Here is a 56,492-nt window from a genome sequence, read left to right on the forward strand (position 1 = left end):
AAACGGCTTTCAGATCGAACAAAGAAACTGACGAAGGAAAAGATGCGCGACCTGTCGCCTCTTGAAACGCCTCCTTGACAAAAAAAGCCCCATACAAGGAAATCCGCGGGGATCCAGACGCCGGACGGGAGCTGAAGCGAGTTCAGTTTTGAACTACTTGGATGCCGGAACGGGAGGACTCTGTCAGAAGTAAGCGTTTTTCTGACAGTGCTTTTTCGACGCGCGCTTTCGGAGCTCACCCACACGCGAGTGCTTGCTCTTGGAGGCTCGACGCAAGGGTCATCGAACCAACGGAATAAGAAAGCCCCAACCAGCGACGGTTCCTTGGGTCGAACCACGGCGTCTGGGCTGTGCGCGACAATCCGTCCGCCAGCGGTTGATGGACGAGCCGGCGCTCCGCGCCGGCCACTACACATCTGTACGAGAAGCCTCATGAACCGAGAACGGGTCCGCTAGGCACAGCTCACGCAGCCACGGACTTCGTCGCCGTCACCCGCAAGTATTTTTACTCCGCTTTGCTTAGCGTATCTGCTCTCGACTACGCGCCTCATCGCTAGGAATGCCCTCACGCGCGCCGCGGCACTTCAACAATTTCATTTTCATTCGACGCTGCCGAAGTCAGCATGCGAGAAGCGTTGCGAGTAATCGCTGCGGCTTGGCTGTAGCGCAGCGCAGAAATTTAGGCTAGCTTCTGCTCGCGAGTTTGCAAATGCGTACCCGCACCCGATCTCTCCGAAGACAACGAGCGATCATTCGACCGCTCGCCCCCTCACATCCTCAGAGCTGGGATAATCCGGACAATGAGGAAATCTGGTTTGAGTTGGCGCGCGCTATCGGACGTCAGGTCGCACGGGATGAAAATCACGGCTCGGGGCAGCCGATAAAGGACCGACATGACGACAGCGTCATCGAAGAAAACGGCCGTACTATACGCCCGTTATTCCAGCGACATGCAAAAGGCGACCTCGATTGATGGTCAGCTATTGCTCTGCCGGAAGGTCGCATTGCGCAACGACCTCGATGTCATCGGCGAGTTTGTCGATGCCGCAAAATCTGGTCTTACCGAAGGTGCGCGGGACGGCTATCAGCGTTTACTCAACGGTGTGAGAAACCGGGACTTTGACGTAGTCGTGGTTGAGCATTTCGACCGCTTGTCGCGCGATCCCGCGACCATCCAGCGTCTCAAGCAGGTCTTCGAGTTCAACGGCGTTGAGCTGATGGATCAGAAGGGGGTCTATGCGACCGCCACTGACATCAGCATCGCAAGTCTCTACAACACGATTTACAAGCCGCAGCTCGCCGAAAAGGTTCGGCGCGGCCATGACAACGCTGTTGCCAACGGAAGAATTCCTGGCTCATGCGCCTATGGTTATCGGCCGAGGCCGGGCGCGCCGGGCGAACGCGTGATCGATGACAACGAAGCAAAGATTGTGCTCCGCATCTTCAGCGAATATGCAGCGGGCCGCTCGACCCGAACTATCGCCGCTGATCTCACCCGCGAAGGCGTGCCCTCACCAGGGGCAACTCGTCACAAGAACAAGGCTGATCGTACCACCTGGAATCACCAGTGCATTACAGGCGGCCGGCATGGTCGCGGTATTATCGGCAACGATCTATATATAGGCGAGATACATTGGAACGTTCGCTCGACAATTCTCAACCCGGAGACCCAGAAGAAACAGAAGCGCCGCAATCCAGAAGAGCGCCACATCATAGTTAAGAAGCCGGAGCTACGGATCGTGCCGCAAGCGCTCTGGAATCGAGCGCATGAGGTTCGTAGCGCGCGCGCCGTATCTATGTTCGGACCGACTGGCAAGCCGCGGCGTCGCGCCGTGATCCCGCGCAACAACGAGCACCCGCTTGCCGGTGTGCTCCGGTGCGGCGTCTGCAATGGCCACATGCGAATCGCTCAATCCTCGCGTAACGGTGCACCGCGCGCGGCATGCGCGAGCGCGCATCAGCGGGGCACGTGCGAGCACACCCGTAGCTTCGACATGGACGTTCTGCTCGAGGATGCCTCCGACAAAATCCAACTGAAATTGCTTTCGCCGAAAGCCATTGAAGAGGCGATGTGTGCCTGGAAGGAGGAGCGCAAAAACGATCGGAACAAGGGCAGCGAACACTCTAAGCTAGAGCGTCGACGCCGCGTGTTGACTACCGAGATGGAACGCCTGTCATATGCCATCGCAAATAGCCGCCGGAAGCCGGACGAGTTGCTCAAGCGCATCGATGAGTGCGACCTGGAGCGGGAAAGCGTTGAAGAGCGCTTGCGGCTGCTGGGCGCTGGCGGCGAAAATGTCATTGGCTTCGATCACCCGAAATTCGGTGACCGATACCGTTCGGAGGTTAGAAGACTGGTCACCGCGCTCAAGGCCAATCCGAAGGCGATCGAAACTCGCGTAGCCTTCCGCAACTTGATCGAATGCATAGTAGTGCATCCGGTTCGCAAGCGGATGCCCTACGAATATACGCCCTACCTGAACAGCTCCGCGCTTTACGGCAAGAACCTTTTCCCAGAAAACCGCAGCAAGGCGCGAGAAATCAGCACGTTTGCCTACTACGACAATGGCAAGTCAGGGAAATCCGTGTCCTCGTAATAGACGCGGACCTGCATATGGTGGCGGCCGTCGCGGATCTCGCCGTCGAGATGAGCTGTCACGTCGCGAGCCTCTTCGCTTTTCGGTAACCAGCCCGTTTTGCGCAAAAACGGCCGGCTGCGCAAGCGTGGCTAGACCACCGCCGGCCCACGCCCCAGCGTCACCTCGACGATCTCCGGCGGCACGCCGACGCGGAGCGGCATGATGCTGCAACCGAGGCCGCCGGAGATGATGACGTCGCATTTCAGCCGGACATGACCATAGGCGAGCCGGATGCCGTGCTGCGGCGGAACCGCCGGCGACCAGCCGAGCAGGCGGACCTGGCCACCATGGGTGTGGCCGGACAGTTGCAGCGCGACGCGGGCGGGCATGCGCGGCGCGATATTGGGCTCATGCGCGAGCAGGATGATCGGCGCGTCGTCGGTGACCTTGGCAAGCGTCGCGTCGAGATCGTCGGCGCCGAAGCGTCCCGTGCTCCGGAAGCGTCGCGCCGGCAGAAAGGCGAGTTGATCGCCAAGGCCGGCGAGCCAGAATGCGCGGCCATCCTTGGCGAGCCGCACGACGTCGTTCTCGTAGACGGGAATGCCGGCCGCCTCCAGCGCGCGATGCGCGACCGTCGGCCCGTGGCCGGCCTGCTGCACGGTCCTATCGGCCCAATAGTCATGGTTGCCCATGACGGCATGGACGCCGAGCGGCGCTTTCAGGCCGGCCAGCACCTTGGCCCATTCGCTCGCCGGAATGATGCGCGTGACCTGGTGCAGACCGGCAACATAGTCGCCGAGCAGCACGATGATATCCGCGCTGAGCGCATTGGTGCGGTCGACGATGGCTTCGATCCGCTCCAGCGGCATCCAGGGATCGCAGGCATGGATGTCGGCGATCACGGCAATCTTCAGCGGGAAGTCCGCCGGCCATTGCCGCGGGGTTGGATGATAGCGGGTGACGCGAAGCCGCAGCACCGGCTCGACGCCGACGCCGTAGGCCGCGGTCGAGACGGCGAGAGCGGAGAGGCCGCCGAAGGAACGGATGAGGTGACGGCGCGTGATCATGGCAGCCCGATCGTGATGCAGCTTGTTGATGCGACCCGATTGAAGCGGAAATGGGGTGCGCTTGTGCAGACCCTCTGCACGAGATCACCGGAAATTCATGACGGCCCGACCGTCCGTACTTGCGCAGATCAGTCGTCGCTCTCGTCGGTGCCGAACAGGCCGAACTGTGCCGCCGCATCGCGCGATGGCTCGCTGATGCCGAGATGGCGAAAGGCGTGCGAGGTGAGCAGGCGGCCGCGCGGAGTGCGCTGCAGATAGCCGCACTGGATCAGATAGGGCTCGATGATGTCTTCGATCGCATCGCGCGGCTCCGACAGAGCGGCGGCCATCGTCTCGACGCCGACCGGGCCGCCGCCATAGTTCTGCGCGATGGTCGTGAGGTAACGGCGGTCCATCGCGTCGAGGCCGGCGGCATCGACCTCGAGCGCGCTCAGCGCGTGGTCGGCAATCTTGCGATCGATCCTGTCGGCATCGGCCGCCGAAGCAAAATCGCGCACGCGGCGCAGCAGCCGGCCGGCGATACGCGGCGTGCCACGCGCGCGTCGCGCGATCTCGTTGGCGCCATCCGCGCTCATGCCGACGTTGAGCACGCGGGCACCACGGGTGACGATGCTTTCCAGCTCCTCGATGGTGTAGAAATTCAACCGGACCGGAATGCCGAAACGGTCGCGCAAGGGATTGGTGAGCAGACCGGCGCGGGTGGTGGCGCCGACGAGGGTGAATTTCGATAGCTCGATCTTGACCGAGCGCGCCGCCGGACCCTCGCCGATGATGAGGTCGAGCTGGAAATCCTCCATCGCGGGATAGAGTACTTCTTCCACCGCCGGGCTCAGGCGATGGATCTCGTCGATGAACAGCACGTCGCGCTCTTCGAGATTGGTGAGCAGCGCGGCGAGATCGCCGGCCTTGGCGATCACCGGGCCCGACGTGGCACGAAAGCCGACGCCGAGCTCCTTGGCCACGATCTGCGCCAGCGTGGTCTTGCCGAGGCCGGGAGGACCGACGAACAACACGTGATCCAGCGCCTCGCCGCGCTTGCGCGCCGCCTCGATGAAGATGGACAGATTCTTGCGCGCCTGCTGCTGGCCGACGAAGTCGGACAGCGATTGCGGACGCAGCGCAGTGTCGCCGACATCGTCGCTGCGGCGCTCGGGCGTGACCATGCGGTTGGCCTTAGGATCGCTCACTTCGCGAGCTCCTTCAGGCCAAGGCGAATGAGCTGCGCGGTCTCCGCATTCTCACCCGCGCTGCGCGATGCAGATGCAATGGCCGCGGCAGCTTGCGGCTGGCCGTAGCCGAGATTGACCAGCGCGGAGATCGCGTCCGCCACGGGCCGCGGCGCGCGCTGGTCGTCGACGGCGCCGGCGAGGTGCACGACCGCCGGATCGACATTGGCAAAGGCCGGCGCCTTGTCCTTCAACTCGGTGACGATGCGCTCTGCGACTTTGGGGCCGACACCCGGCGTGCGCGCCACCGCAGCCTTGTCGCGCAACGCGATCGCGTTGGCGAGGTCGGACGGCCCAAGCGTGCCGAGCACGGCGAGCGCGACCTTGGCGCCGACGCCCTGCACGGTCTGAAGCAGGCGAAACCATTCGCGCTCCTGATCGCTGCGGAAGCCGAACAGCTTGATCTGATCCTCGCGAACATAGGTCTCGATCGACAGCACGGCGGCCTCGCCCGGCGAGGGCAGATGCTGCAGCGTGCGCGTCGAGCAATGCACCTGATAACCGACCCCGCCGACGTCGAGGATGACGAAATCCTCGCCGTAGGAATCGATCAGGCCCTTGAGCTTGCCGATCATAAGCCTGCCACCTTCAGCCGCAGCGCGGTGCTCTGGCGATGATGGGCATGGGTGATGGCGATGGCGAGCGCGTCGGCGGCGTCCGCGGACGGCGGATCGGCCTTCGGCAGCAAAATCTTGAGCATCATCGCGATCTGCTGCTTGTCGGCGTGGCCGGCGCCGACCACCGTCTTCTTCACCTGGTTCGGCGCGTATTCGGCAACACTGATGCCGAACATCGCAGGCGCGAGCATGGCGACGCCGCGGGCCTGGCCGAGCTTCAGCGTCGCGACGCCGTCCTTATTGACGAAAGTCTGCTCGACCGCGGCTTCCATCGGCTTGTGACTGGACAGGACGGCGGCCAGCCCCTCATGGATCGCGAGCAGCCGGCTCGCCAGCGGCAAATCGTCCGGCGGCTCCACCGAGCCGCAGGCGACGTAGATCAGGCGGTTGCCCTCGGCCTCGATCACGCCCCAGCCGGTGCGGCGCAGGCCAGGGTCGATGCCGATGATGCGAACGGGGCCACGAATCGGGAGCGTCGTCATGAGCCAGTGATAGCGGCTGGCCGCCGTGGGGGAAACAGAAACAGAACGGAAGTAACAGGGGAAGTGCCCCCCTACCCGCCCATCTTCGCCAGCAGCGCGTCCGACACCTCGAAATTGGCGTAGACGTGCTGGACGTCGTCGTGCTCGTTGAGCAGGTCCATCAGCTTGAGCAGCTTCTCGCCGGTCTCGTCGTCGACTGCGACCGTGTTCTGCGGCTTCCAGATCAGCGCGGCCTTGCGCGGCTCGCCGAACTTGGCCTCCAGCGCCTTGGCGACGTCGCGATAGCCTTCGGTCGAGGCGTAGATCTCGTGGCCGCCTTCGCTCGAGATCACGTCGTCGGCGCCGGCCTCGATCGCGGCATCCAGCACCGCATCGTCGGAGGCGATGCTGCGGTCGTATTCGATGATGCCGGTTCGGTCGAACATGAAGGAGACCGAGCCGGTTTCACCGAGATTGCCGCCGGACTTGGCGAAGAAGGAGCGGATGTCGGAAGCCGCGCGGTTGCGATTGTCGGTCAGCGCCTCGACGATGACGGCAACGCCGCCCGGGCCGTAACCCTCGTAGCGGATCTCGTCATAATTCTCGCTGTCGCTGCCGAGCGCCTTCTTGACGGCGCGCTCGATATTGTCCTTCGGCATGTTCTCCTGGCGCGCCGCGGTGATGGCGGCACGCAGGCGCGGGTTCATGTTGGGGTCGGGCGTCCCCAGCTTGGCCGCGACGGTGATTTCCCGCGCCAGCTTGCCGAACAGTTTCGACTTCTGGGCATCCTGCCGCCCCTTGCGGTGCATGATGTTCTTGAATTGGGAATGTCCGGCCATGCGTGATCTTCTCTAGGGACTCGTGCGCCAAGGTGAGCGTGGGAAGCGCGGCCTTATAGGCCGCGACCCCCCTGGAAAGAAAGAGGCTCTACGACTTTAAGGTAACACCGTACGGGCCCGTGCCTAGATGTCAGGCATCGTTAACCCTGATTTCATTCCAGCCTGCGAAAATAGCCTCCGACCGTCCCGTGACAAGAGAGAGCTGATGGCATTCGAACTATTTCGGAAGCGTCTGCCGGACATGGCTGCAACTGCGGCTGCCCCGCAGGCCGCGCAGCCGGCGGCCCATCCCGAGCCTGCCGCGGCCGTCGAAAGCGATTCGGCCAAGGAAATCCTGGAACTGCTGGAACTCGAGCTGGGCGCCATGATTCGCCAGCTCGAGCGCGCCGCCAATTCGGTGGCCGGCGGCGCCGAGGCGACCGCCACGACGCTTGCCGCCATTCGCGACCGCACCGACGCCCTGACCGGCCGGACCAACGCCGCGCAATCGAATGCCTCCACCTTCGCCCATGCCGCCGACAAATTCACCCAGTCGGCGCTGGGCATCGGGGCGCAGGTTCGCGAGGCCGGCAAGCTCGCCGACGAGGCCAGTGCCGCGGCACAGGAAGCCCGCGCCAATGTCGATCGCTTGCGCGAATCCTCGGCCGCCATCGGCAACGTCGTCAATCTGATCGCACAGATCGCGCGGCAGACGACGCTGCTCGCGCTCAACTCGACCATCGAGGCCGCGCGCGCGGGCGCTGCGGGAAGAGGCTTCGCGGTCGTCGCCACCGAGGTCAAGGCACTCGCGGTGCAGACCCAGGGCGCGACGGAGGAGATCACCAAAAAGATCGACGCTCTGCAGCGCGACGCCGCCGGCTCAGCAGATGCGGTGCACCGCATCTCGCAGGCGATCGAGGCGATCCGTCCGGTGTTCGAGACCGTCAACGGCGCGGTCGCCGAACAGAATGCCACCACCAGCGAAGTCTCCGGCAACGCGACCAGCGCGTCGCAGTTCATCATCTCGGTCGGCGAAAGCGCAGCCGAGATCGATGCTGCGACCAAGGCGGCCGAGAGCCACGGCGAGCACGTCGCCAGCGCAGGCAAGGCCGTGACCGCCTTCGCACAGAAACTGAAATCGCGCTGCGCCGTGCTGCTGCGCCAGAGCGAGCACGACGACCGCCGCAAGACCGAGCGGCTGCCCTGCCATCTCAAGCTCGAAACCGCCCGCGGCGTGCTGCCGGTCTACGAGATAGCGATGGACGGCGTGCTGATCGGCGGCGCGGACGCGGGCCGCCTTGTATCGCAAGCCATGGTCGAAGGCACCCTCGAAGGCGTCGGTGCCTGCCGCCTGCGCGTGGTCGAGCAGTCCAAGGCCGGGGCCCGCGCGCAATTCGTTAGTCCCAATGCCGAGCTACGCGAGAAGATCGAGGACAGGCTGTGGTCGATCCACGAGGAGAACACGGAGTTTGTCACCCGCGCCATGGAGGCGGGTAACGCGCTGACCGCGATCTTCGAGCAGGCGGTTGCCCGCGGCGAGGTGAAGATCGACCACCTCTTCGACACCGATTATGCCGAAATCGCCGGAACCAATCCGCAGCAGTACCGCACCAGATATCTGGATTGGGCCGATCGCGCGCTGCCGGCGTTCCAGGAAGCCTTTCTGGCGAAGGACCCGCGCATGGCATTCTGCGCCATGGTCGATCGCAACGGCTTCCTGCCGGTGCACAATAGGATCTATTCGCATCCGCAGCGGCCTGGTGATGCCGCCTGGAACACGGCCAACAGCCGCAACCGGCGGATGTTCAACGATCCGGCGGGGTTGGCTGCCGCGCGCAACCTGCGCTCGTATCTGGTGCAGAGCTATGCACGCGACATGGGCAACGGAAATACGGTGATGATGCGCGAGATCGACGTTCCGATCCGCGTGCAAGGCCGGCACTGGGGCGGATTCAGGACGGCCTACAAGCTCTAGTGCGCGCTCAGGCAAGACGCCAAAGCGCGAATCACCTCCTAAGATCGATATTGGAATGGGAATGCCGCGGAGAGCCGGCGAATGGCTCTGACTGGAGGACTCTCAAGACATGTCCGTCGTACAACTTGCAGTACTGGACACCGGCTCCAACCGAACACTTTCCGAACGGCTGATCGATCAGCTCGCCGACCGCATCGGCGGCCTCGGCGTGGAACTGGCTGACATCGCCGGCAACGTCCAGGAAGTCGCAAGCCGCGTCGCGAACCAGTCGGAACGTTTCCACCACCTCCAGGAAACCGCCGAGACGATGGTGTCGGCCAACCACGACATCGCCAATGCGTCACAGGCGGTGCAAACGACCACGTCAGCGGCGGTCGGCGAGATCGCGCAGTCGCGCGGCGCAGTCGACGCCGCGGTTAGCCACATCTCCGAACTCGTTGCAGCCGTCGAACGCATCGAGGCGCGGCTCAGCGCAGTCGGCTCCGCGCTGGCACAAGTCGCAAAGGTCTCCGGCTCGATCGAGGCGATCGCGAAGCAGACCAATCTGCTCGCGCTCAATGCCACCATCGAGGCGGCACGCGCCGGCAATGCCGGCCGCGGCTTCGCGGTGGTGGCAAGCGAGGTCAAGAACCTCGCGGAAGCCACCCGCCAGGCCACGCACCAGATCTCCGACACCGTGCGCGATCTCGACGGCCAGATCGAAGGTCTGATCGGCGAGAGCAGCGATGCCTCGCAGCGCGCGAAGACGGCCGGCGAAGGCGCCCAGCGGATCTCCGGCATCATCTCGCGGGTTCAGCAGGGCTTCGCCTCGGTGGAAGCGGAGATCGGCAGCGTCACGCGCGCGGCAACCTCCAACCTCGGACACTGCGACACCGTCATCAGCGAGCTCAACGAACTCGCCAAGGGCGTCGATCTCTCCTCACGCGATCTCAAGAACGCCGATCAGCGCGTGACCAAACTGCTCGACACGTCGGAAGGGCTGATCGCGCTGATCGCCGACAGCGGCGTCGAGACATCGGATGCGCCGCTGATCCGAATTGTCGTCGAGATCGCAAAGCGGATCTCGGACGAGTTCGAAGCCGCCATCGGCCGCGGCGAGATCACGCTCGACCAGTTCATGGACGAGAACTATCGGGAAATCCCCGGCACCGATCCCAAGCAGTACAACACCAACTATGTCGACTTCACAGACCGCGTGCTGCCCGCGATCCAGGACCCGATCCAGAAATCCGATCCCCGCATCGTGTTCTGCGTCGCCTGGGCCAAGGGCGGCTATCTGCCGACGCACAACCCGAACTACCGCCTGCCGCAGGGCAAGGACCCGGTCTGGAATAACGCCAATTGCCGCAACCGCCGCCTGTTCACCGATCGCGCGGTGCAGAAGGTCGCGGCCAACACCAAGCCGTTCCTGCTGCAGACCTATCGCCGCGACATGGGCGGCGGGCAGTTCGTGCTGATGAAGGACCTGTCCTCGCCGATCATGATCCGCGGCAAGCACTGGGGCGCCTTCCGGATGGGCTTTCGGCAGAGCTGAGGGTCGTCGCGACGCGCTTGCGGCGGGGGCGCATGGTCTCCCTGAATCAGAAACCTCGAAAACAACCCCATGCACAGTAGCCGGGGCGGGCAGAATCAATGGCTTAAGCGCCTGATGAATCCCTCGATCCAGACGCCTCTGAAGCGCTTGCGCCGTCGGGCAAAACAGGCGTATACTGCTATTATTCCGAAATTTCCATCCCCTCCTCTTCTCCCCTCGCGAGAGAAGCCGATTTCGATAGCCCCGCCCCGCTTTCCGTAGACGGCGCTGGCCGCGCGCTGTACGGCCTTCCGGGCCTACGCTTGGGCGGCCCGGTAGCTGTGCTTGGCAATGAACGGACTACTTCTTTTGCTCGGTGGTCGTCGTGGCGGCCGGGGTGCCGTCGCGAGCGTCCCGTCGCTCGTCGCGTCCCGTACGCCTCTCTTGGCGCCGCTCTGTGCGTCCCGTGCGGCGTTCCTGGCGGCGCTCTGTTCGCCCGCTGCGCCGCTCCTGGCGGCGTTCTGTGCCTGACTTCGGCGCGTCCGCTGGCGGCGTGGTAGGCGCGGCGGCTGGCGCAGTGGTTTGAGCAACAGCCTCTGAGGCCGCCAAAATTGAGGACGAAACCACAAGCCCAAACACCCCTGCGTATCCAAGGAAGGTTAGTGCGTTGCGACGACAGACCTGTTTCGGCTCCGAACGTTCATTCATGGTCAGGCTCCCGGTTGCTGCCCCTTAGAGCATGTCACCAGCGTCGGTGGCCTAGTTATTGATCTGGATCAACTTGGTTCGGTGCTTCGAGCCACGTTGGGATTTCGGCCGATGGGATCGACACTCTCGGAAAGTGAGGGATGACAGTCCCTGCACTGACGATCAGTCCGTCGTTGAATTTGGTTCGCGCAAAATCCTTGGCTGCTGCTTCGCTTTCAAACGTGTTGGTTAGCCGCGGATGTCGCCGTCTTGACAGTGTGCCATCCAGCGGCACTTCAAAAGTGACGTACCAAGTGTGTTTCATGCCTAAAGCCGCCCCGTCGGTACCGTGGCCTATCCCCGCCAGACAAAGCAAAGCCGCCACCGGGACGAAGCGATGGCGGCTTCTTCCTGGCTTGCGAAACCGGCCTTTACCGCCTGGCTCCGACACGATTGACGCCACCATTCGCATTGCCGCCGGCGTTATGACGGACTGCGGCGCGCGCCACCGGGCGGGGCCTGAGCACGACGCCTGCCCGAGCAACGCAACCCGCTGGGTAGGCAGTGTATTGGCAATACACGACCGCATTGGCTGGGCCTGGATTGAGCGTGAGACCTGCAAGGCCCAACAGGGCGCTGGCAGCAATCCCGGCAACAGTCGCTGACCTGATCGAAAGATGCTTGCTCGGATGCATGGCGGACCTCTCTCTTGGAACTTGCGCAACTGAGGCTCATCGCCTTCTCAGGTGCGGCAGAACACAGCGTAGTCGCCGCAGTGCGCGGGTTCGATTGATCTACATCAAGCTCCTGCGCGGAGAGAGCCGCAATCTCGCGAGCGGGGCTTAAGGAATTCATGGAAGGGTTTCTGTCATGCTCCGCTTCATTCTTGCTTCTCTTGCAGCTTTCGTTTTGCTCACCGCCTGCTTGATCCCCGATGATGCCGAGGCTCGGCGCGGCGGAGGTGCCTATCGGGGTGGCGGCGGTTATCGCGGCGGTGCGGTCGCAGTTCGAGGACCGCGAGGCGGCGGCGCTGTTGCGGTGCGCGGCGCAGGCTACCGTGGCTACGGCTATCGGGGCGGCTATCGCGGCTACGGCTATCGGGGCTACGGTGTAGGAGCGGCAGCGGTAGGCGCGGCTGCCGTTGGCACTGCTGCGTACCGCCGCAGTTGCTACGATGCTTACGGAAACTATATTTGCGCCTATTAACCCGTCGACCGCGACTTCCATCGTCTTCCGCTCAAGTCCGCGCCTGATCGAGCGAATAGGCGTGGACGGTGAAGAGCGGCTTCGGGCTTTGGCCGGGACCGGCTGATAGACGGTGAACGGCTTCGGGCTTCGCATGGCTTGCTCCTGTTGAAGCTCGGGCGAACCCCGAGCTTCAACTTTCAGCCACCGTTAGCGCGTGCAGTTAAACCAAGATTTCGGCTGGAATTCATTGTCCCCGGAATCGTTGCGGTCCGCTGCCGCTGGGTCCAGTCCTGATCGCTCTCCCCGGCCAAGCCGCCGACAGCCGTTTTTCGGCCTATTAAACATTCGGCCGTGCCATTAGGCTCCGGGACCGAGGGGACTAGGATGGCAATGCGGTTTTGCCTGTTCTCACTATCCTGGCGATCCTTTTGCAGGCGGACCTTCGCCGCCCCGCTGGTCGTCGCATTGTTGCTGGCAACACTGGGGCCGGGTCGGGCGGCTGATCCTGAGCCCAAGCGCGTTTTGATGCTGCAATCATTCGGCCTCCGCTTCAAACGGTGGACCGATTTCGCTGAGTTTCTTCGCCCTCAAATGATCAAGCAATCGAAAGTCCCAATCGACTTTCAGGACCACTCGCTGCTAAGCGCCCTTGTGGACGACGACAAGGCGCTCGCACCCTTTATCGGTTACCTCCAAGCATTGTACGGGGCCAAACCTCCCGACCTCATTGTCGCCCTCGGTGCGCCAGCTGCCGAGTTTGTGCAGCGGTATCGCGCTCAGCTTTTCCCCAAGACACCAATGATGTTTACTTCCGTCGAGGCGCGACGGGTCCAATACGACAAGCTGACCGAGTATGACACCGTGGCCGCTGCGGCTCATAATTTTCCTGCCGCCATCGAAACTATTCTGAAGGTGTTGCCCGACACGAAAGTGATCGCCGTCGTGAATGGGGCTTCGCCCAATGAAACATTTTGGCAAGGGGTATTGGAGCGAGAACTCGCACCGTTCAGCGGGCGGGTTGAACTACGATGGTATAACAAGCTGTCATTTGAAGATATCCTGAAAGACGCGGCACATCTTCCACCTCACAGCGCCATCTTCTGGCATCTGATGAGCGTTGATGCGGCGGGTGTTACACATGAGGGCACTGCCGCCTTGCACAGGCTCTCGGCTGCCGCCGATGCTCCCATCTTTTCCTATCTTGACGGATTTTTTGATGGCTCGATTGTCGGCGGCTCTATGCATTCGATCGAGAAGGGCATGACTATCGCAGCCGCGGCGGCAATCCGTATTCTAAACGGTGAAAAAGCTGGCGACGTAAAGGTCGCACCCAGCCAATTCGAGCTGCCAAGGTTCGATTGGCGGCAAATGCAGCGGTTCGGGATCAGCGACAGCCACCTGCCGCCCGGCAGCACGGTCTACTTCCGCGAGCCATCGGTGTGGGAACGGTATTTATGGCTGATCGCATCCGTCGTCGCGGTTTTTCTCATACAAGCCGGGCTTATTGCTATCCTGCTACGTGAGCATCGCCGTCGTCAATTCGCCGAAGTACAGTCGCGACAGCGCATGACTGAACTGGCCCACGTTAATCGCTTCGCGACCGCTGGCGAACTGACCGCCTCGATTGCTCACGAGATCAACCAGCCGCTTGGGTCTATTCTGACGAACGCCGAAACCGCAGCCGCGATCCTGCAATCGCAGCGTCCCGATATCGCTGCACTTTCCGATGTCGTTGAACTCAGGGAAATTGTGAACGATATTTTACAGGATGACCGGCGTGCCACCGAGGTCATTCGCAGGATGCGCAGCCTCCTAAAGAAGGCGCCGTTCGAATTGAAGCAACTGGACCTCAATGAGGTTGTGCAAGAGACGGTCAGATTTCTTTCGGCGCTAACCGTCAGCCGAAAATTCGAAATGGTCAACGTGATCACGCCAGATGCGCTACCGATCCTCGGCGATCGCATTCAGCTTCAACAAGTCATTTTGAACCTTGTGCTGAACGGGGTCGAGGCTATGAAGGACACGTCTCACGAAAGCCGCACTATCAGCATCCGGACCGCGCGCGTCGAGCAATTCGCCGAGCTATCCGTGTCAGATCGCGGACCCGGCATTCCAGAAGACAAATTGAAACAGGTTTTCGAGCCGTTTTACAGCAGTAAAGCGGAAGGCATGGGCATGGGCTTGTCCATTGCGCGCACCATTATCGAAGCACACAACGGGTTCATATCAGCGAGCAATCGGGAGCATGGCGGTGCCTCGTTCGCGATCAGGCTTCCCTTTGTCGCTTGATCCAAAACGGCGCCCGTACGCGGAGACGGACCCCTCACCCGAATGAGCCTGCGTCTACCGGCCTCGCTGCCCTCTCCCACAAGGGGAGAGGGCACAACAATGAGTCGCGGCAATTGATCGCGCCGTCGATCGACTTCCACAATCGCACGAGTTTCGTCATCGCATGATTTTGCGCATTCGCACGATCTTCTGTGGCCATCAATGACGCTTGTGAGCAAAATGCGTCAGAAAATGACGATTATCATATCAATTAGCCCAAAATTACTGCAGTGATCGCCGCACAAATTCGTGAACGTCATGGCCTAACGCGCTCACTGCGCAAAAATGCATTGCCGGACATGTCGACGCTTCATCGTTTCGCATCGATATGATTATTGTGCGCGCAAATTCGCTGACTAGATCGCCGCAAGCGATCGAGCGAGCAAGGGGATGCATATGGCAACTGTTCTCACCATCAACGGCGAAACGAAATCGTTCGACGCGCCACCTGACATGCCGCTGCTGTGGGTGCTGCGCGACGTCCTTGGGATGACCGGCACCAAGTTCGGCTGCGGGATTGCGCAGTGTGGCGCCTGCACCGTGCACGTCGACGGCAAGGCAGTCCGCTCCTGCGTCTTGCCGGTCAGCGCGGTCGCGAACCGCGCCATCACCACGATCGAGCATGTCGGCAGCACGCCAGCGGGCGCAAAGGTGCAGAAGGCCTGGCTCGATGCCGAAGTGATCCAGTGCGGCTACTGCCAGTCCGGCCAGATCATGTCGGCCGCGGCACTGCTGGCGGCAACGCCCAGCCCTGACGATTCCGACATCGACGCCGCGATGGCCGGCAACATCTGCCGCTGCGGCACCTATGTGCGCATCCGCGAGGCCATCAAGCAAGCCGCCTCCGGCCGTCAGTCGTGAGGTCCGCCATGATCACCGACAAGACTCTTCCTGACGTCTCCCGCCGTGCGGTTCTGACCGGCGGTCTCGCCACCGGCTTCCTGCTCGCCTTCCATCTGCCGCTCCGCGCCGCCGTCAACGAGCCGGAGCAGCCGAAGGACACGACCGACGGCAAATTCGCGCCGAACGCCTTCATCCGGGTCGAAGACACCGGCCGCACCGTGCTCCTGATGCCGCAAGTCGAGATGGGCCAGGGGGTCTATACCTCGATTGCGATGATCCTGGCCGAAGAGCTCGACGCGGATTGGGCAAAGGTTGCGGTGCTGCACGCGCCGCCCAACGACAAGCTCTACGCCAATCCGGCGTTCGGCCTGCAGGCCACGGGTGGTTCGACCTCGATCCGCGCCTGGTGGAATCCGTTGCGCGCCGCCGGCGCCAGCGCGAAGGCGATGCTGGTGCAGGCCGCAGCGGCGCAATGGCAGGTCGAGCCGGCAAGCTGCACGACATCGAAAGGCGAGGTCGTGCATGCCGCAAGCGGCCGCAAGCTCGGCTATGGCGAACTGGCACTGGCCGCACAGGGCCAAACGCCGCCGAAGGACGTCCGGGTGAAGGACCCCAAGGACTTCGTCATCATCGGCCAGCCGCTGAAGCGGCTCGACACGCCGGACAAGGTCAATGGCAAGGTCGTCTACGGCATCGACGCGATCCTGCCCGGCATGAAGATCGCCGCGATCGCCAATTGCCCGGTCTTTGGCGGCAAGGTCGGCAAGGTCGACGACAGCGCGGCGGTCAAAATTGCGGGCGTACGCAAGGTCGTGGTGCTCGAGGATGCGGTCGCGGTGATCGGCGATCACATGTGGGCCGCAAAGAAGGGCCTCGATGCGCTCAAGATCGAGTGGAACGAGGGACCGAACGCGAAGCTCAGCACGAAGGACGTCTGGCAGCATCTGCGCGCCGCCAGCGAGAAGGACGGCGTGGTCGCGAAATCGGTCGGCGACATCGCCAAGGGGCTCGCCAGCGGCGACAGGTTCGAGGCAAGCTTCGAACTGCCGTTCCTTGCGCATGCCTCGATGGAGCCGATCAACGCCACCGTTCACGTCAGGCCGGATGCCTGCGAGATCTGGACCGGCACGCAGATCATGACGCGCGTGCAGTCGGAGGCGGCGAAGGCTGCGGGCCTCCCGGTCGACAAGGTGATTGTCAACCAGCATCTGCTCGGTGGCGGCTTCGGCCGCAAGCTCGAGCCGGATATGGTGGTGGCCGCCGTGAAGATCGCAAAGCAGGTCGACTATCCCGTCAAGGTGATATGGACCCGTGAGGAGGACATCCAGCACGACGTCTACCGTCCGGTCTATCGCGACCAGGTCACGGCGTCGCTGGTCGACGGCAAGGTCGCGGCCTGGAAGTACAAGGTCGCCGGTTCCGCCGTGCTGGCGCGCTGGCTGCCGCCGGCGTTCCAGAAGGGTATCGACATCGACGCGGTCGATGCCGCCGTGGATGCACCCTACGACTTCACCAACTTCCATGTCGAATATGTCCGCGCCGAACCGCCGGCGGTGCCCACCGGCTTCTGGCGCGGCGTCGGTCCGAACAACAACGTGTTTGCGGTCGAATGCGCGATGGACGAGCTCGCGCGCAAGGCCGGCAAGGATCCGGTCGAATTCCGCCGCTCGATGCTGACGAAGAATCCGCGCATGCTCGCGGTGCTCAATCTTGCCGCCGAGAAATCTGGCTGGGGCCAACCGCTGCCACCGCGCGTCGGCCGCGGCGTCTGCGTCCAGCCGTCGTTTGCAAGCTTCCTCGCCACCGTGGTGGAAGCGGAGATCGACGATATCGGCGAGATCGTGCTCCGCCGTATCGTCTCGGTGGTCGACACCGGCATCGCGGTCAACCCCGACACGGTGAAGGCGCAGATCGAAGGCGGCCTGGTGTTCGGCCTCACCGCCGCACTCTATGGCGAGATCACCATCGAGAAGGGCCGCGTGCAGCAGTCGAACTTCCACGACTACCGCATGATGCGCATCAATGAGACACCGAAGATCGAGGTCGTCGTCGTCAAGAGCGGCGAAGCGCCCGGCGGCATCGGCGAGGCCGGCGTCAACGCCGGCCCGCCGGCGCTGCGCAACGCCATTTACGCAGCAACCGGCGTGGCGCTGCGGCGCCTGCCGATCGATCGGAAACTGCTGGCTGCGGGGAAAAAGGCATGAGCGGCAAGATGCGTATCCTCACTGGCATCGTCGTGATCGCCATTGTCGTCGTGGCGCTCGGCGTCTGGATCATCCGCGGGCCCGGCCCGCTCGACTTCGCCGGCGGCACCAAGGTGGCGCTGGCGGATTACCGTGCCGGCAAACCGGCCGGCGTGCCGGCAAAGTTGGAGAAGGCGAGCCTGGTCGAACGCGGCGAATACCTGGCGAAGGCGGCCGACTGCATGGTTTGCCACACCAAGCCCGGCGAGACGGACTATTCCGGCGGGCTCGGCTTCAAGCTGCCGTTCGGCACGCTCTATTCCACCAACATTACGCCGGACACGGACACCGGCATCGGCAATTACAGCGACCAGGATTTTCTCAACGCCGTCCAGCGCGGCAAGCGCCATGACGGCGCCCGGCTCTATCCGGCGATGCCCTACACGTCCTACACCTACATGACCGACGACGACGTGCTGGCGGTGAAGGCCTATCTGTTCAGCCTGCCTGCGGTGCGCGCGAAGCCGCCGGAGAACACGCTGTCCTTCCCTTTCAACCAGCGCTGGGCGATGATTGTCTGGTCGGCCGTGTTCAATCCGGACACGCGCTTTGCGCCCGATACGTCGAAGAGCCCGCAGTGGAATCGCGGCGCCTATCTCGTGGAGGCGCTGGCGCATTGCGGCGAATGCCACACGCCGCGCAATCTCGGCTTTGCGCTGGACAACCGCAAGAAATTTGCAGGCGCGATCACGGCCGGGTGGCGCGCCTTCAACATCTCCTCCGACAAGGCCACCGGCCTCGGCAGCTGGCGTGACGAGGACCTGGTCTCCTATCTGTCGCTCGGCCATGCGCCGGGCCACGGCTCGGCGTCGGGTCCGATGGGCGAAGCGGTCGACCACAGCTTTAGCCAGTTCGCGCCTGAGGACATAAGCAGCATCGTCGCTTATCTGCGCAGCGTGCCGCCGCAGCCCTCGCCCGACCTGCCCGCAATCACCGCGCCCGTCGCACCCGCCTCGCACAAGGACGGCGTCACGGCGGATGCGCGCGGCAAAATGGTGTTCGCCAGCGCCTGCGCCAGTTGCCATGGCTGGAGCGGCGAAAGCCCGGTCTCGCCGATGGCGACGCTGACCGGCACCTGGGCCGTCAACGACCCCGCCGCCACCAACGTCGCGCAAATCGTGCTGTCAGGCACCAAGCGCGACACGCCGGACGGCGCGCTGTCGATGCCGGCGTTCGGCAAGGCCTATAGCGACGACGAGATCGCGGCGGTGGCGAACTACGTGACAGCGCGGTTCGGCGCGAAGGGCTCGAAGCTGACGGCGAAGGATGTTGCGGAGTTGCGGGAGCAGACGGCGGAGTAATTCTCGCGCCGACTGACGCTGCACCCTCTCCCCTTGCAGGAGAGGGTGGCTTCGCGAAGCGAAGCCGGGTAAGGGGTTGTCTCCACGCGTCCAACTCGCATTTGAATTCGCGGAAGCGACCCCTCATCCGGCGCTTCGCGCCACCTTCTCCCACAAGGGGAGAAGGTGCAGCGGGATCTGCCGCTGCAATTCAGCTCAGCCAGAATTTCGGCGTCGTCGGCTCCAGCCTGCCGCCGGCGCGCACCGGCCCAATACGGAGCGCAAGCCCCGTCGCGTCATCCGTCTCGACCGCAACGCCGCTGAGCGTCGCAGCGCCCGCTGCCGGCTCGAAGCGGCCTGAGGGGATCCCGGAGGTGAACCTGCGCAACGGCTCCTCCTTCTGCATGCCGATGATGGAATCGTAGTCGCCGGTCATGCCGGCATCGGTCATGTAGGCGGTGCCGCCCGACAGGATCTGGTGGTCGGCGGTCGGCACATGGGTGTGGGTGCCGACGACGAGGCTGGCGCGGCCGTCGCAGAAGAAGCCGATGCCCTGCTTCTCGCTGGTCGCCTCGCAATGGAAGTCGACGACGATGGCGTCCGCGGCAATGCCGAGCGGGCAGGCGCCGAGCTCGCGCTCGAGGGCCGCGAAGGGATCGTCGAACGGGGTCATGAAGACGCGGCCCAAAGCGTTGACGACGAGCGCGTGCTTGCCGTTCTTGGTCTCGACCAACGCGGCGCCACGGCCGGGCGTCCCGCGCGGATAGTTCGCCGGCCGCACCAGGCGCTCCGCGCGCTCGATGAACACCAGTGCTTCGCGCTGATCCCAGGAGTGATTGCCGAGCGTCACCGCGTCGGCGCCGGCGTCGAGAAACTCCTGATAGATCGCTTCCGTGATGCCGAAGCCGCCGGCGGAATTCTCGCCGTTGACGACGACGAAATCGAGCGACCAGTCCTTGACCATGCCAGGCAGATATTCGGCGATGGCATTGCGCCCGGCACGGCCGACGACATCACCCACGAAGAGAATGCGCAACTTCAGAACTCCGGAAATCGAATACGTCCGATTCCGTTAGCACATAATCCAGCGCCACGTCGTGGGCTAGTGCCGGAACCGCCTTGATCTCCTGCGCTGCAAAAGCGAGCCCGATGCCGACGATGGTCTTGGTTTTTCGCAGATGCGCGAAGGTGTGGTCGTAGTGCCCCGCGCCATAGCCGATGCGATGGCCGAGACGATCGAAGGCAGCGAGCGGCGTCAGCATGATGTCGGGAATGACTTCAGCGGCCCCAGGCGACGGCTCGGGAATGCCGAGCGGGCCGAGCATCAGGCGATCGTTCGGATGGAAGATGCGGAAGATCAGCGCCTGGCCCCGCGCAGTGACGCAAGGCAGCGCAAGCCTGGCACCCTGCTCGGCGAGCTTCTTCAGCAGCGGCATCGGATCGATCTCGCTGCGGATCGGCGAATAGCCCGATACGATGCTGCCAGGCAGAAGCTGGAATGGCAGCCCGCGCTTGGCGAGCTTGGCGGCGGCGGCGATGCGTTTCTTTTCGCTCAGCGCATCGCGCGCCGCGAGGGCTTTGGCACGGAGTTCGGCTTTGGTGTTGGTCATGCGCGCTTGCTCCGAAGGCTGAGCCTTGCTCCGCCGTCATCACCCGCCTTGTGCGCCCTTGCGCACTGGGGCGGGTGATCCAGTATTCCAGAGACGCCAATGCAAAAACCTCGACAGCGCGGCGTACTGGATGCCCCGCCTGCGCGGGGCATGACACCGAAATCAAACCGCGAGCGTGTCGGGGACGCAATTTCGACAGGCACGAACCAGAAGGAAGAAAAACAAAAGTGCGAAGCCGCGAACGCCGTTGAAGCACTCGATCCCGGAGTTCCCTACGAAAGTAGGTGGGCACCATATGTCCGAGCCCACGGGCCCGGCCAGGGACAGTTCCCTAAAGGATCGATAAGGCCCCGGGGATAATGGCTCCTGACGCGCGTCGCAGCCCCGCTTGGGCAATGTAACAACGATGCTGACGAATCGCCAGCCCGGTGAAGGGTCAGCCGATGGCGATCCCGTTGCCGACGGTGCGGTTCAGGACCTGGGTCGACTTCTCGATGCGCTCGGCGGCAGAGTTCAGTGCGTTCACGACCGCGGTCTGGGTCAACCGGGCGCGCTCGACGGCGGCGTTGCGGAAATCCCGCAGTTCGGTCAGCTCCTGCTCCATGGTCCGGATGCGGTTGCCGGCATCGACCAGTTCGTCGCAGACGGTCAGCGCCGCCATCACGGTGAGCCTGGCATCACCGATCTCGCCGAACTTTCCGCGCAGCGACTGAATCCGCGTCTCCAGGCTTTCAGCCAGCTTGAGCAGCCGCACCTCCTGGCCTTCCTCGCAGGCCATGCGGTATTGCCGGCCGTTGATGGTGACGTTGATGTGGCTCATCCGTCCTCTCCGGTATCGAGCACCGAACGTATCGTGACGATCGCGGAATCCAGCCGATCGGAGATCTCGCGGCTGGAGCGCTCGAGCTTGCGTGCCTTCACCAGCGCGCCGTCGAGCTCGTCGGCAAGCCGCGAGCGGTCCGCGCCGAGCGCCTGAATCCGCGCCGCGAGCTCGTTCTCGTCGCGATCGGCATCGCGCCGCCGCTCCACCGCGCTTTCGAGCGAGTCGAGCGCCGCCATGAGCCTGCGGGTCGCGATCTCGATCTCGACGGCCGAGGACTCGGTCATGGCAGAGCTGTTGGATACGCGATCGTTCATGCAGTCAGCGGCGGAACCTGTGGCCTTGCCCTTGGAGTTTTCCTTTGGGCTTTTCCTGGGGCTTGCCGTCCGGCAAAAGACTCGGTTCGGCAAGCGGTTAGAAGCAGAAATTTACGTGGCAAGCTAGGGAATCGCAACGCCGCCGCGAAACCTATGCACTGCTAAGCAACTTTTGCGGCCAAACCGGCGTTTGATTGCCTTGGCCTGTCGGAACCGAGATGCTATCCCAGCCGCGACCCCAGCGGCCGAAAGGCTCCTTCCGGCGCGGCCAAATCCAGCCACAAGCGCCTCATTTCAGACGGATTTTCAGACATGACGCAGGTCGATCACAACCGTATGGCCAATGCGATCCGCGGCCTTGCCATGGACGGCGTCGAGAAGGCGAAATCGGGTCATCCGGGCCTGCCGATGGGCGCCGCCGACATGGCGACCGTGCTGTTCACGCAATTCCTGAAATTCGACGTCGCCGCGCTGGACTGGCCGGACCGCGACCGCTTCGTGCTCTCGGCCGGGCACGGCTCGATGCTGATCTATTCGCTGCTGTATCTGATCGGCAGCCCAGAGATGACGATCGACCAGCTCAAGGACTTTCGCCAGTTGGGATCGCTGACACCCGGACATCCCGAGCACGGCCACACCAAGGGCATCGAGACCACCACCGGTCCGCTCGGCCAGGGCATTTCCACCGCCGTCGGCATGGCGCTCGCCGAGAAGATGCTCGCCGCCGAGTTCGGCAAGAAGATTGTCGATCACCATACCTATGTGATCGCTTCCGACGGCGATTTGATGGAAGGCGTGTCGCAGGAAGCGATCGCGTTGGCCGGGCACTGGAAGCTCAACAAGCTGATCGTGCTCTATGACGACAACGGCATTTCGATCGACGGTCCGACCTCGCTTTCCGACTCCGTCGACCAGGTGAAGCGGTTCAAGTCGGCGGGCTGGGCCGCCGAAAAGATCGACGGCCACGACCAGGCCGCAATCGCCGCCGCGATCACGCGCGCGCAGAAATCAAACAAGCCGACGCTGATCGCCTGCCGCACCACCATCGGCTTCGGCGCCCCGCATAAGGCCGGCACCAACAAGGTGCACGGCGAAGCGCTCGGCGCCGACGAGCTCAAGGCCGCCAAGGAAAATCTCGGCATTTCGCTGGAGCCGTTCTCGGTGCCCGACGACGTGCTCAAGGCCTGGCGCGCGGCCGGCAGCCGCGGCGCGGCGGCACGACAGGAATGGGAAGCAAGGCTCGGTGAACTCGGCAGCCGCAAGCGCGCCGAGTTCGAGCGTCGCCTGCGCCACGAGCGCCCGGCCGCGCTCGCGAAGGCGGTGCGCGCCTACAAGAAGGAGCTGCTGGAAAAGCCGATGAATGCGGCGACCCGCAAATCCTCCGAAGCCGTGATCGAAGTGATTGCCGGCGCGATGCCGATGGAATTTCTGGCGGGCTCGGCCGACCTCACCGGCTCCAACAACAACAAGGCGAAGTCCGCAACCGCGTTCTCGGCCAAGACGCCGAAGGGCCGCTTCATCCATTACGGCATCCGCGAGCACGGCATGTGCGCGGCGATGAACGGCATCTTCCTGCACGGTGGTTTTGCGCCGAACGGCGCGACCTTCCTGGTGTTCACCGATTATGCGCGGCCCGCGATGCGGCTCGCCGCATTGATGGGGACCGGGGTCGTTTATGTCATGACCCACGATTCCATCGGCCTCGGCGAAGACGGCCCGACCCACCAGCCGGTCGAGCATCTCTCAGCACTTCGCGCCATTCCCAACATGCGCGTGTTCCGTCCGTGCGATTCCATCGAGGTTGCCGAGTGCTGGGAGCTCGCGCTCAACCGCATCGACGGCCCGACAGTCTTGGCGCTGACCCGTCAGAACCTGCCGCAACTGCGCACCACCGCACCGAACGAGAGCCCCTGCCGGTTCGGTGCCTACGAGCTGGTGGCCGCCCAGGGCGAAGCCAAGGCGACGCTGTTCGCCTCGGGCTCCGAAGTGGAGATGGCCGTGGCCGCCCAGAAGCAGCTCGCCGAGCGCGGCATTCCGACCCGGGTGGTTTCGGTTCCCTCGCTCGAGCTCCTGCTAGCGCAACCAAAGGAGCGCCGCGACGAGATCATCGGCAATGCCCCCATCAAGGTCGCAATCGAGGCCGCCGTGCGCTGGGGCTGGGACGCCGTGATCGGCCAGGATGGCGAGTTTATCGGCATGCACTCCTTCGGCGCCAGCGCCCCTCTCAACAAGGTATTCCAGCACTTTGGCATTACCGCCGAGGCCGCGGTTAACGCCGTTCTGAAACGCGTTTCCTGAGAGTTGAGATTACCGAAAAAAAGGACTACCTAACGTCCCATATGATCAAGCCCCGCCCGGCCGAACCGGGCGTCCGCCCTAAAAAAACCCTCGCAGGCGCGCTAGCGCGTTGTGCGGGATGACAACGGTCATTGAAGGAGACGAAACATGGCAGTCCGCGTCGGAATCAACGGTTTTGGCCGCATCGGCCGCAACATTCTGCGGGCCATCGCTGAGTCCGGCCGCAAGGACATCGAGGTCGTCGGCATCAACGACCTCGGCCCGGTCGAGACCAACGCCCATCTGCTTCGCTTCGACAGCGTCCATGGCCGTTTCCCCGGCACCGTGACCGTCGATGGCGACACGATCAGCCTCGGTGGCAACAAGATCAAGGTGACCGCCGAGCGCGATCCCTCGAAGCTGCCCTGGAAAGATCTCGGCATCGACATCGCGATGGAATGCACCGGCATCTTCACCTCGAAGGACAAGGCCTCCGCGCATCTGACTGCCGGCGCCAAGCGCGTTCTCGTTTCTGCGCCCGCCGACGGCGCCGACGCCACCATCGTCTACGGCGTCAACCACGACACGCTGACCCGGGAACATCTGGTCGTCTCCAACGGCTCCTGCACCACCAACTGTCTTGCGCCGATCGCCAAGGTGCTGAACGACCTCGTCGGCATCGAGACCGGCTTCATGACCACGATCCACGCCTATACCGGCGACCAGCCGACTCTCGACACCATGCACAAGGATCTCTATCGCGGCCGCGCGGCTGCGATGTCGATGATCCCGACCTCGACCGGCGCCGCCAAGGCGATCGGCCTCGTGCTGCCGGAACTGAAGGGCAAGCTCGACGGCGTCGCGATCCGCGTGCCGACCCCGAACGTCTCGGTCGTCGATCTCAAGATCGTGGCCAAGCGCGCCACCGATCCGAAGGAAATCAACGAGGCGATGAAGCGTGCCTCCGAGCAGCAGCTCAAGGGCATTCTCGGCTACACCACCGCGCCGAACGTCTCGATCGACTTCAACCACGACCCGCACTCCTCGACATTCCACATGGACCAGACCAAGGTGCAGAACGGCACGCTGGTGCGCGTGATGTCCTGGTACGACAACGAGTGGGGCTTCTCGAATCGTATGGCGGATACCGCCGTCGCGATGTCGAAGGTGATCTAACTCCGCTCTCGTGTCCCGGACGCGACGTAGCGTGAAGCGCTGCGTCGCAGAGCCGGGGCCCGTTTAACTAACCGCGGGACTCGCCGCAATTTGGGTCCCGGTTCTGCACGGCGGCACTACGCGCCGCGGTGCGCCCGGGACAAGGGCCTCCGATGACGAAATCATTCCGCACCCTCGACGACGTCGATGTGAAGGGCAAGCGCGTGCTGCTGCGCGTTGACCTCAACGTGCCCATGGAGAACGGCCGCGTCAGCGACGCAACCCGGCTCGAGCGCGTCGCGCCGACCATCACCGAAATCTCGGACAAGGGTGGCAAGGTCATCCTGCTCGCGCATTTCGGCCGGCCGAAAGGGCGCGATGCCAAGGACTCGCTCAAGCCCGTGGCCGAGGCGCTGTCGAAGGTGGTGAAGAAGCCCGTCGCCTTCGCCGACGACTGCATCGGCGAGCCCGCGGTCAAGGCCGTTGCCGGCTTGAAGGACGGTGACATCCTCTGTCTCGAAAACACCCGCTTCCACAAAGAGGAAGAGAAGAACGATCCGGCCTTTGTCGCGGAGCTCGCAAAACTCGGCGACATCTGGGTCAATGACGCGTTCTCGGCCGCGCACCGCGCCCACGCCTCGACCGAAGGCCTCGGCCACAAGCTGCCCGCCTATGCCGGCCGCACCATGCAGGCCGAATTGGTCGCGCTGGAGAAGGCGCTGGGCTCACCGACCAAGCCTGTCATCGCTATCATCGGCGGCGCCAAGGTCTCGACCAAGATCGACCTGCTCGAAAACCTCGTGACTAAGGTCGACGCGCTCGTGATCGGCGGCGGCATGGCCAACACCTTCCTGCACGCCCAGGGCGTCGGCATCGGCAAGTCGCTGGCCGAGAAGGATCTCGCCGCGACCGCGTTGCGCATCATGGAAAAGGCCGAAGCCGCCAACTGCGCCATCATCCTGCCGGTCGACGCTACCGTCGCCTATCATTTCGCGGCCAACGCGCCGTCGCACGCCTATGGCCTCGACGCGATCCCGGCCGACGGCATGATCCTCGACGTCGGTCCGCAGTCGATCGCACGTGTCCATGCCGCGATCGACGATGCGGCGACGCTGGTCTGGAACGGACCGCTCGGTGCCTTCGAGATGCAGCCGTTCGACCGCGGCACGATGTCCGCCGCCAAGCATGCCGCCGAGCGCACCAGGGCCAAGAAGCTGATCTCGATCGCGGGCGGCGGCGACACCGTCGCGGCTCTCAACCAGGCCCATGTGGCCGGTCAGTTCACCTATGTCTCGACCGCCGGTGGCGCATTTCTTGAATGGATGGAAGGCAAGCCCCTGCCCGGCGTCGAAGTTCTGCGCACCAAGTAATCGGTCGGCAAGTCGTCAGCCGCCTTCAAGCAGTGGCCTTGCAGGCCCAAACGGGAGAAAAACACAGATGGCTCGGATCACGTTGCGTCAATTGCTCGACCATGCGGCGGAGAACGATTACGGCGTCCCGGCCTTCAACATCAACAACATGGAGCAGGCGCTGGCGATCATGGACGCGGCCAACCAGGTCGACGCGCCCGTCATCATCCAGGCCTCGCGCGGTGCGCGCTCCTACGCCAACGACGTCATGCTCAAGCACATGATGGACGCGGTGACCGAGATCTACCCGCACATCCCGGTCTGCGTGCATCTCGACCACGGCAACGAGCCGGCCACCTGCATGACCGCGATCCAGGCCGGCTTCACCTCGGTGATGATGGACGGCTCGCTCAAGGCCGACGGCAAGACCCCCGGTGACTGGGGCTACAATGTCGGCGTCACCAAGACCGTAACCGACATGGCCCATCTCGGCGGCATCTCGGTCGAGGGCGAGCTTGGCGTGCTCGGCTCGCTCGAGACCGGCATGGGCGACAAGGAAGACGGCCACGGCGCCGAGGGCAAGCTCAGCCACGACCAACTCCTGACCAATCCGGATGAAGCCGTGAAGTTCGTCCAGGAGACCCAGGTCGACGCGCTCGCGATCGCGATGGGGACGTCTCACGGTGCCTACAAATTCACCCGCAAACCCGACGGCGACATCCTCGCCATGAACGTGATCGAGGAGATCCACCGCAAGCTGCCGAACATGCATCTCGTCATGCACGGCTCCTCCTCGGTGCCGCAGGACCTCCAGGACATCATCAACGCCTATGGCGGCAAGATGAAGCCGACCTGGGGCGTGCCTGTTGCCGAGATCCAGCGCGGCATCAAGAACGGCGTGCGCAAGATCAACATCGACACCGACAACCGCATGGCGATGACCGGCCAGATCCGGAAAGTGCTCAAGGACAATCCCGAAGAGTTCGATCCGCGCAAGTACCTGAAGCCCGCGATGGAAGCGATGACCAGGCTGTGCAAGCAGCGGCTCCAGGAATTCAATACCGCGGGCCAAGCCTCCAAGATCAAGAAGGTGCTGACCACGGCCGAGATGGCCAAGCGCTACGCCAAGGGCGAGCTCGCCCCGAAGGTGGCGTAAGCTGCTCTATCCTTCCCCTCTCCCCGCCCTTCGCGGGGAGAGGGTTGGGGTGAGGGGCTCTCTCGGCAGATGAGATGACTGCGGGACCTGTACCCCCCTCACCCGGATCGCAAGGGCGATCCGACCTCTCCCCGAAGCGGGGCGAGGTGAAGAGTCGCCCGGCCGGCCCAACGCTGCCCCAGCCCTTACCCTGCGACGAACGTTAACTCGGCATTTGCCCGAGAACGGTCTATTTTCACCGGCAAGGGCAGAATCGTTTTGGGAGGACATCTCGATGAATCTGACTGAGCTGAACAGGATCGCGACCGCCCTGGTCGCGCCCGGCAAGGGCATCCTTGCCGCCGACGAATCCTCCGGCACCATCAAGAAGCGTTTCGACGCGATCGGCGTGGAATCGACCGAAGAGAACCGCCGCGACTATCGCGAGATGCTGTTCCGCTCGAACGAAGCCATGAGCCGCTACATCTCCGGCGTCATCCTCTATGACGAGACGATCTGGCAGAACGCGAAGGACGGCACGCCCCTGGTCAAGCTGATCGAGAGCAGCGGCGCCATCCCCGGGATCAAGGTCGACGAAGGCACCCAAGCCCTGCCGATGTGTCCGGGCGAGCTCGTCACCGTCGGGCTCGACAAGCTCGCCGAACGGCTGAAGAAATATCACGAGCGCGGCGCACGCTTCGCCAAATGGCGCGCGGTGATCGACATCGGCAGTGGCATCCCTTCCATGACTGCGATCAGCGTCAACGCCCACGCGCTGGCGCGCTACGCAGCGCTGTGCCAGGCCGCGCAGATCGTGCCGATCGTCGAACCCGAAGTGTTGATGGACGGCGATCACGACATCGATCGCTGCTATGAGGTGACGAGCCGTGTGCTCAACAAGACGTTTCAGGAATTGCGCGTGCAGCGCGTCGCGCTCGAGGGCATGGTGCTGAAGCCGAACATGGCCATCTCCGGCAAGAAGTGCGCGAAGCAGGCTTGCGTCGAGGAGGTCGCGGAGAAGACGATACGGCTGCTCAAGGCGTGCGTGCCCGCGGCGGTGCCCGGCATCGCCTTCCTCTCCGGCGGCCAATCGGATGAAGAGGCAACGGCGCATCTCAACGCCATGCACAAGCTCGGCCCGCTGCCCTGGGGCCTGACCTTCTCCTATGGTCGCGCACTCCAGGCCGCGCCGCAGAAGGCCTGGTCAGGCAAGGCCGAGAACGTCGCGGCCGGACAAAGCGCATTCAGTCACCGCGCGCGCATGAATGGCCTCGCCTGCAAAGGCGAATGGCAAAGCAGCCTGGAACAGAAAGCGGCCTAGATCTTGTCGAACAAATCTCCTCCGCCGCGCCCGGCGCCGCGCCTTTATCTCGCGACGCCTGTCGTCGACGATCCCGCTTCGCTCCTGGCCGAGCTGCCCGGCCTGCTCGCCGCCGCCGATGTCGCGGCCGTGCTGCTGCGGCTGAAGCAGACCGATCAGCGCACCATGATCTCGCGGATCAAGGCCTTGGCGCCGCCGGCTCAGAAAGCGGGCGCGGCGCTGCTTGTCGATGGCCATCCTGAGCTCGTCGCACGCGGCGGCGCCGACGGCGCGCATCTGCCCGGCATCGCCGCGCTGAAAGAGGCGCTGCCATCGCTGAAGCCCGATCGCATCGCGGGCGTTGGCGGGCTGACGACGCGGCACCATTCGATGGATGCGGGCGAGATTGGCGCGGATTACGTGCTGTTCGGCGAACCCGACGCAAAGGGCCAGCGGCCGTCGTCGCAAGCGATCGCTGAGCGGCTGGACTGGTGGGCCGAGCTGTTCGAACCGCCCTGCGTCGGCTTTGCCATCTCGCTGGAGGAGGCCCACGAATTCGCCGCCAGCGGCGCCGATTTCGTGCTGGTGGGCGACTTCATCTGGGCCGATCCGCGCGGACCCAAGGCTGCGCTGATCGAGGCCGACGCTGCGATCAAGAAGGCTCATGCGACTGCGCTTGCAGACCAGGAGCACGGCTAGCGCCCGACATGAAGCTCCCGCGCATCATCATGCTGGCCACGCTGCTGCTGACGGCGCCCGCGGCCGCGCAGCTCCAGATCACGCCGCCGGTGGCAACGCCGGGCGCTTCGGCCGAGAAAACCAAAGACAAGCCGAAGGCCACGCCGCACACCATCACCAAGAAGAAGGAAGCGCCGCCGGCACCCAAACCTTCAGCCTCCCCGAAACCTTCCGCTTCCCCAAAGCCTGCTCCGGCCGCGACCGTGATTCCGGCGCCGCCGACCGACAACCCCAACGTCGATCTGGTGTACGGCGCCTATCAGCGCGGCCAGTACAAGACCGCCTTCGAACTCGCCACGGCCCGTGCCGAAACCGGCGATGCCAAAGCGATGACCATGCTGGGTGAGCTCTATTCCAACGCCATGGGCATCCGACGCGACTACACCAAGGCGCTGCAATGGTACAAGCGCGCCTCCGACGCCGGAGACCGCGAGGCGATGTTCGCGCTCGCCATGCTGAGGATGACCGGCCGCGGCGGCCCGGTCGACAAAAATGAGGCGGTCAAGCTGATGGCGTCCGCCGCCAAGCTCGGCGAACCCAAGGCGGCCTATAATCTCGCGCTGCTCTATCTCGACGGCCAGACCCTGCCGCAGGACGTCAAGCGCTCCGCCGAGCTGCTGCGCCAGGCGGCTGATGCCGGCCTGCCCGAGGCGCAATACGCGCTCGCGACCTTCTACAAGGAAGGCACTGGCGTGCCGAAGGATTTGGAACGGGCGGTGCGTCTGCTCCAGGTCGCCACGCTGACCGACAATGTCGATGCCGAGGTCGAATACGCCATCGCGCTGTTCAACGGCACCGGCACGCCGAAGAACCAGCCGGCGGCCGTCGCCCTGCTCCGCAAGGCGTCCCGCCAGGGCAGCGCGATCGCGCAGAACCGGCTGGCCTGGGTGCTGATCAACGGCATGGGCACGGCCGTGGACAAGGTCGAAGGCTTCAAGTGGCATCTGGTGGCCAAGACCTCCGGCAAGGGCGATCCGGAGCTGGACAAGCAATTGTCCGATTTGCCGGCCGAGGACCGGGCCAAGGCCGAGGCCGCCGCCAGGAAATGGCTCGGGGCCAAATGACTTGACGTTGAGGCCCCCGCAGGGCACCCCATCCCTCAAACAGGCGCGATTTCGCGCCATTTCCCCCGATCAAGACCGGAAGCTCATGCTATATTCCGCAACTATCAACGTCATGGTCAAGGCCGCGCGCCGCGCCGGCCGCAGCCTCAAGCGCGATCTCGGCGAGATCGAGCATCTCCAGGTCTCGCTGAAGGGACCGGCGAATTTCGTCTCGCTGGCCGACAAGCGCGCCGAGGAGATCCTCTACCAGGACCTCGCCAAGGCGCGGCCCGGCTACGGCTTCATCGGCGAGGAAGGCGGAACGCGCGAGGGCTCCGACAAGAGCCACACCTGGATCGTCGATCCGCTCGACGGCACCACCAACTTCCTGCACGGCATCCCGCAATTCGCGATCTCGATCGGGCTTTCGCGCGAGGGCACGATCATCGCCGGCGTGATCTACAATCCCGCCAATGACGAGCTCTACATCGCCGAGCGCGGCAAGGGCGCCTTCCTCAACGACCAGCGGCTGCGCGTGGCCGGCCGCCGTCAGCTCAACGAATGCGTGGTGGCCTGCGGCCTGCCTCATATCGGCCGCGGCGACCACGAGGAATTCCGTCGCGAGATGACCGCGATGCAGGAGCGCGTCGCCGGCCTGCGCCGCTTCGGCGCCGCCTCGCTCGACTTGGCCTTCGTCGCCGCCGGCCGCCTCGACGGCTACTGGGAGCGCAATTTGCAATCCTGGGACATCGCGGCGGGTCTGATCATGCTGCGCGAGGCGGGCGGAACGATCACCGACATCGATACGCCGGGCGACGCGCTGGTGACAGGCAATGTCGTGTGCGGGAATGAATACGTGCACGGGGAATTGGTGAAGATCTTGCGGAAGTAGGCCGCAGCAGCACGACGGCTCGATCGACGACGGTTAGGAATCGTCGTCCTCATCGTCCTCGTCGGCTTCGTCGTCGCGATATTCACCGCCGATGGTCAGGCCCTCGATCGCCGTGGCGCCTTTCGACTTGATCACCCGGCGGAGCGGGACCGAACTCTCGCTTCGCAGTGCGTCCATCAACTGTTCCGAATGGGTGACAATCCAGATGTCGGCGCGGCGCGATGCCTTGGCGATGAGCCGGGCCAGCGGCGCAAGCAGCGACGGATGCAGGCTGGTCTCGGGTTCGTTCAGCGCAATGAACGGCGGCAGCCGATAGCCCATGAATACCGCGAGCAGGCAGATGTATTTCAGCGTCCCGTCGGATAGTTCATGAGCCCTGAACGGCCGCGGCATATCCGGCAATTGCAGATCGAATTCACACCTGCCATTTTCTTCCCATGCGCGGAGTTCGGCACCCGGGAATGCATCCTGGATCGCGTCCTGCAGGTCGTCGGCGTCTTCCCGAATGACATAGAGGGTCGCCAGGGTGGCAGCCAGATCGATGCCATCGGCGCTGAGCGAGGGCGTTGCGATCGCCAGACAAGGCTTTCGTATCGGTGACGCCGGATCAGTGCGAAAGTCATGATAGAATCGCCAGCCCAGCATTGCATTTCTGATCAGGTCGATTTCCGGGCATTGCTTGCCATCGGAAAAAGCCGCAAGCGCGGTCTCTGACGGCAGCACCGCATCCTTGTGAGCGTTCCAGGCGCCACTCTCGCCGCGGACGCTGATGAGCGAATTGATCCGCTCCATCAGCTTGACCGTGCGTTTGCCGCGCGTCGTTTCGATCGTTTCGGCCTTGATCATCGGCTCGCCGGAAAATGCCGCCTGAAGCGGGCTGGGAAATCCGAGCTCGATGGAATATCTCATGCCGTCGAATGTCGCCGACAGCCGCAGCCGCCCGTCTTCGCCTCGCTTGCGTATGCCGGACCAGCAGACCGAATTCAAACCGCCTTCATCGGCGATCGTGCGGGTGATCTGACCGGTCGCCGCGTCGCGCAACAGCGACAAGGACTTGTAGAGATTGGACTTGCCGACTCCATTTTCGCCGACGAACACCGACAGGGGATGGATGGGTATGGAGAGCCGCCGAATGGAGCGATAGTTCGAGATCGCAATGTCGGTCGGACGCATCACATGCTCTCAATCGGCGGGCTATCTCCGCATTCGCAGTAAGGTGCGAATACGATGTTTCAATCCAGGGGTGCAGTCTGGATTGAGGCCTCCGAGAAATCAAGCCGACCGATCCGGCGTTCAATGGCCGACTCTCACCAGCGCAAACCCGACGGTCATCATCCGCGAAGGCGGATGATCCAGTATTCCAGAGACGCCGCTCGGATACGGAAAGGCCGCGGGGTACGGCATGCCCCGCCTGCGCGGGGCATGACACCTCACCTTACAGCTCGGCCGGCGCCGGCGGCCCGTACATCTCGCCCTGCTTCGCCGCCTTCTCCCGATCCCCGCCCAGCACGCGCTGCACCGAGACGAAGAACACCGGCACCATCAGCAGCGCCAGGATCACTACCGCGATCATGCCGCCCATCACGACACTGCCGAGCGCCTGCTGGCTGGCGCCGCCGGCGCCATGGGCGATGGCCATCGGCAGCACGCCGCAGATGAAGGCAAGGCCGGTCATCAGGATCGGGCGGAAGCGCAGGCGGCAGGCCTCGATGGTGGCGTCCACCAGCGGCTTGCCTTCTTTCCGCAGATCCTTGGCGAACTCGATGATCAGGATCGCGTCCTTGGCCGCAAGGCCAATGATGGTGATCAGGCCGACGGTGAAATAGACGTCGTTGGGCAGGCCGCGCAGCATCGCCGCGACCACCGCGCCGACGATGCCGAGCGGCACGGTGAGCAGCACCGCGAGCGGAATGGTCCAGCTCTCGTAAAGCGCGGCCAGACACAGGAACACCACGAATACCGAGAGCCCGAGCAGGAACGGCGCCTGCGAGCCCGACAGCTTCTCCTGGAGCGACTGCCCGGTCCATTCATAGCCGAAGCCGCGCGGCAGCTTGCCGGCAAGCCGTTCCATCTCCGCGATGGCATCGCCCGAGGTGAAGCCGGGTTTCGCCTCGCCCGAGATGCGCACCGCCGGATAATAATTGAAGCCGGCGATCTGCGTCGGTCCGCGCGCCCATTCCACGGTGGTAAAGGACGAGAACGGCACGAGCTGGCCGCGGCTGTTCTTGACGTTGTAGTTGAGGATGTCCTCGGTCCGCATGCGGTCGCGGGCATCGGCCTGCACCACGACACGCTGCATGCGGCCGCGGTTCGGGAAGTCGTTGATGTAGTTCGAGCCGAGATTGGTCGAGATCGTATTGTTGATGTCCTCGAAGGTGACGCCGAAGGCGCCCGCCTTTTCGCGGTCGATCACGAGATTGACCACGCCGGCCTCGGGCAGGCCCTCGACATAGACCTTCTGCAGCACAGCGCTCGCATTGGCCTCCGCGATCAACTGATCGGCGGCGCGCATCAAGGCCGGATAACCCTTCTGGCCGCGGTCCTGGAGACGGAACGAGAAGCCCGAGGAGTTGCCGAGATTGTCGATTGGCGGCGGCTGCAGCGCGGAGATTTTTGCGTCGCGGATCGACGACGACAAATCGCGGTTGATGTCGGCGACGATCGCGGCCGCAGAATCCTTCGGCCCGCGTTCCGACCAGTCCTTCAGGGTGATGAAGGCCTGCGCGGTGTTCATGCCCTGGCCGGAGAAGCTGAAGCCGGTGAGGAAGGTGACGTTGTCGACGCCCGGACGCTGCGCCAGGTATTTTTCCACTTTCTCGATCACCGCCTCGGTTCGGCCGTAGGACGAGTCCGACGGCGTCTGCACGTCGGTGGTGACGAAGCCCTGGTCGTCGACGGGCAGGAAGCCGCCGGGCAGATTGACGAAGGCCCAGGACAGGCCGGCGAGCAGCGCGACATAGACCAGCATCAAGCGGCCGGTGCGCTTCAGCGAGAAGCCGACGGTGCGGGAATATCCCTCCTTGCTGCCGTCGAGCATGCGGTTGAACCAGCCGAACACGCCCTTCTTGGCATGGCCATGACCGGCCGCGACGGGCTTGAGCAGCGTCGCACACAGTGCCGGCGTCAGCGACAGCGCGAGGAAGGCCGAGAAGCCGATCGCGGCGACCATGGTCACGGAGAACTGGCGGTAGATGATGCCGACCGAGCCCGGGAAGAACGCCATCGGCACGAACACGGCCATCAAGACCAGCGTGATGCCGATGATGGCGCCGGTGATCTGCGACATCGCTTTCCGCGTCGCTTCCTTGGGCGGCAGCCCCTCCTCGGCCATGATGCGCTCGACGTTCTCGACTACGACGATGGCATCGTCGACGAGGATGCCGACGGCGAGCACCATGCCGAACATCGAGAGCATGTTGATGGAATAGCCGGCGAGCAGCAGCGTGGTACAGGCGCCCAGCAGCGCCACCGGCACCACGATGGTCGGAATGATGGTGTAGCGGATGTTCTGCAGGAACAGGAACATCACCACGAACACCAGCACGATGGCTTCGACCAGCGTCGACAACACCTTCTTGATCGAGGCCTCGACCACGGGCGTGATGTTGTATGGAATCTCGTAGCCGATATTGGCCGGGAAGAAGCGAGACAGCTCCTTCATCTTCTCTTCGACGGCGCTCGCGGTCGCCAGCGCATTGCCGGTCGGCGACATCAGCACGGAAAGACCGGCGGTCGGCTTGCCATCGAGACGGGTGTTGAACTGGTAGCTGAGGCCGCCGACCTCGATCCGCGCGACATCGCGCAGCCGCACGGTCGACCCGTCGGCATTGGCGCGCAGGATGATGGTACCGAATTCATCCGGGGACGAGAGCTGGCCCTTGACCAGCACCAGCGCGGAGGTGCGCTGGGTCGAGGTCGACGGCTCGGCGCCGATGCTGCCCGAAGCGACCTGCGCGTTCTGCGCGGCAATGGCCTTGTTGACGTCGTCGGCGGTCAGGCCATAGCCGACCAGCTTTGCCGGGTCGACCCAGACGCGCAGGCTACGTTCCGTCGAATACAGCGTGGCGCGGCCGACGCCGGGGATGCGGCGGATCTCGCCCAGCACGTTACGGATCATGAAGTCGCCCAGGCCGACCTCATCCAGGCTGCCGTCGGTCGAGTTCAGCGTGATGATCTGGAGCACCGCGCTGGAGGCTTCCTCGATCAGAATGCCCTGCTGGATCACCGCGCGCGGCAGCCGCGCCTCGACGCGCTTGATGCGGTTCTGCACCTCGACCGAGGCGGCGCTGGTATCGGTGCCCGGCACGAAATTGGCGATGATCTCGACCTGGCCGAGCGAGTCGCTGGTCGATTCGAAATTGAGGATGCCGGAGGCGCCGTTGAGCTCCTCCTCGATCAGCCGCGTGACGCTGTTGTAGAGGTTCTCGGGCGAGGCACCGGGATAGCTGGTCGAGATCGAGATCGAGGGCGGCGCGATGATCGGGTACTGCGCGATCGGCAACAGCGGAATCGAAATTGCGCCGACCAGACAGATGAACAGCGCGACGACCCAGGCGAAGATCGGCCTGTCGATGAAGAAGCTCGCCATGGTCTATTACCGCATCAGCTTCTGGGCGTGCCGGTTGTCGGCGGTCGCATCCGCTTCCGACCAGGATTGCGGCTTGACCTTGTCGCCGGCGGCGAACTTCTGGAAGCCTTCGACCACGACCTTGTCGCCAGCCTTCAGGCCGTCGGTGACGAACCAGATGCCGTCCTGCACCGAACCGGTGCGCACCGGCTGCACCGAGATGCGATTGTCGTCCTTGACGACGAACACCTCGCTGCCGCCGCCGCCATTGCGCTGAATCGCCTGCTGCGGCACGGCGATCGCATCGCTATCGAGACCCTGGTCGATGCGGACGCGGACATACATGCCCGGCAGCAGCTCGCGCTTCGGATTGCGGAACTCACCACGCAAGGTCACCTGACCGGTATTGGCGTCGACCTTGGCATCCGAAAACAGCAACTTGCCGTCGAGCGAGTAGAGGGTGTTGTCGTCGAGCACGAGATGCACCTTGGCGGCGTCGGGCGCGATGCGCTCGAGGTCACCGCTCTCGAAGGCGCGGCGGAGCTGGTTGAGCTCGTTCACCGACTGGGTGAAATCCGCATAGATCGGATCGAGCTGCTGAATGGTGGCCAGATTGGTCTCGTTCTGGACCGCGAGCGCGCCCTCGCTGACCAGGGCGGCACCGACGACGCCGTCGATCGGCGCGCGTACGGTGGCATAGTCGAGATTGAGCTTTGCGCGCGCGAGATCGGCCTTGCGGCCCTCGACCTCGGCATGGGCCTGGCGCTCGGCCGCGATCGCCTTCTCGTTCTCGGCTTCGGGCGCGGCGCGCTGGCTGGTGAGCGTGGCGATGCGGCGCGCCTGCTGCTGGGACTGCATCAACGCGGCCTCGGCCTTGGCGACCGCAGCCTCGTTGGCCATCACCTCGACCTCGAACGGACGCGGATCGATCCGATACAGTGGATCGCCGGCCTTCACCTCGCTGCCCTGCCGGAACAGGCGCTCGACCACGATGCCGGACACGCGCGGCCGCACGTCGGAGACGCGCGTCGGCGCAATGCGGCCCGGCAGCTCGCGCACCACGGCACGCGGCTGCGGCTTGACGATGACGATGCTGACGTCGGGGTCGTTGGGCTGGGCGGCTGAAATGGCGGAGCTGGATTCGTCGCAGCCCGCCAACAGCGGCGTAAAGGCCGCGAGCATCATTGCAACGCATGCCGATCGCGCGCGAAGTCCTGACATGAAATGGGGTGCCCCGATATTGTTGAAACCGATCCCGCTCGGCGCGAGGCCCGTTCTGGGCCATGGCACGCGGCTGATGCGGTCAAAATAGAGCGGACGTGCTGCGACGCAACGCACCTTGCGGGCGGCCCAATGTCACACGGCCTAGGGTGCTGAGTTCACGGCGTTTTTCGCGTCTCACCCGATTGTGAGTCCGGTTCCATCACCGCGTGCTGCGTCAGAAGACCGCAATTACCCCGCCGCCTTCATGCGGTAGTGGCTGACGCCCCACTCGGTTCCGTCGGCATAGCCGAACAGGCCCGAGGTCGCGAGAAAGAACCAGCGCCAGCGTCGCATTCGCTGGGCGGTCTCCTCGCCATGGATGTTGCGCAAGGCCGCTTCGATGAAACAGCGATGCGCGTCGAAATTGGCGAGCCAGTCGTTGGCGGTGCGCTGATAGTGCGTGCCGCTCCAGCACCATTCCTTCTCGACTGTGAAAATATCGTCGAATTGCCTGACGAGGTGATGGCTCGGCATCAGCCCGCCCGTGGAGACGCGCTGCGCGATCCAGTCGTCGCGATCGGCCCGGTCGAACAGGTGAGAGCCGGAGCGATGGGCGACGATGTGCATGAAGAACCGCCCCTCCGGCGCGAGCCATGATCGCAAGCGCGTCATCAGCTTGCGCCAGTTCATCACATGCTCGAACATTTCGACCGACACGATGCGGTCGAATTGCCCGTCGGGCGCGAACACGTTGATGTCCGCGCAGACCACCCGCAGATTAAGAAGACCGCGCAGCCGCGCCTCTTCCTCGATATGGGCGCGCTGCGCCTGCGAGCTCGACACCGCCGTCACCTTGGCGTGCGGAAACTGCCGCGCCATCCACAGCGACAGCGAGCCCCAGCCGCAGCCGAGTTCGAGGATGGTCTGACCATCGGCGAGAGCGGCATGCTCGGCGGTCTGACGCAGCGCCTCCTCCTCGGCCTCCCGCAAGGTGGTCGCGTCGGTCTTGTAGAAGCAGCAGGAGTATTTGCGGTTGGGGCCGAGCACCTTCGCAAAGAACGAAGCGGGCACCTCGTCGTGCTCGGCATCCGCGTCCTCGGCGATCGGCCGCAGCATCATCCGCCCGGCGAAGGCGGCATCGTCCGCCCCGCCCAGCGCGGACAGGCGCGTCACCGTGCGCGAGCACAGGCGCTGGATCGCCGCGCGGATCACGACATCAGGCAACGGCACCCGTTCGGCAGTCCCGATGATCGCGGACACGACGCTCATGCGACGACTCCGTCTTGGGCGGCGGGTTTTGGCGCCAGGGGAAAAGTGCGACTTGAACCTGTGGAATGCCGACGATTTGCAAAGTACGTCCTTACCAAAGCCGGTTTCAGCCTTGGGTTCCCCAGCTCTCCCCGAAATCGGCGCATCCGGCGCTTTTTTTGGGCTGGCGCTGTGCCATAGTGCGCGCCGCAAGCAAGTTAACGGATGATACCGGCCATGCCGCCAGGCGCCTCGCCCCGCTCCTCCCTCGACATCGAATACACCAAGCTATCCTCGCCCAGCGTCTTCCTGGTGCGGATGCTGGTCTTCCTGGTGCTCTGCACCCTGGTGGGCGTGGTGCTCTATAAGCAGATCATCCAGGCCTTCTTCGCCAATCCCGGCCTCAATGCCCTGATCGGCGGCGTGCTGTTCATCGGCATCATCCTGGCCTTCCGCCAGGTGATCCGGCTGTATCCCGAAGTCTCCTGGGTCAACAATTTCCGCATCGCCGATCCCGGCCTTGCGCCCGCCCGCCACCCCAAGCTGCTGGCGCCGATGGCGATGATCCTCGGCGGCGAGCGCACCGGGCGGATGTCGATCACCCAGACCACCATGCGGCACCTGCTCGATTCGATCGCGACCCGCCTCGACGAGGCCCGCGACATCTCCCGCTACATGACCGGGCTTCTGGTCTTCCTCGGCCTGCTCGGTACCTTCTGGGGCCTGATCGAAACGGTCGGCTCGGTCGGCAAGGTGATCGACGGGCTCAAGGTCGGCGGCGATTCCGGCGCCCTGTTCGACACGCTGAAGGAGGGGCTGGCCGCCCCGCTCGGCGGCATGGGCATCTCGTTCTCGAGCTCGCTGTTCGGCCTCGCCGGCTCGCTGATCCTGGGCTTCCTCGACCTGCAATCGAGCCAGGCGCAGAACCGTTTCTACACCGACCTCGAAGACTGGCTTGCCACCACCGTGCGCGAATATGGCAGCGGCGAGGTGGCTGTTGCCGGCACTGGCGGTGGCATTGCCAGCGGCGAGCTTCAGGCCGTCGTCGAGCGCTTACGCTCCGTGCTCGAGGAAGGCAGCGGCAGCCGCGGCACCACCGCGGCGATGGCGAGCCTCGCCGAAGCCATCCAGGCGCTGGTCTCGCATATGCGGACCGAGCAGCAGATGATCCGCGAATGGGCCGACGGCCAGGGCGAGCAGAACCGCGAGATCCGGCGCCTGCTGGAGCGCATCGCGCGTCAGCCCGAGAAGGGTTAGCGACATGGCACTGGCGCGCGGTCGCCGCGGCGATACCTCCTTCAACTACTGGCCCGGCTTCGTCGACGCGCTGTCGACGCTGGTGCTGTCGATCGTGTTCCTGCTGTCGGTGTTCCTGGTCGTGCAGTTCTTCCTGTCGCAGGAGGTCACCGGCAAGGACAAGGCGCTGGAGCAGCTCAACGCCAAGATCGCGCAGCTCAACGAATTACTGTCGCTGGAGAAGCTCGGCAAGCTCACGCTCGACGACCAGGTCTCGTCACTGAAAGCCGGCCTCGCTTCGGCCGAGAGCGAGCGCGACCGCATCAAGGGCCTCTATGAGGGGCTCGCCGCGGCCGGCAACGATGCGCAAGGCAAGTCCTCCGAGCTCGGCAAGGCGCTGGATTCCGAGAAGGCGGTTTCGGCCCGGGCGCTGGCGCAGATCGAGGTGCTGAACCAGCAGATCAGCGCGCTGCGGCGGCAATTGGCCGCGCTGGAAGAGGCGCTCGACGTTAGCGAGAAGCGCGACAAGGAATCGCAAAATCGCATCGCCGACCTGGGCTCTCGCCTGAATGTCGCCCTGGCGCAGCGCGTGCAGGAATTGTCGCGCTATCGCTCGGAATTCTTCGGCCGCCTGCGCGCCATCCTCGGCAACCGCCCCGACATCCGCATCGTCGGCGATCGCTTCGTATTCCAGTCCGAAGTGTTCTTCGACACCGGACAGGCGGTGCTGCTGCCCGAAGGCCGCGCCGAGCTCGACACGCTCGCAACCGCGCTGATCGATCTCGACAAGAAAATCCCGAACGAGATCCCCTGGGTGCTGCGTGTCGACGGCCATACCGACGTGCGCCCGGTCAACGGTCCGAACTTCAAGTCGAACTGGGACCTCTCGGCCGCGCGCTCGATCTCCGTGGTGCAGTACCTGATCTCGCTCGGCGTGCCGGCCCAGCGCCTGGTCGCCGCCGGCTTCGGCGAATTCCAGCCGCTCGACACGGCCAACACCGAGGAAGCCTACAAGCGCAACCGCCGCATCGAGCTGAAGCTGACGGAGCGGTAGTGAGCGCCCTCCACCTCCGCCGTTACCGTCCCGAGGACGAGGCCGCCTCGATTGACCTGTGGCATCGCACCTGGCAGCAGGCCTATCCGCAGATCGACTTCGCGGCCCGCCTGGACTGGTGGCGCGAGCGCTGGCGCAAGGAGCTGGTGCCGAAGGCTTCGATCGTGGTCGCGGAGCAGGACGGCGCGCTGACCGGCTTCGTCACCATCGACGGCGACGGTTATCTCGACCAGCTCGTGGTCGATCCCGCGCACTGGGGCTCGGACGCGGCGCGGCTGCTGGTGGATGAGGCCAAGCGCCTGTCACCGGCGGGCGTGACGCTGCTTGTCAACAAGGACAACAGCCGCGCCATCCGCTTCTACGAGCGCAAAGGCTTCGCGCATGCCGGCGACGAGGTGAACCCGACCTCGGGACGTCCGGTGCTGAAGATGATTTGGCAACCTTAGATTCTGGCGATCTTGATTCTGGACGCGTGACGGCCGTCACGTCGGGATCCCAGGACGTCAGCTAGTCGTTGTGCCCGCAAGTTGCGCCGGCAAGCGGATGGAGATGACCGATGAAATTGAGCGATCTGGCCAAGGGGTCTTCGGTCCTGCTCGGCGTCATCGTCGCCGGATATGTTTCGACGAGCTATGTCGACCAGCACCTCGCCACGCCGTTCAAGACGACGAGTGCTCCGACGAATGGCCTTGGGCCATCGGCCTGCGTTGATGAGGACGGGAGCTGGAAGAACTGGCCATGGCCGAACGTGCCGGCGCTGTCGCCGAAGTGCTGATAAGCAGTGCTGCCGTCAACTCGCCGCGGTGCGCTCTCGGCTCAAGCGGAGTTCAAGCTCGAACTGCCAGCTTTCGGCTTGGCGGATCGCGCGTTGGCTGTCTTCGCGAAGCCGGATCGACTCATCGATCGCTCGCTGCGCCCGCTCCAAAAGTTCGTGGGTTTCCTTGCTGAATGGCGGGGCCATGAGGCGCACTCCCATTGAGGCGGGAGCACAAATCATCTCTCAGGCACCGACGCCTACGGACGAGCCTTTGGCCGGCGATACCTGATTAGGCGCCACATCCGGGGGAACTGCAAGGTTCATCCACTCGGCTCAGGGCGCGGGCTGCCCTATCCGAAATTCCGGAAGCCCACGATGGGCAATCCGAAACTCAGCACAACGATGACGCCGCTACCAGCGACAACAAGCAGCGCCGCTTTCCACCCCGCAAGGCCGCGCATCTGCTGTCGAATAGCGAACAGGATGAGGAGGATGAACAGTACCGGACCGATCAGAACAATCATTCACAACACCGTCCACTCCGTCAGCTCAACGAACAACGCCTGCCGCATCGTTCTTGCTAGGAACCACCCAATCGATTGCGAGCAGGCAACTTTCGACGACAATGAAGGCGGCCAGACCGCCGAGCCAACCGAAGAAGACCACGGAAAAGGTAGCAAGCAAGAGCGCGCAGAAGACGTCGGCGACAAGCTTGCCGTTGCGCTCGCCTCGGGTCTGGTCGGCTGTCGAATAAGGCATTTGGCGTCTCCTGGGTCGGCCCGAACCCTAGCTTCAGCAGCCGCGGCCGTCCACTCCCTCCGGGCGCGCCAACGCTGTCCGAAATTCCGGAAGCCAACGACGAGCATTCCGAAACTCATCAAAACGACGACGCCCATGTTCTGCGACAGCCAGCAGCGCCGCTTCCATCGATCACCTTACGATGTGGCCGATTCGAATCGCGCAGCCGATCAGATCGACAAATGTCCGCTATCGACCCGGCTACGAAGGGAGACCACGTGGTGCGACGCTCTCGCCAAAAGCTCCGCTGTCATTCCCCGCGAAGGCGGGGAATCCAGTACGCCGCGGCTTATCGCTTGATCACTTCCGTCTCGGAGTACTGGATCGCCCGCCTGCGCGGGGGGATGACAGCCTGAATGAAGCGGCAGTCCAGACTACCTCGCCTCACGCCCCCTCGAACTGCAACCTCGCCAGCCTGGCATAGAGCCCGTTCGCAGCGACGAGCTCCGCATGCGTGCCCTGCTCGACGATCCGGCCCTGGTCCATCACCAAGATGCGGTCGCACGACAAGACGGTTGCGAGGCGGTGCGCGATGACGAGCGTGGTGCGGTGGCGCATCAGCTCTTCCAGCGCGGTCTGCACCAACGTCTCGCTTTCGGCATCGAGCGCGGAGGTGGCTTCGTCCAGAAGCAGCAGCGGCGCATCGCGCAGGATCGCGCGCGCAATCGCGATGCGCTGGCGCTGGCCGCCGGACAGCGTCACGCCGCGCTCGCCGAGCGGGGTGTCGAAACCTTCGGGCAGGCGGCGGATGAACTCGGCGGCGTGCGCCAGCTCGGCCGCGCGCTCGACCTCGGCATCGGTGGCATCGGGCCGGCCGAAGCGGATGTTGTCGCGGGCACTGGCCGCGAACACGTTGGATTCCTGCGGCACCAGCGCAATGCGCGAACGGAATTCACGGGGATCGGCGGATTTGACCGGCACGCCGTCGAGCGAGATCGCGCCGCTGCGCGGATCGTAGAAGCGCAACAAGAGATGAAAGATCGTGCTCTTGCCGGCGCCGGACGGACCGACGATCGCGACCTTCTCGCCGGGACGCACGGCGAACGACACGGCATCGAGCACATTGACGTCGCGCCGCGCCGGATAGGCGAAGCTGACCTGGTCGAAGCCGACTTCGCCGCGCGCCGGCACCGGCAGCGCGCGCGGCGACGCGGGCGCGGTGATGTCGGGCTGCACATGCAGGATCTCGAACAGGCGCTCGGCAGCGCCTGATGCCGCCGAGATCTCGCCCCAGACTTCGCTGAGCTGGCCGAGGCCGGCCGCGGCGAAGGCCGCATAGAGCACGAACTGGCCGAGCCGGCCCGGCGTGATGGTGCCGGTCAGCACGTCGTGCGAACCGATCCAGAGGATCGCGACCACGCTTGCGAACACGATGAAGATGATGATGGCGGTGAGCACGGCACGCGCCTGCGTGGAGGTGCGCGCGGCTTCATAGGCCTGCTCGACCTCGCCGCCGAAGCGCCTCTCGGCGAGGCTCTCGCTGGTATAGGCCTGCACGGTACGGATCGCACCGACCAGCTCGCTCGCATAGGCGGAGGCCTCGGCCAGCGTGTCCTGCGCGTTGCGCGACAGCCGCCGCACCCAGCGCCCGAAGGCGACCAGCGGCAGCACGATCAGGGGAATCGCCAGCAGCACGAATCCCGACAGACGCGGGCTGGTGATCACCATCATCGCCGCGGCACCGAAGAACATCATCAGATTGCGCAGCGCGATCGAGACCGAGGCGCCAACGGAGGATTTGATCTGCGTGGTGTCGGCGGTGAGGCGCGACACCAGCTCGCCGCTGCGCGCGGAATCGAAGAAGGCCGGCGACAGCGAGAGCAGATGGGCGAAGACGTCGCGCCTGAGATCGGCGACGATGCGCTCGCCGATCGTCATTACGAGGTAGTAGCGCGCGGCACTCGCCAGCGCGAGCACGGCGACGACGGCGATCATCACCGAGAAGTAACTGTTGATCAGCTCGATGCCCTCAGGCGTCAGGCCGAAATCGATCATCCTGCGCACCGCGACCGGCACCAGCAGGGTGGTCAGCGCCGCGATCGTCAGCGCGACAAAGGCCAGCGCCGCCCGGCCGCGATAGCGGGCGACATAGGGCGCGAGCGCCAACAGCGGCCGCAGCTTCGCGCGGCTCTTCGCCGGCGCCTCGATCAGGTCGGCCTCGATCGACGGGGCTTCCGCGGGCCCGGTTTCAAGCCGTTCTACTGCGCTCATGAGATCCGACCAAAAGACAAAGAGAAGGTGGTCCGTCCCAAATAGGCCGGGCGAGCGGGAGTGGCAAATCCGGGAAGTCCCTTAGGGGGCAGCCCGGCCCGCTAAGGCCCTCAAAAGGCTTGCAATGGCTTGTTTTACAGGGGCCCGTGGGGTATAGACCCCGCCAAATCCGTCATTCGATAGCCACTCAAGTGAGGCGCCGGGGCGCCGAGGAATTGCCATGAAAGCCGAAATTCACCCGAACTATCATACGATTAAGGTCGTGATGACCGACGGAACCGAGTACCTGACCCGCTCCACCTGGGGCAAGGAAGGCGACACGCTGAACCTCGACATCGACCCCAAGTCGCACCCGGCCTGGACCGGCGGCAACGCGCAGCTGCTGGATCGCGGCGGCCGCGTCTCGCGCTTCCAGAAGAAGTTTTCGGGCTTTCTCAAAAAGGATTGATCCGGCCCCTCGAGGCTGGAGACGAAAACGCCCCCGGAGAGCCGGAGGCGTTTTTTGTTTTGGGGGCGCTCGTCGCGATGACGGGAGCTTACCGCTCGAACGCCGCCTTCAACGCGTTGAGATGCGGCACCAGCGGGTTGCCGATCGAGGAATGATCGACCGGCGGGGTGTGGATGGTGTTGTCCAGGCGGCGCACGCGGGTCTGAAGGCTCATCGAGCGATGGATCAGGTCCTGGAGCTGCGACGGCAGCTTCTCGATGGTGTCGGTTGAGCCGGGATCGGCGGCGGAGAGCTTGACCTTGGTCTTTTCGCGATTGGCCTGGCCCAGCGTCATCTCGCCTTCCTTCACGGCGCGGTGCAGCAGCAGCCACGAGGCGAGCTGCATCAGGCGGGTGGTCAGACGCATGCTCTCGGTCGCATAGGTGAGGCTGACGGCACGATCGAGCGCCTTGGCCTCGGTGCGGCCGGCGCCATCGAGATAGGCGGCGGTCTCCTCGACCAAGTCCATGCCCTCGCGGAAGAGGACGCCGAACGCCGCAGAATTGGTGAACCGCTCGCTGAGTTGAACGAGAGCGCCTTCGGCTTGCAAACGTTCCATGGTTAACGCCCCTTACGCAACTGTCTGACGCCCGGCTTTGGCACCGGCTTATGATGAACAAATCATTGCGCGGGCGAGACGCCGAGTCCAGTGACAAGCGCGGATATGGTTTCCGCGGGTCTTTGCCCGGAATTCAACCGCGGCGAGACGCAAAAAGGCGGAGCTGGGCGCAAAAAAAGAGCCGCCGGAAAACCGGCGGCTTTGAAAGTTGATAACAGGGAGGCGTCAAACAGAGTGGACAGGAGCCACTCGGTGTCCAAACGAGGACAGTTCCCAGTCATAAACTCGAAAGCTTAATGTGGAGTAAACGAGCGATTATCTTGAGGGTTCGTTAGCCATGTCGGTCAGTGGCCGAGTGGGCCCGCGGAACAAACTGCCCGTCATGCCCGGGCTTCCACGTCCTCTCCTTCGGCGAAAGATCAAGAACGTGATGGCCGGGACATAGGCGAGCGGAAGCGACGCCGTCCTTCGGACGTGCCCGGCCATGACGCCGTGGAAGTGGCTGGCGCTCCTCTTCCAATCCGCTACTTCTTGAAAACGCTGTTGGCCGCATCACGCGAGGCGCGCTTCTTTGTTGCGGCTTCTTCCAATCTTGCGATCTCGCCCTTGAGAAGCGCGATGCGGTCGGTCAGTTCCTCCACCGACAAGAGTGAGAGATCCTGTCCGATGTCATGGCTGATCTTCTTGCGCGGGCGGTCGTCGTCTTCCATCGCCATCCTGGTTCCTCCTGCGTTCGCCTCACAAGCGGCTGAGGCGGTTGCCAGCCTGCACCGCGCTGGCTAAGCAATGGCCTCGTTCCATCCCGCACCTTTGCTCAAGGACACATCATGGACAAGCTGCCCGCGCAAATGACCGTGGTCGCCATCTCGAAACCCGGCGGACCGGAGGTGCTGGTGCCGGAACAACGGGCGCTGCCGCAGCCCGGCCCCGACGAGATCCTGGTCAAGGTGCAGGCCGCCGGCGTCAACCGGCCCGATGTCGCGCAGCGCTCCGGCGCCTATCCGCCGCCGCCCGGCGCCAGCGACCTGCCCGGCCTCGAAATCGCCGGCGAAGTGGTGGCCGTCGGCAGCAACGCCAAGCGGCACAAGATCGGTGACAAGGTGATGTCGCTGGTCGCCGGTGGCGGTTATGCGCAGTACTGCATCGCGCAGGACGGTCAGGCGATGAGCGTGCCGCCGTCGCTGTCGATCAAGGAAGCCGGCGCACTGCCGGAAACACTGATGACGGTCTGGCACAATGTGTTCGAGCGCGGCGCCCTGAAGGCCGGCGAGACGCTGCTGATCCACGGCGGCTCTTCCGGCATCGGCACCATGGCGATCCAGCTCGCAAAAGCTTTCGGCGCCAAGGTGATCGTCACCGTGGGATCGCAGGACAAGATCGATGCCTGCCTCAAGCTCGGCGCGGATCGTGCCATCAACTACAAGACCGAAGACTTCGTCGCCGTGGTCAAGGCGGAGACCAACAATGCCGGCGCCAATCTGATCCTCGACATGGTCGCCGGCGACTATGTCGATCGCAACTATGACGCCGCAGCGCTCGACGGCCGCATCGTGCAGATCGCGACCCTCAACGGGCCCAAGGTCACCGTCAACATCGCCAAGGTGATGGTGAAGCGCCTGACCCATACCGGCTCGACGCTGCGCCCCCGTAGTAATGCGGACAAGGCGGCGATGGTGGCCGCGATCGAGGCGAAAGTGATGCCGCTTTTGCGCGAAGGCCGCGTCAAGCCGCTGATGGACAGCACTTTCCCGCTGGAAAAGGCATCCGACGCGCACCGGCGGATGGAAACCTCGGCACATATTGGCAAAATTGTGTTGGAGGTCTAGGCCAACGGCCCACAGGGCAAGCCGGAAACCCTTTGATTTTCCTTGCTTTCGTGGCATCTATCGCGACGCACCGAACCACCTTGTTCCGTTCGGAAAACGCCGTGCACCGAAGAGCCTGCACCGAAGAGTTTGCGTCGAACGCGGAGAACTGACCTTGCGTCTGATCAGGTGCCTCGCGCCCATAGCGCTGGGCCTCATGATTCTCGTCTGCGCGTTCCCGGCGCGCGCGCTGGACGCTGTCAGCGTCCGCGGTGACGCGCCCGCGATCGACCTCACCGGCGTGCTCGAGCATCAGCGCAGCGACGCCGACCGCATCCAGGTCTCGACCGCGCCCGGCACCGACGGCATCGTCCGCCGCATCGAGGTGCGCGCCCGCGAAGGCGGCCAGAACTGGGTGGTGTTCGCGCTCGCCAACAACACCGACGACCAGCTCGACCGCCTGATCGTCGCTCCGCATTACCGTATCGTCTCCTCGGGGCTGCTGTGGCCCGACCTCGGGCTGTCGCGCATCGCGACCATCACGCCCTCGACCGGCGACCGGCCGGAGCGGCAGGAGAGCCCGACCGCCGACGTCTTCCGCGTCACCCTCGATCCCGGCGCGGTCGTCACCTTCGTCGCGGAGCTGCGCACCGACAAGCTGCCGCAGCTCTATCTGTGGGAGCCGGAATCCTACAAGGACAAGGTCAACTCGTTCACGCTGTACCAGGGCATCGTGATCGGCATCTCCGGCTTGCTGGCGCTGGTGCTGACAATCCTGTTCGTGGTCAAGGGCAGCATCATGTTCCCGGCCGCCGCGGCGCTGGCTTGGGCGGTGTTGGTCTATATCGGCGTCGATTTCGGCTTCTGGGGCAAGGTGCTCGACATGTCGAACAACGCCGAGCGCATCTGGCGCGCGGCGGGTGAGGCGATCCTGGCGGCGACGCTGCTGGTGTTCCTGTTCGCCTATCTCAATCTCAGTCGATGGCACGTGCGCTATTCCCACATCACCGTGGGCTGGCTCGCGTTCCTGGGATCACTGGTGGCGCTGGCCCTGTTCGACCCTGCGGTGGCCTCCGGCATCGCGCGCATATCGCTGGTGCTGATTGCCTTCGCCGGCTTCGCGCTGATCGTCTATCTCTCCACCCACGGCTTCGACCGCGCTGTGCTGCTGATCCCGACCTGGTTCCTGCTGGTGGTCTGGGTGGTCGCGGCCGGCATGACGGTCGCAGGCTCCGTCACCAACGACATCGTCGGCCCTGCGCTGCTCGGCGGCCTCGTGCTGATCGTGATGCTGATCGGCTTCACGGTGATGCAGCATGCGTTCGCCGGCGGCGGCGCCACCACCGGCGTCGTCTCCGACATCGAGCGCCGCGCGCTGGCGCTGGCCGGTTCCGGCGATTTGATCTGGGACTGGGACGTGTCCGCCGACAAGGTCTTTACCAGCCCTGAGACCGAGGCCCTGCTCGGCCTCAAGCGCGGCACGCTGGAAGGCCCGGCCGCCTCCTGGCTCGAAGTGCTGCACCCGCTCGACCAGGACCGTTTCCGCGCCGCGCTCGACAGCGTGCTCGACCAGCGCCGCGGCCGCTTGGTGCAGGATTTCCGCCTGCGCACGCCGGACGGTCACTTCATGTGGTTCGCGCTGAAGGCGCGCCCGGTGGTCGGCTCCGACGGCGAGGTCTCGCGCGTGGTCGGCACCCTCACCGACGTCACCGAGCTGCGCAACGCCGAGGAGCGCCTGCTGCACGATTCGGTGCATGACAATCTCACCGGCCTGCCCAACCGCAAGCTGTTCATGGACCGGCTCGGCGCCGTCGCGCATTTCGCCAAGACCATGCCGACGCTGCGGCCGACGCTGATGGTGATCGACCTCGACCGCTTCAAGCAGGTCAACGATTCCGTCGGCATCGCGGTCGGCGATTCCATCCTGCTGACGCTGGCCCGCCGCCTCACCCGCATCCTGAAGCCGCAGGATACGCTGGCGCGGCTCGCGGGCGACCAGTTCGGCTTGATCCTGCTCTCGGAGCAGGACCCCGCCCGCATCACCGCCTTCGCCGAGACCATCCGCAAGACCATCCGCGCGCCGATCGCCTTCAACGAACGCGAAATCTTTCTCACGGCCTCGATCGGCCTCGCCTTGTCCGATCCGCAAGTTCAGCTCACGGACGAGATCATCAAGGACGCCGAGCTCGCGATGTATCACTCCAAGCGCATCGGCGGCGACCGCATCGACGTCTACAAGTCCGCGATGCGCGCGCGAAAAACCGACCGGCTGACGCTGGAGAGCGAACTGCGCCGCGCCATCGAGCGGCAGGAGCTCACGATCCTGTACCAGCCGATCGTGCGGCTTGAAGACCGTTCGGTCGCCGGCTTCGAGGCGCTGGTGCGCTGGGATCATCCCAAGCTCGGACGCATGGCGCCCTCGGAATTCATCACCATCGCGGAAGAGACCGGCCTGATCATCGACCTCGGCATGTTCGTGCTCGACCAGACCGCCAAGCAGCTCTCGATCTGGCAGCGCGCGATGCGCTCGCGCGAGCCGATCTTCGCATCGGTCAACGTCTCCTCGCGCCAATTGCTGCGCCACGATCTGATCCACGACATCCGCACCGTGCTGTCGCGCTCCTCGGTCGCGCGCGGCACGCTGAAGCTGGAGCTGACGGAATCGCTGGTGATGGAGAATCCGGAGCACGCGGCGCAGATGCTGACGCGCATCCGCGAACTCGGCACCGGGCTGTCGCTCGACGATTTCGGCACCGGCCATTCGTCGCTGGCCTATCTGCAGCGCTTCCCGTTCGACACCATCAAGATCGACCAGTCCTTCGTGCGCACCACCAACCGCGGCACCCGCCCGGTGATCCTGAAGTCCATCATCGCGCTCGCGCACGACCTCGGCATGGCCGTGGTCGCCGAAGGTGCCGAGACCGATTCCGACGCGGTCGAGCTCTACCAGATGGGCTGCGAATACGCGCAAGGGTTTGCCTTTGGCGAACCCATGGATGCCGACGCCGCGATGCGCCTGCTCACGGAAGTGCGCCTGGAAGCGGCGAGCTGACTTTCCCTTCGCCTCACCCAGGCCTGCGCCGGTCACTCTTCAGCTTGGTGAACCGCACGCTCGCACCGTCCGGCATCCGCATCGCCTTGAAACCCGCGGCCAGGCAGGCTTCGCGTTGCGGCATCTGGATATCCGGGCTGCGCAGGCTGTCCCACCATGAGGCACGATTCGCCGCGCGCGGCAGGGCCGCGCCGATAATCTCTTCGATCTGTTCATAGGTCAGCACGAATTCCGCCTGCTTCTGCCGCATCAGATAATCGCGCAACGCGTCGTAGTCGTTCACCGCTGTCCTCTTCGCTGGTCGAAGCTTCGCTTTGCCCAAAAACGTGAGCCGCGGAAACCAATTTTTAACTCATTCCGGCAGCGCCGTCCCGGCTTAAACACTACTCAAGCTTTCGGGCGCATTCACTGGTGTCGGGAGCAAACGATGTTGTCTCGATGGCGCGACGTCACGGCCCGCCGGCCATGGCGGCTTTCGGCGAAGCTGCTGATCATCTCGTCCGTGGTGACGGTGATCGGCTTTTCCGCCATTTGCGTCAACGTCATGCTGGACATGCGCCGCGGCGAGGAGGCGCTCGCCCGCCAGACGCTGGAAAACCTGGCGACGACCATCGAGTCCGACGTCAGCCGCAACATCGAGATCTACGATCTGGCCCTTAAGGCGGTCGCCAGCAACATGCTGCTGCCGGAAATCGCCACGGTCTCGAAGCCGATCCGTCACCTCATCCTGTTCGACCATTCGACCACGGCGAGGCATTTCGGCGCGATCCAGGTGTTCGACGCCGACGGCCGGTTGACCATTGACGCCTCGACGCTCGATCCCGTTGTCGTGAACCGGGGCGACGAGGATTACTTCAAGGCCCATCGGGACAATCCGCAAGCCGGGCTCTTCATCAGCCGTCCCATGCTGTTCCGCGGCGCTTATTCGATCGTGCTGAGCCGGCGCATCAGCGATACCGACGGCGGCTTTCTCGGCGTCGTCGCCGGATCGATCCGCTTCAGCTATTTCCACGAATTGTTCGAGCGGCTGAGCCTCGATCCCGACGATACCATCACCGTGCTCAGGCGCGACCGTACCGTCATGATGCGGCGGCCGTTTGATCTCGACGTGATCGGCACGAATCTGGCCGACCGGCCGGTCTGGAAGGCCGAAAATCTGAAGGTCGGCAGCGCATTCGCCGGACAGGGGCCGATCGACGGCACGCCGCGGCTCTATGTCCGCAGCGGTGGGACCAGCCCGCTATTCGTGGTGGCAGGTAAGCCACTGAACACCGTGTTCGAGCTCTGGCAGAGGGAAGCCTACCGCATCGGCGCCGTGGTCGTGGCGCTCAGCCTGTTCATGCTGGCATCGACGCTGGTGCTCGCGCGCGAGATCGGCCGGCGCGCCGAGGCCGAGCGCAAGCTCGAGGAGATGGCGACGACCGACGCGCTCACCGGCCTGAAGAACCGCCGCAAGTTCGACCAGGTGATCGACGTCGAATGGCGCCGCGCGATGCGGCAGCAGACGCCGATCGCGCTCTTGATGATCGATGCCGATCACTTCAAGGCCTACAACGACACGTTCGGCCACCAGGCCGGCGACCAGGTGCTGGTCGGCATCGCCATCTGCATTTCCGATTCGGTGAGCCGCGCCGGCGACTGCGCCGCGCGCTATGGCGGTGAGGAATTCGCCGTGCTGCTGCCGGGCACCTCGGTCACGGACGCCCTCCTGGTGGCCGAGACGATCCGCGCCAAGGTGCAGGGATGGTCCGACGACCACACGAGCTCGACGGTGTCCTGCGGCATCGCGAGCCTCGTTCCCACCACCGGCATGGACTGGCCGATCCTGGTCGCCGCCGCCGACAAGGCGCTCTACGCCGCAAAAGCCGGCGGCCGCAACCAGTCGGTGGTCGCAAGCTTGCCGAAGCTGTCGCTGGTGGCGTGAGGGTTTCGTTCCGTCATTGCGAGCGAAGCGAAGCAATCCAGACTGTCTCCGCGAAGACAGCCTGGATTGCTTCGTCGCTTCGCTCCTCGCAATGACGAGCGGAGCGCTACTGCCCCAAATACTTCTTCATTTCCGCAATGAGCCCGTCACGCAGCTCCGGCCGCTTCAGGCCGTAGGCGATGTTGGCGCGGAGGAAGCCGGGCTTGGAGCCGCAATCATGGCGCTCGCCCTCGAACTCGACGCCGTAGAAGCTTTGCGATCTGGCGAGGCCGATCATGGCATCGGTGAGCTGGATCTCTCCGCCGGCGCCGCGCTCCTGGGTCTCCAGGATCTTGAAGATCTCCGGCTGCAGGATGTAGCGGCCGGTGATCGAGAGGTTGGAGGGCGCGGTGCCCTTGGCCGGCTTCTCGACCATGCCGTCGACCTCGAACATCTTGCCGGTGCGTTTGCCGACGCCGCAGATGCCGTATTGATGGGTCAGATGGTCGGGCACCGCCTCGACCGCGATGACATTGGATTTTTCGCCGAGCTTGCTGGCGGTGTCGATCATCTGCTTCAGGCAGCCGGGCGAATTGAGCACGAGCTCGTCCGGCAGCACGACCGCGAACGGCTCGTTGCCGACGATGTCGCGTGCGCACCAGACCGCGTGACCGAGGCCGAGCGGCGCCTGCTGGCGGGTGAAGCTGACGGCGCCGGCCTCCGGCTGGTTCTGCGCCAGAACGTCCTGCTCGGTCTTCTTGCCGCGCGCGGCCAGCGTCGCATCGAGCTCGAACATCCGGTCGAAATGATCTTCGATGACACTTTTGTTGCGGCCGGTGACAAAGATGAAGTGCTCGATGCCGGCTTCCCGGGCCTCGTCATAGACGTACTGGATCAGCGGCTTGTCGACGATCGTCAGCATTTCCTTCGGCATCGCCTTGGTGGCGGGCAGGACGCGGGTGCCGAGGCCGGCAACGGGAAATACGGCTTTGCGGATTTTCATGGGATTGATCGAATACCTGAGGAACACGTGAAGGGAGCAATGGCATCTTGCTAGCTTGTTTGCAGCCGCCAACAAAGGCGGATGTGGGGCCTCATCCTCACAGAGTTAAGAAAAAGGCCACCATCAAAATTTCACCTTTGTTAAGCTGTTGGCAACCGTAACCAGGCCTCCTGATGGCGGATTTTGGCCGGACAGGTGTGGACATGATGCAATCAATGGCAGGGCTGGCAAAACGGGGCGGGTCCGTGACCGGTGCGACGATGATTGCGACCGCCCTGCTGTTCCCACTTCCCGCCAGCGCGCAGGCTCAGAACGGTTTGTCCAATCTGTTCGGCGGTATTTTCTCCGGCCCGAACCAGGCGCCTTCGCCAGCAGCGCCCGGGCCCAGCGGCGCTCAAACGGGAGTTCAACCTTGGACCGGCGAGGATGGCGCCTCCGGGCATCCGCTGATGACAGCCGCCGCGATCCGAGAGGCCGCGGGTAACTTCAACAATTGCGTCGCAGGCATGTGGCCCGATGCCGCACGGCGCAACATCACGCAGGAAAATTTCCAGCGCTTCACTGAAGGCCTCGCGCCCGATCTGCGCATCATGGACCTGATGGATTCGCAGCCCGAGTTCACCAAGTCGATTTGGGATTATCTCGACATCCTCGTGAACGACAACCGCCTCGCCAAGGGCCGCGAGGTCCTGGCCAAATACAAGGCGCAGTTCGAGGCCACCGAAAAAGCCACCGGCGTCGATCGTTATGTCATCGCCTCGATCTGGGGCATCGAGTCCAACTACTCGACGCAGATGGGCGACCGCAGCGTGCTGCAATCGACCGCGACGCTCGCCTGCATCGGCCGCCGCCAGGCTTACTTCAAGGACGAATTCCTCTCCGCGCTGGAGATCCTCAACCGCGGCGATCTCAGGCCCGAACAATTGCGCGGCTCCTGGGCCGGCGCCTTCGGCCCGACCCAGTTCATGCCGACCGCGTTCAAGCGCTTTGCCGTGGACGGCGACGGCGACGGCCGGCGTGACGTCGTCGACAATCCCTCCGACCTGATTGCGTCGACCGCCAACAATCTGAAGAAGGACGGCTGGCAGGCCGGCCAGACCTGGGGCTACGAGGTCGTGGTGCCCCAAGGCTTCAACTACATGCTGGCCGACCGCGCCAAGGCGATGACGGTAGCGCAGTGGGAGAAGCTCGGCCTCAAGCGCCCGACCAACCAGCCCTTCCCGCATCCAGCCGAGAAGGCCTATCTGCTGGCGCCGGCCGGTGCCCAAGGGCCCGGCTTCCTGATGCTGCAGAACTTCCGGGTCATCATGAAGTACAACCCGGCCGAGGCCTATGCGCTGGCGATTGGCCATTTCGCCGATCGCCTCCGCGGCGGCCAGCCGTTCGTTCAGCCCTGGCCGCGGCAGGAACGGGAGCTGTCCCGGACCGAGCGGCTGGAACTCCAGCAGCTGCTGGCCCAGCGCGGCTTCTACAGGGGCACCCCCGACGGCCAGTTCGGCGGCCAGACCCGGGAAGCCCTGCGCAACTTCCAGGCCTCGATCGGGGTCCCCGCGGATGGATTTGCCTCCTCCGACGCGCTGAATCGGCTGCGGGGGCAGTAAAATCGCGCCGAAAGTAACCCTGAACAGGGATTTTGGCCGGCAGTCTTGACCGGGGCGGCGGTTCGCCGTGTATGGGCCAATAATTCTGGGCCGAGAATCTGGGCCCAGAATCTCAAGGATCTGAAGAGAATCTGAAAGAGAATCTGCCCGTTTGGCGCCCGATTCCGTTATTATATCGAGCCTGTCCTGATCCCTATTGCACGTGCCGAGATCGCATGTCGAAGAAGTCCCTGTTCAAGGTGCTGACCGAGACCGGCCCGCTGATCGCGCTGGGGACGGCGCTTGCGATTCTGGTGTCGGTCGCGGGACCCGCCTCGGCGCAGTTCTTCAACTTCCCCGGCTTCGGCGGCCCGCCGCAGCGCTCGGCTCCGCCGCCGCCGCGCAACGGCGGAGGCGGAGGCGGCGGATGGTTCGGCGGCGACTTCTTCGCGCCGTTCCAGCAGCAACAGCCGCAAGCGCCGCGCCAGGATTTTTCGCGCGCACCGGCGCCGGCCAAGCGCGACACCATTCCCGACAGGAACGTGCTGGTGATCGGCGACGCCATGGCTGACTGGCTCGCCTACGGCCTGGAGGACGCCTACACCGAGCAGCCCGACATGGGCGTGATCCGCAAGCACAAGACCACGTCGGGCCTAATCAAGTACCAGCCCAAGGGCGAGCCCTCGGACTGGACCGCTGCTGCGAAAGGCATTCTCGAGACCGAGAAGCCCGACGTGATCGTGGTGATGCTCGGCCTCAACGACCGCATCGCGATCCGCGAGGCGGCAGCACCCGATAAATCGGACAAGGCGACGGACAAGGACAAGAAGAACGACAAGGGCGCGCGCGGCAAACCACCGGCCAAGCCTGGCGATGCCAAGCCCGGCGACACCGCCGCGAAGCCGGATGACAAGCCGGCCGATGCCGACCTGCCGCAGGATGATGCCGACAACGCTGACGCACCGGCGGTCGCCGCGCCCGAGAAGACCGCGCGCAACCCGAACGGCCTCTACGAATTCCGCGACGAGCGCTGGGTCGAGCTCTACGGCAAGAAGATCGAGGAGCTCGCCAACGTCCTCAAGTCCAAGGGCGTGCCGGTGCTCTGGGTCGGCCTGCCCGCCATCCGTGGCCCCAAGGGCACCGCGGACATGCTGTTCCTGGATTCGCTCTATCGCGAAGGCGCGGCCAAGGCCGGCATCACCTATGTCGACGTCTGGGACGGCTTTGTCGACGAAGCCGGCCGCTTCTTGCAGAAGGGCCCGGACTTCGAAGGCCAGATCCGTCAGCTCCGCAGCGGTGACGGCGTCTATTTCACGAAACCCGGCGCGCGCAAGCTCGCCCACTATGTCGAGCGCGAGATCACCCGCCTGCTCGCCGGGCGCTCCGGCCCGATCGCGCTGCCGAGCGAACCGGCGACCCCCGACACCAGTGCCGAACCCGGCAAGCCCGCGCCGCGGCCGCTGGCCGGTCCGATCGTGCCGCTGGTTGCGGCCTCGATCTCGACCGATCAATTGCTGGGTGGGCCGGGCTCACGTCCTGCCGCCGTCGATGCGCTCGCTGCGAAGACG

The 56,492-nt window shown here is 64.3% G+C and carries 50 protein-coding genes, 1 other RNA gene and 1 pseudogene (1 of these 52 running past the window's edge); 27 read left to right on the plus strand and 25 right to left on the minus strand.

What is annotated here, in order from left to right; translation table 11 throughout:
* Positions 1 to 893 precede the first annotated feature (893 nt).
* Complete coding sequence (locus IVB50_RS02225) at positions 894 to 2,597, plus strand: recombinase family protein (protein WP_018454587.1); 1,704 nt, start codon at positions 894 to 896, stop codon at positions 2,595 to 2,597.
* On the opposite strand, the pseudogene IVB50_RS42630 reads toward IVB50_RS02225, so the two are convergent.
* From IVB50_RS42630 to IVB50_RS02255, 6 genes and pseudogenes are all read right to left on the minus strand, one after another.
* Positions 2,579 to 2,659, minus strand: a pseudogene (locus tag IVB50_RS42630) (acyl-CoA thioester hydrolase); the annotation flags it as partial. The gene IVB50_RS02225 and the pseudogene IVB50_RS42630 overlap by 19 nt on opposite strands.
* A gap of 69 nt (positions 2,660 to 2,728) precedes the next feature.
* Positions 2,729 to 3,646, minus strand: coding sequence for a metallophosphoesterase (locus IVB50_RS02235; protein WP_018454588.1), 918 nt, complete (start codon positions 3,644 to 3,646; stop codon positions 2,729 to 2,731).
* 128 nt (positions 3,647 to 3,774) lie between these two features.
* Positions 3,775 to 4,833, minus strand: a complete 1,059-nt coding sequence (ruvB, locus tag IVB50_RS02240; protein WP_026232771.1) for a Holliday junction branch migration DNA helicase RuvB — start codon at positions 4,831 to 4,833, stop codon at positions 3,775 to 3,777.
* The gene (ruvA, locus tag IVB50_RS02245) at positions 4,830 to 5,447 is read right to left on the minus strand and encodes a Holliday junction branch migration protein RuvA (RefSeq protein WP_018454590.1); all 618 of its coding nucleotides are present in this window, start codon (positions 5,445 to 5,447) and stop codon (positions 4,830 to 4,832) included. The genes ruvB and ruvA overlap by 4 nt, the downstream gene beginning before the upstream one ends.
* On the minus strand, positions 5,444 to 5,971 hold the full coding sequence (ruvC, locus tag IVB50_RS02250; protein WP_018454591.1) for a crossover junction endodeoxyribonuclease RuvC: 528 nt from the start codon (positions 5,969 to 5,971) through the stop codon (positions 5,444 to 5,446). The genes ruvA and ruvC overlap by 4 nt, the downstream gene beginning before the upstream one ends.
* 71 nt (positions 5,972 to 6,042) lie before the next feature.
* Positions 6,043 to 6,789 carry a YebC/PmpR family DNA-binding transcriptional regulator gene (locus IVB50_RS02255; RefSeq protein WP_018454592.1) on the minus strand — a complete coding sequence of 249 codons (747 nt, stop codon included), beginning with the start codon at positions 6,787 to 6,789 and terminating at the stop codon, positions 6,043 to 6,045.
* Between the two features lie 205 nt (positions 6,790 to 6,994).
* Here IVB50_RS02255 and IVB50_RS02260 point away from each other — a divergent pair, with 205 nt between their 5' ends.
* Entirely contained in the window at positions 6,995 to 8,743 is a 1,749-nt protein-coding gene (locus IVB50_RS02260) for a methyl-accepting chemotaxis protein (RefSeq protein ID WP_247294129.1), read from the plus strand.
* A gap of 109 nt (positions 8,744 to 8,852) precedes the next feature.
* Positions 8,853 to 10,277, plus strand: a complete 1,425-nt coding sequence (locus IVB50_RS02265) for a methyl-accepting chemotaxis protein (protein WP_247294131.1) — start codon at positions 8,853 to 8,855, stop codon at positions 10,275 to 10,277.
* 742 nt (positions 10,278 to 11,019) lie between these two features.
* Here IVB50_RS02265 and IVB50_RS02270 read toward each other — a convergent pair.
* Positions 11,020 to 11,409, minus strand: a complete 390-nt coding sequence (locus IVB50_RS02270; protein ID WP_231191003.1) for a hypothetical protein — start codon at positions 11,407 to 11,409, stop codon at positions 11,020 to 11,022.
* Positions 11,375 to 11,638, minus strand: coding sequence for a hypothetical protein (locus IVB50_RS02275; RefSeq protein ID WP_083926371.1), 264 nt, complete (start codon positions 11,636 to 11,638; stop codon positions 11,375 to 11,377). Before IVB50_RS02275 ends, IVB50_RS02270 begins: the two co-directional genes overlap by 35 nt.
* Positions 11,639 to 11,813: 175 nt before the next feature.
* On the opposite strand from IVB50_RS02275, the gene IVB50_RS02280 reads away from it, so the two are divergent.
* The 5 genes from IVB50_RS02280 (at position 11,814) to IVB50_RS02300 (ending at position 18,846) form a co-directional block, all read left to right on the plus strand.
* Positions 11,814 to 12,149, plus strand: coding sequence for a hypothetical protein (locus IVB50_RS02280; RefSeq protein ID WP_083926372.1), 336 nt, complete (start codon positions 11,814 to 11,816; stop codon positions 12,147 to 12,149).
* A gap of 366 nt (positions 12,150 to 12,515) precedes the next feature.
* Entirely contained in the window at positions 12,516 to 14,420 is a 1,905-nt protein-coding gene (locus IVB50_RS02285; RefSeq protein ID WP_247294140.1) for an ATP-binding protein, read from the plus strand.
* Between the two features lie 435 nt (positions 14,421 to 14,855).
* Complete coding sequence (locus tag IVB50_RS02290) at positions 14,856 to 15,320, plus strand: (2Fe-2S)-binding protein (RefSeq protein WP_018454596.1); 465 nt, start codon at positions 14,856 to 14,858, stop codon at positions 15,318 to 15,320.
* A gap of 8 nt (positions 15,321 to 15,328) precedes the next feature.
* Complete coding sequence (locus IVB50_RS02295; protein ID WP_026232772.1) at positions 15,329 to 17,506, plus strand: molybdopterin cofactor-binding domain-containing protein; 2,178 nt, start codon at positions 15,329 to 15,331, stop codon at positions 17,504 to 17,506.
* On the plus strand, positions 17,503 to 18,846 hold the full coding sequence (locus IVB50_RS02300) for a cytochrome c (RefSeq protein WP_018454598.1): 1,344 nt from the start codon (positions 17,503 to 17,505) through the stop codon (positions 18,844 to 18,846). The genes IVB50_RS02295 and IVB50_RS02300 overlap by 4 nt, the downstream gene beginning before the upstream one ends.
* A gap of 190 nt (positions 18,847 to 19,036) precedes the next feature.
* On the opposite strand, the gene IVB50_RS02305 is transcribed toward IVB50_RS02300, so the two are convergent.
* From IVB50_RS02305 to IVB50_RS02325, 5 genes are all read right to left on the minus strand, one after another.
* Positions 19,037 to 19,861, minus strand: a complete 825-nt coding sequence (locus tag IVB50_RS02305; protein WP_018454599.1) for a TIGR00282 family metallophosphoesterase — start codon at positions 19,859 to 19,861, stop codon at positions 19,037 to 19,039.
* Positions 19,839 to 20,435, minus strand: a complete 597-nt coding sequence (locus tag IVB50_RS02310) for a 5-formyltetrahydrofolate cyclo-ligase (RefSeq protein WP_018454600.1) — start codon at positions 20,433 to 20,435, stop codon at positions 19,839 to 19,841. Before IVB50_RS02310 ends, IVB50_RS02305 begins: the two co-directional genes overlap by 23 nt.
* 228 nt (positions 20,436 to 20,663) lie before the next feature.
* Positions 20,664 to 20,823: non-coding RNA, 6S RNA (ssrS, locus tag IVB50_RS02315), on the minus strand.
* A gap of 48 nt (positions 20,824 to 20,871) precedes the next feature.
* On the minus strand, positions 20,872 to 21,255 hold the full coding sequence (locus tag IVB50_RS02320; protein ID WP_007599950.1) for a cell division protein ZapA: 384 nt from the start codon (positions 21,253 to 21,255) through the stop codon (positions 20,872 to 20,874).
* Positions 21,252 to 21,542 carry a DUF4164 domain-containing protein gene (locus IVB50_RS02325; protein ID WP_007599949.1) on the minus strand — a complete coding sequence of 97 codons (291 nt, stop codon included), beginning with the start codon at positions 21,540 to 21,542 and terminating at the stop codon, positions 21,252 to 21,254. Before IVB50_RS02325 ends, IVB50_RS02320 begins: the two co-directional genes overlap by 4 nt.
* Between IVB50_RS02325 and IVB50_RS02330 the strand changes: the two genes are divergently transcribed.
* From IVB50_RS02330 to IVB50_RS02370, 9 genes are all read left to right on the plus strand, one after another.
* Entirely contained in the window at positions 21,541 to 21,699 is a 159-nt protein-coding gene (locus tag IVB50_RS02330) for a hypothetical protein (RefSeq protein WP_018454601.1), read from the plus strand. The two genes, IVB50_RS02325 and IVB50_RS02330, sit on opposite strands and share 2 nt — an antisense overlap.
* A 185-nt stretch (positions 21,700 to 21,884) precedes the next feature.
* The gene (tkt, locus tag IVB50_RS02335) at positions 21,885 to 23,870 is read left to right on the plus strand and encodes a transketolase (RefSeq protein WP_018454602.1); all 1,986 of its coding nucleotides are present in this window, start codon (positions 21,885 to 21,887) and stop codon (positions 23,868 to 23,870) included.
* Between the two features lie 147 nt (positions 23,871 to 24,017).
* Entirely contained in the window at positions 24,018 to 25,025 is a 1,008-nt protein-coding gene (gene gap / locus IVB50_RS02340; protein ID WP_018454603.1) for a type I glyceraldehyde-3-phosphate dehydrogenase, read from the plus strand.
* Between the two features lie 152 nt (positions 25,026 to 25,177).
* Positions 25,178 to 26,374 carry a phosphoglycerate kinase gene (locus tag IVB50_RS02345; protein WP_018454604.1) on the plus strand — a complete coding sequence of 399 codons (1,197 nt, stop codon included), beginning with the start codon at positions 25,178 to 25,180 and terminating at the stop codon, positions 26,372 to 26,374.
* A gap of 67 nt (positions 26,375 to 26,441) precedes the next feature.
* The gene (gene fba, locus IVB50_RS02350; protein WP_018454605.1) at positions 26,442 to 27,509 is read left to right on the plus strand and encodes a class II fructose-bisphosphate aldolase; all 1,068 of its coding nucleotides are present in this window, start codon (positions 26,442 to 26,444) and stop codon (positions 27,507 to 27,509) included.
* Positions 27,510 to 27,783: 274 nt separating this feature from the next.
* Positions 27,784 to 28,809, plus strand: coding sequence for a class I fructose-bisphosphate aldolase (locus IVB50_RS02355; protein ID WP_018454606.1), 1,026 nt, complete (start codon positions 27,784 to 27,786; stop codon positions 28,807 to 28,809).
* Between the two features lie 3 nt (positions 28,810 to 28,812).
* Positions 28,813 to 29,487 (plus strand): thiamine phosphate synthase, encoded by a 675-nt coding sequence (locus tag IVB50_RS02360; protein WP_018454607.1) that lies wholly within the window; start codon positions 28,813 to 28,815, stop codon positions 29,485 to 29,487.
* 8 nt (positions 29,488 to 29,495) lie between these two features.
* A complete protein-coding gene (locus tag IVB50_RS02365) occupies positions 29,496 to 30,590 on the plus strand; it encodes a tetratricopeptide repeat protein (RefSeq protein WP_018454608.1) in 1,095 nt (364 codons plus the stop codon).
* Positions 30,591 to 30,675: 85 nt separating this feature from the next.
* Positions 30,676 to 31,461 carry an inositol monophosphatase family protein gene (locus IVB50_RS02370; protein WP_018454609.1) on the plus strand — a complete coding sequence of 262 codons (786 nt, stop codon included), beginning with the start codon at positions 30,676 to 30,678 and terminating at the stop codon, positions 31,459 to 31,461.
* 33 nt (positions 31,462 to 31,494) lie between these two features.
* Here IVB50_RS02370 and IVB50_RS02375 read toward each other — a convergent pair whose 3' ends face one another.
* The 4 genes from IVB50_RS02375 to IVB50_RS02390 all read right to left on the minus strand — a co-directional run bounded on the left by IVB50_RS02375 (position 31,495) and on the right by IVB50_RS02390 (position 38,500).
* A complete protein-coding gene (locus tag IVB50_RS02375) occupies positions 31,495 to 32,634 on the minus strand; it encodes an AAA family ATPase (RefSeq protein ID WP_018454610.1) in 1,140 nt (379 codons plus the stop codon).
* A gap of 262 nt (positions 32,635 to 32,896) precedes the next feature.
* The gene (locus IVB50_RS02380; RefSeq protein WP_018454611.1) at positions 32,897 to 36,049 is read right to left on the minus strand and encodes an efflux RND transporter permease subunit; all 3,153 of its coding nucleotides are present in this window, start codon (positions 36,047 to 36,049) and stop codon (positions 32,897 to 32,899) included.
* A 6-nt stretch (positions 36,050 to 36,055) separates the two neighbouring features.
* The gene (locus IVB50_RS02385) at positions 36,056 to 37,249 is read right to left on the minus strand and encodes an efflux RND transporter periplasmic adaptor subunit (RefSeq protein WP_085351844.1); all 1,194 of its coding nucleotides are present in this window, start codon (positions 37,247 to 37,249) and stop codon (positions 36,056 to 36,058) included.
* 231 nt (positions 37,250 to 37,480) lie between these two features.
* Positions 37,481 to 38,500, minus strand: a complete 1,020-nt coding sequence (locus IVB50_RS02390; protein ID WP_247294142.1) for a cyclopropane-fatty-acyl-phospholipid synthase family protein — start codon at positions 38,498 to 38,500, stop codon at positions 37,481 to 37,483.
* A 216-nt stretch (positions 38,501 to 38,716) separates the two neighbouring features.
* Here IVB50_RS02390 and IVB50_RS02395 point away from each other — a divergent pair, with 216 nt between their 5' ends.
* The 4 genes from IVB50_RS02395 to IVB50_RS02410 all read left to right on the plus strand — a co-directional run bounded on the left by IVB50_RS02395 (position 38,717) and on the right by IVB50_RS02410 (position 41,544).
* Complete coding sequence (locus IVB50_RS02395) at positions 38,717 to 39,736, plus strand: flagellar motor protein MotA (protein ID WP_018454614.1); 1,020 nt, start codon at positions 38,717 to 38,719, stop codon at positions 39,734 to 39,736.
* A gap of 4 nt (positions 39,737 to 39,740) precedes the next feature.
* Entirely contained in the window at positions 39,741 to 40,769 is a 1,029-nt protein-coding gene (locus IVB50_RS02400; protein WP_018454615.1) for a peptidoglycan -binding protein, read from the plus strand.
* The gene (locus tag IVB50_RS02405; protein WP_018454616.1) at positions 40,769 to 41,215 is read left to right on the plus strand and encodes a GNAT family N-acetyltransferase; all 447 of its coding nucleotides are present in this window, start codon (positions 40,769 to 40,771) and stop codon (positions 41,213 to 41,215) included. The genes IVB50_RS02400 and IVB50_RS02405 overlap by 1 nt, the downstream gene beginning before the upstream one ends.
* Positions 41,216 to 41,325: 110 nt before the next feature.
* Positions 41,326 to 41,544 (plus strand): hypothetical protein, encoded by a 219-nt coding sequence (locus IVB50_RS02410; protein ID WP_247294144.1) that lies wholly within the window; start codon positions 41,326 to 41,328, stop codon positions 41,542 to 41,544.
* A gap of 15 nt (positions 41,545 to 41,559) precedes the next feature.
* On the opposite strand, the gene IVB50_RS02415 is transcribed toward IVB50_RS02410, so the two are convergent.
* The 4 genes from IVB50_RS02415 to IVB50_RS02430 all read right to left on the minus strand — a co-directional run bounded on the left by IVB50_RS02415 (position 41,560) and on the right by IVB50_RS02430 (position 44,535).
* Positions 41,560 to 41,730 carry a hypothetical protein gene (locus tag IVB50_RS02415; protein WP_157642917.1) on the minus strand — a complete coding sequence of 57 codons (171 nt, stop codon included), beginning with the start codon at positions 41,728 to 41,730 and terminating at the stop codon, positions 41,560 to 41,562.
* A 146-nt stretch (positions 41,731 to 41,876) separates the two neighbouring features.
* On the minus strand, positions 41,877 to 42,050 hold the full coding sequence (locus IVB50_RS02420) for a hypothetical protein (protein ID WP_018454619.1): 174 nt from the start codon (positions 42,048 to 42,050) through the stop codon (positions 41,877 to 41,879).
* Between the two features lie 25 nt (positions 42,051 to 42,075).
* Positions 42,076 to 42,285: a hypothetical protein gene (locus IVB50_RS02425; protein WP_018454620.1), complete on the minus strand. Its 210-nt coding sequence runs from the start codon at positions 42,283 to 42,285 to the stop codon at positions 42,076 to 42,078.
* A 423-nt stretch (positions 42,286 to 42,708) separates the two neighbouring features.
* A complete protein-coding gene (locus IVB50_RS02430; RefSeq protein ID WP_018454621.1) occupies positions 42,709 to 44,535 on the minus strand; it encodes an ABC transporter ATP-binding protein/permease in 1,827 nt (608 codons plus the stop codon).
* Positions 44,536 to 44,755: 220 nt separating this feature from the next.
* Between IVB50_RS02430 and rpmE the strand changes: the two genes are divergently transcribed.
* Positions 44,756 to 44,983 (plus strand): 50S ribosomal protein L31, encoded by a 228-nt coding sequence (gene rpmE, locus IVB50_RS02435; RefSeq protein ID WP_018454622.1) that lies wholly within the window; start codon positions 44,756 to 44,758, stop codon positions 44,981 to 44,983.
* Between the two features lie 88 nt (positions 44,984 to 45,071).
* Here the strand turns inward: rpmE and IVB50_RS02440 are convergent, their stop codons facing one another.
* Positions 45,072 to 45,581 carry a DUF1465 family protein gene (locus IVB50_RS02440; RefSeq protein WP_018454623.1) on the minus strand — a complete coding sequence of 170 codons (510 nt, stop codon included), beginning with the start codon at positions 45,579 to 45,581 and terminating at the stop codon, positions 45,072 to 45,074.
* A gap of 524 nt (positions 45,582 to 46,105) precedes the next feature.
* Positions 46,106 to 46,297 carry a DUF1192 domain-containing protein gene (locus IVB50_RS02445; protein WP_018454624.1) on the minus strand — a complete coding sequence of 64 codons (192 nt, stop codon included), beginning with the start codon at positions 46,295 to 46,297 and terminating at the stop codon, positions 46,106 to 46,108.
* A gap of 111 nt (positions 46,298 to 46,408) precedes the next feature.
* Between IVB50_RS02445 and IVB50_RS02450 the strand changes: the two genes are divergently transcribed.
* Together IVB50_RS02450 and IVB50_RS02455 are read left to right on the plus strand one after the other, a co-directional pair.
* Positions 46,409 to 47,407 (plus strand): NAD(P)H-quinone oxidoreductase, encoded by a 999-nt coding sequence (locus IVB50_RS02450; RefSeq protein ID WP_018454625.1) that lies wholly within the window; start codon positions 46,409 to 46,411, stop codon positions 47,405 to 47,407.
* Between the two features lie 154 nt (positions 47,408 to 47,561).
* Positions 47,562 to 50,438: an EAL domain-containing protein gene (locus IVB50_RS02455; RefSeq protein ID WP_247294146.1), complete on the plus strand. Its 2,877-nt coding sequence runs from the start codon at positions 47,562 to 47,564 to the stop codon at positions 50,436 to 50,438.
* 13 nt (positions 50,439 to 50,451) lie between these two features.
* Here IVB50_RS02455 and IVB50_RS02460 read toward each other — a convergent pair whose 3' ends face one another.
* Positions 50,452 to 50,721 carry a hypothetical protein gene (locus tag IVB50_RS02460; protein ID WP_018454627.1) on the minus strand — a complete coding sequence of 90 codons (270 nt, stop codon included), beginning with the start codon at positions 50,719 to 50,721 and terminating at the stop codon, positions 50,452 to 50,454.
* 144 nt (positions 50,722 to 50,865) lie between these two features.
* Here IVB50_RS02460 and IVB50_RS02465 point away from each other — a divergent pair, with 144 nt between their 5' ends.
* On the plus strand, positions 50,866 to 52,362 hold the full coding sequence (locus IVB50_RS02465; protein ID WP_247294148.1) for a diguanylate cyclase: 1,497 nt from the start codon (positions 50,866 to 50,868) through the stop codon (positions 52,360 to 52,362).
* Positions 52,363 to 52,468: 106 nt separating this feature from the next.
* Here IVB50_RS02465 and IVB50_RS02470 read toward each other — a convergent pair whose 3' ends face one another.
* Positions 52,469 to 53,344 (minus strand): UTP--glucose-1-phosphate uridylyltransferase, encoded by an 876-nt coding sequence (locus IVB50_RS02470; protein ID WP_026232775.1) that lies wholly within the window; start codon positions 53,342 to 53,344, stop codon positions 52,469 to 52,471.
* A gap of 203 nt (positions 53,345 to 53,547) precedes the next feature.
* Here IVB50_RS02470 and IVB50_RS02475 point away from each other — a divergent pair, with 203 nt between their 5' ends.
* Both IVB50_RS02475 and IVB50_RS02480 read left to right on the plus strand, forming a co-directional pair.
* Complete coding sequence (locus IVB50_RS02475) at positions 53,548 to 54,945, plus strand: lytic murein transglycosylase (RefSeq protein ID WP_198293349.1); 1,398 nt, start codon at positions 53,548 to 53,550, stop codon at positions 54,943 to 54,945.
* A 215-nt stretch (positions 54,946 to 55,160) separates the two neighbouring features.
* Positions 55,161 to 56,492, plus strand: partial view of an SGNH family hydrolase gene (locus IVB50_RS02480; protein ID WP_018454631.1) — the 5' portion only. The gene runs 357 nt beyond the window's last position; 1,332 of the gene's 1,689 nt are visible here — the first part of the coding sequence; the start codon lies at positions 55,161 to 55,163; its stop codon lies off the right edge, out of view.

Origin of the sequence: Bradyrhizobium sp. 87 (assembly GCF_023073015.1) — a bacterium.
Lineage (GTDB): Bacteria > Pseudomonadota > Alphaproteobacteria > Rhizobiales > Xanthobacteraceae > Bradyrhizobium > Bradyrhizobium canariense_D.

Excerpts from the sequence above, each read along its gene's own strand:
- IVB50_RS02225 (WP_018454587.1), top strand. The coding sequence starts at position 894 with ATGACGACAGCGTCATCGAAGAAAACGGCCGTACTATACGCCCGTTAT.
- IVB50_RS02235 (WP_018454588.1), bottom strand. The coding sequence starts at position 3,646 with ATGATCACGCGCCGTCACCTCATCCGTTCCTTCGGCGGCCTCTCCGCT.
- ruvA (WP_018454590.1), bottom strand. The coding sequence starts at position 5,447 with ATGATCGGCAAGCTCAAGGGCCTGATCGATTCCTACGGCGAGGATTTC.
- ruvC (WP_018454591.1), bottom strand. The coding sequence starts at position 5,971 with ATGACGACGCTCCCGATTCGTGGCCCCGTTCGCATCATCGGCATCGAC.
- IVB50_RS02255 (WP_018454592.1), bottom strand. The coding sequence starts at position 6,789 with ATGGCCGGACATTCCCAATTCAAGAACATCATGCACCGCAAGGGGCGG.
- IVB50_RS02260 (WP_247294129.1), top strand. The coding sequence starts at position 6,995 with ATGGCATTCGAACTATTTCGGAAGCGTCTGCCGGACATGGCTGCAACT.
- IVB50_RS02265 (WP_247294131.1), top strand. The coding sequence starts at position 8,853 with ATGTCCGTCGTACAACTTGCAGTACTGGACACCGGCTCCAACCGAACA.
- IVB50_RS02270 (WP_231191003.1), bottom strand. The coding sequence starts at position 11,409 with ATGGTGGCGTCAATCGTGTCGGAGCCAGGCGGTAAAGGCCGGTTTCGC.
- IVB50_RS02275 (WP_083926371.1), bottom strand. The coding sequence starts at position 11,638 with ATGCATCCGAGCAAGCATCTTTCGATCAGGTCAGCGACTGTTGCCGGG.
- IVB50_RS02280 (WP_083926372.1), top strand. The coding sequence starts at position 11,814 with ATGCTCCGCTTCATTCTTGCTTCTCTTGCAGCTTTCGTTTTGCTCACC.
- IVB50_RS02285 (WP_247294140.1), top strand. The coding sequence starts at position 12,516 with ATGGCAATGCGGTTTTGCCTGTTCTCACTATCCTGGCGATCCTTTTGC.
- IVB50_RS02290 (WP_018454596.1), top strand. The coding sequence starts at position 14,856 with ATGGCAACTGTTCTCACCATCAACGGCGAAACGAAATCGTTCGACGCG.
- IVB50_RS02295 (WP_026232772.1), top strand. The coding sequence starts at position 15,329 with ATGATCACCGACAAGACTCTTCCTGACGTCTCCCGCCGTGCGGTTCTG.
- IVB50_RS02300 (WP_018454598.1), top strand. The coding sequence starts at position 17,503 with ATGAGCGGCAAGATGCGTATCCTCACTGGCATCGTCGTGATCGCCATT.
- IVB50_RS02310 (WP_018454600.1), bottom strand. The coding sequence starts at position 20,435 with ATGACCAACACCAAAGCCGAACTCCGTGCCAAAGCCCTCGCGGCGCGC.
- IVB50_RS02320 (WP_007599950.1), bottom strand. The coding sequence starts at position 21,255 with ATGAGCCACATCAACGTCACCATCAACGGCCGGCAATACCGCATGGCC.
- IVB50_RS02330 (WP_018454601.1), top strand. The coding sequence starts at position 21,541 with ATGGCAGAGCTGTTGGATACGCGATCGTTCATGCAGTCAGCGGCGGAA.
- IVB50_RS02325 (WP_007599949.1), bottom strand. The coding sequence starts at position 21,542 with ATGACCGAGTCCTCGGCCGTCGAGATCGAGATCGCGACCCGCAGGCTC.
- tkt (WP_018454602.1), top strand. The coding sequence starts at position 21,885 with ATGACGCAGGTCGATCACAACCGTATGGCCAATGCGATCCGCGGCCTT.
- gap (WP_018454603.1), top strand. The coding sequence starts at position 24,018 with ATGGCAGTCCGCGTCGGAATCAACGGTTTTGGCCGCATCGGCCGCAAC.
- IVB50_RS02345 (WP_018454604.1), top strand. The coding sequence starts at position 25,178 with ATGACGAAATCATTCCGCACCCTCGACGACGTCGATGTGAAGGGCAAG.
- fba (WP_018454605.1), top strand. The coding sequence starts at position 26,442 with ATGGCTCGGATCACGTTGCGTCAATTGCTCGACCATGCGGCGGAGAAC.
- IVB50_RS02355 (WP_018454606.1), top strand. The coding sequence starts at position 27,784 with ATGAATCTGACTGAGCTGAACAGGATCGCGACCGCCCTGGTCGCGCCC.
- IVB50_RS02365 (WP_018454608.1), top strand. The coding sequence starts at position 29,496 with ATGAAGCTCCCGCGCATCATCATGCTGGCCACGCTGCTGCTGACGGCG.
- IVB50_RS02370 (WP_018454609.1), top strand. The coding sequence starts at position 30,676 with ATGCTATATTCCGCAACTATCAACGTCATGGTCAAGGCCGCGCGCCGC.
- IVB50_RS02375 (WP_018454610.1), bottom strand. The coding sequence starts at position 32,634 with ATGCGTCCGACCGACATTGCGATCTCGAACTATCGCTCCATTCGGCGG.
- IVB50_RS02380 (WP_018454611.1), bottom strand. The coding sequence starts at position 36,049 with ATGGCGAGCTTCTTCATCGACAGGCCGATCTTCGCCTGGGTCGTCGCG.
- IVB50_RS02385 (WP_085351844.1), bottom strand. The coding sequence starts at position 37,249 with ATGTCAGGACTTCGCGCGCGATCGGCATGCGTTGCAATGATGCTCGCG.
- IVB50_RS02390 (WP_247294142.1), bottom strand. The coding sequence starts at position 38,500 with ATGAGCGTCGTGTCCGCGATCATCGGGACTGCCGAACGGGTGCCGTTG.
- IVB50_RS02395 (WP_018454614.1), top strand. The coding sequence starts at position 38,717 with ATGCCGCCAGGCGCCTCGCCCCGCTCCTCCCTCGACATCGAATACACC.
- IVB50_RS02400 (WP_018454615.1), top strand. The coding sequence starts at position 39,741 with ATGGCACTGGCGCGCGGTCGCCGCGGCGATACCTCCTTCAACTACTGG.
- IVB50_RS02410 (WP_247294144.1), top strand. The coding sequence starts at position 41,326 with ATGAAATTGAGCGATCTGGCCAAGGGGTCTTCGGTCCTGCTCGGCGTC.
- IVB50_RS02415 (WP_157642917.1), bottom strand. The coding sequence starts at position 41,730 with ATGGCCCCGCCATTCAGCAAGGAAACCCACGAACTTTTGGAGCGGGCG.
- IVB50_RS02420 (WP_018454619.1), bottom strand. The coding sequence starts at position 42,050 with ATGATTGTTCTGATCGGTCCGGTACTGTTCATCCTCCTCATCCTGTTC.
- IVB50_RS02425 (WP_018454620.1), bottom strand. The coding sequence starts at position 42,285 with ATGCCTTATTCGACAGCCGACCAGACCCGAGGCGAGCGCAACGGCAAG.
- IVB50_RS02430 (WP_018454621.1), bottom strand. The coding sequence starts at position 44,535 with ATGAGCGCAGTAGAACGGCTTGAAACCGGGCCCGCGGAAGCCCCGTCG.
- rpmE (WP_018454622.1), top strand. The coding sequence starts at position 44,756 with ATGAAAGCCGAAATTCACCCGAACTATCATACGATTAAGGTCGTGATG.
- IVB50_RS02440 (WP_018454623.1), bottom strand. The coding sequence starts at position 45,581 with ATGGAACGTTTGCAAGCCGAAGGCGCTCTCGTTCAACTCAGCGAGCGG.
- IVB50_RS02445 (WP_018454624.1), bottom strand. The coding sequence starts at position 46,297 with ATGGCGATGGAAGACGACGACCGCCCGCGCAAGAAGATCAGCCATGAC.
- IVB50_RS02450 (WP_018454625.1), top strand. The coding sequence starts at position 46,409 with ATGGACAAGCTGCCCGCGCAAATGACCGTGGTCGCCATCTCGAAACCC.
- IVB50_RS02465 (WP_247294148.1), top strand. The coding sequence starts at position 50,866 with ATGTTGTCTCGATGGCGCGACGTCACGGCCCGCCGGCCATGGCGGCTT.
- IVB50_RS02470 (WP_026232775.1), bottom strand. The coding sequence starts at position 53,344 with ATGAAAATCCGCAAAGCCGTATTTCCCGTTGCCGGCCTCGGCACCCGC.
- IVB50_RS02475 (WP_198293349.1), top strand. The coding sequence starts at position 53,548 with ATGATGCAATCAATGGCAGGGCTGGCAAAACGGGGCGGGTCCGTGACC.